This window comes from Croceitalea sp. W27, assembly GCF_055693185.1.
In genome coordinates this window covers 1,535,001-1,592,671 of the sequence record NZ_CM146327.1, presented here as the reverse complement: position 1 = coordinate 1,592,671, position 57,671 = coordinate 1,535,001, and the positions used below count along the sequence as shown (strand labels likewise).

The 57,671-nt window shown below is 37.0% G+C and carries 49 protein-coding genes and 1 rRNA gene (2 of these 50 cut by a window edge); 14 read left to right on the top strand and 36 right to left on the bottom strand.

The window, feature by feature from the left end:
- From ACZ1GR_RS07230 to ACZ1GR_RS07195, 8 genes are all read right to left on the bottom strand, one after another.
- Positions 1 to 1,000, bottom strand: the 5' portion of a protein-coding gene (locus tag ACZ1GR_RS07230) for a hypothetical protein (RefSeq protein ID WP_472611483.1). Its footprint begins 608 nt before the window's first position; only the first 1,000 of its 1,608 coding nucleotides appear in the window; its start codon is at positions 998 to 1,000; the stop codon falls past the left edge of the window.
- A gap of 243 nt (positions 1,001 to 1,243) precedes the next feature.
- Positions 1,244 to 1,726, bottom strand: a complete 483-nt coding sequence (locus ACZ1GR_RS07225; protein WP_472611482.1) for a hypothetical protein — start codon at positions 1,724 to 1,726, stop codon at positions 1,244 to 1,246.
- 9 nt (positions 1,727 to 1,735) lie between these two features.
- Positions 1,736 to 1,957 (bottom strand): PLDc N-terminal domain-containing protein, encoded by a 222-nt coding sequence (locus tag ACZ1GR_RS07220; RefSeq protein WP_472611481.1) that lies wholly within the window; start codon positions 1,955 to 1,957, stop codon positions 1,736 to 1,738.
- 437 nt (positions 1,958 to 2,394) lie between these two features.
- Positions 2,395 to 2,847 (bottom strand): histidine triad nucleotide-binding protein, encoded by a 453-nt coding sequence (locus ACZ1GR_RS07215; RefSeq protein WP_472611480.1) that lies wholly within the window; start codon positions 2,845 to 2,847, stop codon positions 2,395 to 2,397.
- A gap of 22 nt (positions 2,848 to 2,869) precedes the next feature.
- Positions 2,870 to 3,388, bottom strand: coding sequence for an STM3941 family protein (locus ACZ1GR_RS07210; protein ID WP_472611479.1), 519 nt, complete (start codon positions 3,386 to 3,388; stop codon positions 2,870 to 2,872).
- Positions 3,389 to 3,434: 46 nt separating this feature from the next.
- Positions 3,435 to 3,941 (bottom strand): GNAT family N-acetyltransferase, encoded by a 507-nt coding sequence (locus tag ACZ1GR_RS07205; protein ID WP_472611478.1) that lies wholly within the window; start codon positions 3,939 to 3,941, stop codon positions 3,435 to 3,437.
- A 117-nt stretch (positions 3,942 to 4,058) separates the two neighbouring features.
- Positions 4,059 to 5,111, bottom strand: a complete 1,053-nt coding sequence (locus ACZ1GR_RS07200) for a hypothetical protein (protein ID WP_472611477.1) — start codon at positions 5,109 to 5,111, stop codon at positions 4,059 to 4,061.
- A 1,049-nt stretch (positions 5,112 to 6,160) separates the two neighbouring features.
- The gene (locus tag ACZ1GR_RS07195; protein WP_472611476.1) at positions 6,161 to 7,549 is read right to left on the bottom strand and encodes an ankyrin repeat domain-containing protein; all 1,389 of its coding nucleotides are present in this window, start codon (positions 7,547 to 7,549) and stop codon (positions 6,161 to 6,163) included.
- A 113-nt stretch (positions 7,550 to 7,662) separates the two neighbouring features.
- Between ACZ1GR_RS07195 and ACZ1GR_RS07190 the strand changes: the two genes are divergently transcribed.
- The 4 genes from ACZ1GR_RS07190 (at position 7,663) to ACZ1GR_RS07175 (ending at position 10,397) form a co-directional block, all read left to right on the top strand.
- A complete protein-coding gene (locus ACZ1GR_RS07190; RefSeq protein WP_472611475.1) occupies positions 7,663 to 8,523 on the top strand; it encodes a helix-turn-helix domain-containing protein in 861 nt (286 codons plus the stop codon).
- 96 nt (positions 8,524 to 8,619) lie between these two features.
- The gene (locus ACZ1GR_RS07185; protein ID WP_472611474.1) at positions 8,620 to 9,018 is read left to right on the top strand and encodes a DUF5367 family protein; all 399 of its coding nucleotides are present in this window, start codon (positions 8,620 to 8,622) and stop codon (positions 9,016 to 9,018) included.
- A gap of 18 nt (positions 9,019 to 9,036) precedes the next feature.
- Complete coding sequence (locus ACZ1GR_RS07180) at positions 9,037 to 9,531, top strand: anthrone oxygenase family protein (RefSeq protein ID WP_472611473.1); 495 nt, start codon at positions 9,037 to 9,039, stop codon at positions 9,529 to 9,531.
- A 29-nt stretch (positions 9,532 to 9,560) separates the two neighbouring features.
- Positions 9,561 to 10,397: an NmrA family NAD(P)-binding protein gene (locus ACZ1GR_RS07175; RefSeq protein WP_472611472.1), complete on the top strand. Its 837-nt coding sequence runs from the start codon at positions 9,561 to 9,563 to the stop codon at positions 10,395 to 10,397.
- A gap of 67 nt (positions 10,398 to 10,464) precedes the next feature.
- Here the strand turns inward: ACZ1GR_RS07175 and ACZ1GR_RS07170 are convergent, their stop codons facing one another.
- From ACZ1GR_RS07170 to ACZ1GR_RS07135, 8 genes are all read right to left on the bottom strand, one after another.
- Positions 10,465 to 11,268 (bottom strand): SH3 domain-containing protein, encoded by an 804-nt coding sequence (locus ACZ1GR_RS07170; RefSeq protein WP_472611471.1) that lies wholly within the window; start codon positions 11,266 to 11,268, stop codon positions 10,465 to 10,467.
- Between the two features lie 382 nt (positions 11,269 to 11,650).
- Complete coding sequence (locus ACZ1GR_RS07165) at positions 11,651 to 12,703, bottom strand: adenylate/guanylate cyclase domain-containing protein (RefSeq protein WP_472611470.1); 1,053 nt, start codon at positions 12,701 to 12,703, stop codon at positions 11,651 to 11,653.
- Positions 12,681 to 13,097, bottom strand: coding sequence for a VOC family protein (locus ACZ1GR_RS07160; RefSeq protein ID WP_472611469.1), 417 nt, complete (start codon positions 13,095 to 13,097; stop codon positions 12,681 to 12,683). Before ACZ1GR_RS07160 ends, ACZ1GR_RS07165 begins: the two co-directional genes overlap by 23 nt.
- Before the next feature lie 5 nt (positions 13,098 to 13,102).
- Entirely contained in the window at positions 13,103 to 13,828 is a 726-nt protein-coding gene (locus tag ACZ1GR_RS07155; RefSeq protein ID WP_472611468.1) for a DUF3307 domain-containing protein, read from the bottom strand.
- Positions 13,825 to 14,433, bottom strand: a complete 609-nt coding sequence (locus ACZ1GR_RS07150; RefSeq protein ID WP_472611467.1) for a transcriptional regulator — start codon at positions 14,431 to 14,433, stop codon at positions 13,825 to 13,827. Before ACZ1GR_RS07150 ends, ACZ1GR_RS07155 begins: the two co-directional genes overlap by 4 nt.
- Before the next feature lie 152 nt (positions 14,434 to 14,585).
- Positions 14,586 to 15,023 (bottom strand): hypothetical protein, encoded by a 438-nt coding sequence (locus tag ACZ1GR_RS07145; protein ID WP_472611466.1) that lies wholly within the window; start codon positions 15,021 to 15,023, stop codon positions 14,586 to 14,588.
- A gap of 95 nt (positions 15,024 to 15,118) precedes the next feature.
- On the bottom strand, positions 15,119 to 15,304 hold the full coding sequence (locus ACZ1GR_RS07140) for a hypothetical protein (protein ID WP_377767926.1): 186 nt from the start codon (positions 15,302 to 15,304) through the stop codon (positions 15,119 to 15,121).
- Between the two features lie 141 nt (positions 15,305 to 15,445).
- Positions 15,446 to 17,947: a zinc-dependent metalloprotease gene (locus tag ACZ1GR_RS07135; protein ID WP_472611465.1), complete on the bottom strand. Its 2,502-nt coding sequence runs from the start codon at positions 17,945 to 17,947 to the stop codon at positions 15,446 to 15,448.
- Positions 17,948 to 18,214: 267 nt separating this feature from the next.
- Here ACZ1GR_RS07135 and ACZ1GR_RS07130 point away from each other — a divergent pair, with 267 nt between their 5' ends.
- From ACZ1GR_RS07130 to ACZ1GR_RS07120, 3 genes are all read left to right on the top strand, one after another.
- The gene (locus ACZ1GR_RS07130) at positions 18,215 to 18,952 is read left to right on the top strand and encodes a hypothetical protein (protein WP_472611464.1); all 738 of its coding nucleotides are present in this window, start codon (positions 18,215 to 18,217) and stop codon (positions 18,950 to 18,952) included.
- A 337-nt stretch (positions 18,953 to 19,289) separates the two neighbouring features.
- A complete protein-coding gene (locus tag ACZ1GR_RS07125; RefSeq protein WP_472611463.1) occupies positions 19,290 to 19,589 on the top strand; it encodes a hypothetical protein in 300 nt (99 codons plus the stop codon).
- Positions 19,590 to 19,772: 183 nt separating this feature from the next.
- Positions 19,773 to 20,519 carry a leucine-rich repeat domain-containing protein gene (locus tag ACZ1GR_RS07120; RefSeq protein ID WP_472611462.1) on the top strand — a complete coding sequence of 249 codons (747 nt, stop codon included), beginning with the start codon at positions 19,773 to 19,775 and terminating at the stop codon, positions 20,517 to 20,519.
- A 50-nt stretch (positions 20,520 to 20,569) separates the two neighbouring features.
- Here the strand turns inward: ACZ1GR_RS07120 and ACZ1GR_RS07115 are convergent, their stop codons facing one another.
- The 6 genes from ACZ1GR_RS07115 to ACZ1GR_RS07090 form a co-directional block, all read right to left on the bottom strand.
- Positions 20,570 to 22,000 (bottom strand): SLC13 family permease, encoded by a 1,431-nt coding sequence (locus ACZ1GR_RS07115; protein WP_472611461.1) that lies wholly within the window; start codon positions 21,998 to 22,000, stop codon positions 20,570 to 20,572.
- A 58-nt stretch (positions 22,001 to 22,058) separates the two neighbouring features.
- A complete protein-coding gene (locus ACZ1GR_RS07110; protein ID WP_472611460.1) occupies positions 22,059 to 22,739 on the bottom strand; it encodes a HupE/UreJ family protein in 681 nt (226 codons plus the stop codon).
- Positions 22,726 to 23,889 (bottom strand): DUF4198 domain-containing protein, encoded by a 1,164-nt coding sequence (locus ACZ1GR_RS07105; protein ID WP_472611459.1) that lies wholly within the window; start codon positions 23,887 to 23,889, stop codon positions 22,726 to 22,728. Before ACZ1GR_RS07105 ends, ACZ1GR_RS07110 begins: the two co-directional genes overlap by 14 nt.
- Positions 23,890 to 23,957: 68 nt before the next feature.
- The gene (gene lysS, locus ACZ1GR_RS07100; protein ID WP_472611458.1) at positions 23,958 to 25,646 is read right to left on the bottom strand and encodes a lysine--tRNA ligase; all 1,689 of its coding nucleotides are present in this window, start codon (positions 25,644 to 25,646) and stop codon (positions 23,958 to 23,960) included.
- Positions 25,647 to 25,708: 62 nt separating this feature from the next.
- Positions 25,709 to 26,254 (bottom strand): thioredoxin family protein, encoded by a 546-nt coding sequence (locus ACZ1GR_RS07095; RefSeq protein WP_472611457.1) that lies wholly within the window; start codon positions 26,252 to 26,254, stop codon positions 25,709 to 25,711.
- Positions 26,255 to 26,351: 97 nt separating this feature from the next.
- A complete protein-coding gene (locus tag ACZ1GR_RS07090) occupies positions 26,352 to 27,398 on the bottom strand; it encodes a response regulator transcription factor (protein WP_472611456.1) in 1,047 nt (348 codons plus the stop codon).
- A 79-nt stretch (positions 27,399 to 27,477) separates the two neighbouring features.
- Here ACZ1GR_RS07090 and ACZ1GR_RS07085 point away from each other — a divergent pair, with 79 nt between their 5' ends.
- Genes ACZ1GR_RS07085 through lipB form a run of 3 tightly spaced genes read left to right on the top strand, consistent with a single transcriptional unit; the run spans position 27,478 to position 29,125 of the window.
- Positions 27,478 to 27,633, top strand: coding sequence for a YqaE/Pmp3 family membrane protein (locus ACZ1GR_RS07085; protein ID WP_377767940.1), 156 nt, complete (start codon positions 27,478 to 27,480; stop codon positions 27,631 to 27,633).
- 5 nt (positions 27,634 to 27,638) lie between these two features.
- The gene (locus tag ACZ1GR_RS07080) at positions 27,639 to 28,385 is read left to right on the top strand and encodes a hypothetical protein (RefSeq protein WP_472611455.1); all 747 of its coding nucleotides are present in this window, start codon (positions 27,639 to 27,641) and stop codon (positions 28,383 to 28,385) included.
- A 23-nt stretch (positions 28,386 to 28,408) separates the two neighbouring features.
- Positions 28,409 to 29,125 (top strand): lipoyl(octanoyl) transferase LipB, encoded by a 717-nt coding sequence (gene lipB / locus ACZ1GR_RS07075; RefSeq protein ID WP_472611454.1) that lies wholly within the window; start codon positions 28,409 to 28,411, stop codon positions 29,123 to 29,125.
- A 28-nt stretch (positions 29,126 to 29,153) separates the two neighbouring features.
- Here lipB and ACZ1GR_RS07070 read toward each other — a convergent pair whose 3' ends face one another.
- The 11 genes from ACZ1GR_RS07070 to ACZ1GR_RS07020 form a co-directional block, all read right to left on the bottom strand.
- Positions 29,154 to 29,753, bottom strand: a complete 600-nt coding sequence (locus ACZ1GR_RS07070; protein ID WP_472611453.1) for a hypothetical protein — start codon at positions 29,751 to 29,753, stop codon at positions 29,154 to 29,156.
- Between the two features lie 7 nt (positions 29,754 to 29,760).
- Positions 29,761 to 30,417, bottom strand: coding sequence for a hypothetical protein (locus ACZ1GR_RS07065; protein ID WP_472611452.1), 657 nt, complete (start codon positions 30,415 to 30,417; stop codon positions 29,761 to 29,763).
- A gap of 32 nt (positions 30,418 to 30,449) precedes the next feature.
- Entirely contained in the window at positions 30,450 to 31,157 is a 708-nt protein-coding gene (locus ACZ1GR_RS07060) for a hypothetical protein (RefSeq protein ID WP_472611451.1), read from the bottom strand.
- A 44-nt stretch (positions 31,158 to 31,201) separates the two neighbouring features.
- Complete coding sequence (locus tag ACZ1GR_RS07055; RefSeq protein ID WP_472611450.1) at positions 31,202 to 33,028, bottom strand: OmpA family protein; 1,827 nt, start codon at positions 33,026 to 33,028, stop codon at positions 31,202 to 31,204.
- A 19-nt stretch (positions 33,029 to 33,047) separates the two neighbouring features.
- Positions 33,048 to 34,316: a hypothetical protein gene (locus ACZ1GR_RS07050; RefSeq protein ID WP_472611449.1), complete on the bottom strand. Its 1,269-nt coding sequence runs from the start codon at positions 34,314 to 34,316 to the stop codon at positions 33,048 to 33,050.
- A gap of 45 nt (positions 34,317 to 34,361) precedes the next feature.
- Complete coding sequence (locus ACZ1GR_RS07045) at positions 34,362 to 35,003, bottom strand: hypothetical protein (RefSeq protein WP_472611448.1); 642 nt, start codon at positions 35,001 to 35,003, stop codon at positions 34,362 to 34,364.
- Positions 34,987 to 35,802, bottom strand: a complete 816-nt coding sequence (locus tag ACZ1GR_RS07040; RefSeq protein WP_472611447.1) for a DUF4412 domain-containing protein — start codon at positions 35,800 to 35,802, stop codon at positions 34,987 to 34,989. The genes ACZ1GR_RS07045 and ACZ1GR_RS07040 overlap by 17 nt, the downstream gene beginning before the upstream one ends.
- A 314-nt stretch (positions 35,803 to 36,116) precedes the next feature.
- Positions 36,117 to 39,008, bottom strand: a complete 2,892-nt coding sequence (locus ACZ1GR_RS07035) for an ATP-binding protein (protein WP_472611446.1) — start codon at positions 39,006 to 39,008, stop codon at positions 36,117 to 36,119.
- A gap of 100 nt (positions 39,009 to 39,108) precedes the next feature.
- Positions 39,109 to 39,801 (bottom strand): TapB family protein, encoded by a 693-nt coding sequence (locus tag ACZ1GR_RS07030; protein ID WP_472611445.1) that lies wholly within the window; start codon positions 39,799 to 39,801, stop codon positions 39,109 to 39,111.
- A 91-nt stretch (positions 39,802 to 39,892) separates the two neighbouring features.
- Positions 39,893 to 42,355, bottom strand: a complete 2,463-nt coding sequence (locus tag ACZ1GR_RS07025) for a ribonuclease HII (protein ID WP_472611444.1) — start codon at positions 42,353 to 42,355, stop codon at positions 39,893 to 39,895.
- A 35-nt stretch (positions 42,356 to 42,390) separates the two neighbouring features.
- Positions 42,391 to 42,987, bottom strand: a complete 597-nt coding sequence (locus ACZ1GR_RS07020) for a ribonuclease HII (protein WP_472611443.1) — start codon at positions 42,985 to 42,987, stop codon at positions 42,391 to 42,393.
- Between the two features lie 218 nt (positions 42,988 to 43,205).
- Between ACZ1GR_RS07020 and ACZ1GR_RS07015 the strand changes: the two genes are divergently transcribed.
- Both ACZ1GR_RS07015 and ACZ1GR_RS07010 read left to right on the top strand, forming a co-directional pair.
- Positions 43,206 to 46,277: a SusC/RagA family TonB-linked outer membrane protein gene (locus ACZ1GR_RS07015; RefSeq protein WP_472611442.1), complete on the top strand. Its 3,072-nt coding sequence runs from the start codon at positions 43,206 to 43,208 to the stop codon at positions 46,275 to 46,277.
- Positions 46,278 to 46,289: 12 nt separating this feature from the next.
- The gene (locus tag ACZ1GR_RS07010) at positions 46,290 to 47,633 is read left to right on the top strand and encodes a RagB/SusD family nutrient uptake outer membrane protein (protein WP_472611441.1); all 1,344 of its coding nucleotides are present in this window, start codon (positions 46,290 to 46,292) and stop codon (positions 47,631 to 47,633) included.
- 582 nt (positions 47,634 to 48,215) lie between these two features.
- Here the strand turns inward: ACZ1GR_RS07010 and ACZ1GR_RS07005 are convergent.
- Genes ACZ1GR_RS07005 through ACZ1GR_RS06995 form a run of 3 tightly spaced genes read right to left on the bottom strand, consistent with a single transcriptional unit; the run spans position 48,216 to position 53,927 of the window.
- A complete protein-coding gene (locus ACZ1GR_RS07005) occupies positions 48,216 to 48,908 on the bottom strand; it encodes a hypothetical protein (protein ID WP_472611440.1) in 693 nt (230 codons plus the stop codon).
- Positions 48,909 to 48,924: 16 nt separating this feature from the next.
- The gene (locus ACZ1GR_RS07000; protein WP_472611439.1) at positions 48,925 to 49,644 is read right to left on the bottom strand and encodes a hypothetical protein; all 720 of its coding nucleotides are present in this window, start codon (positions 49,642 to 49,644) and stop codon (positions 48,925 to 48,927) included.
- A complete protein-coding gene (locus ACZ1GR_RS06995; RefSeq protein WP_472611438.1) occupies positions 49,641 to 53,927 on the bottom strand; it encodes a thrombospondin type 3 repeat-containing protein in 4,287 nt (1,428 codons plus the stop codon). The genes ACZ1GR_RS07000 and ACZ1GR_RS06995 overlap by 4 nt, the downstream gene beginning before the upstream one ends.
- Positions 53,928 to 54,098: 171 nt before the next feature.
- Between ACZ1GR_RS06995 and ACZ1GR_RS06990 the strand changes: the two genes are divergently transcribed.
- Together ACZ1GR_RS06990 and ACZ1GR_RS06985 are read left to right on the top strand one after the other, a co-directional pair.
- The gene (locus tag ACZ1GR_RS06990; protein WP_472611437.1) at positions 54,099 to 56,114 is read left to right on the top strand and encodes a putative porin; all 2,016 of its coding nucleotides are present in this window, start codon (positions 54,099 to 54,101) and stop codon (positions 56,112 to 56,114) included.
- Between the two features lie 324 nt (positions 56,115 to 56,438).
- A 16S ribosomal RNA gene (locus ACZ1GR_RS06985) occupies positions 56,439 to 57,671 on the top strand (it continues 291 nt past the right edge of the window).

Below are 57,671 nucleotides of genomic sequence, written 5' to 3'. Positions count from 1 at the left end.
GTAGGCTTTTATCGATATCACAACTTTTAAAGGGAGAAGTGAAATTAAACTCGCCTGAAAAATGACTGGCCGTTCTTGCATTTTTTGTGCTGGTTAAAGCTTCATCTGCAATAACATCGTTAAAAGTATACGCCGAGGTAGAGGCACTCTTATCATATAACTGAGCATAGATTGAAGCTGCAGTTAAGTAAGCACCATTTGGGGAAGGATGTACATTGTCTTCATCTTTAAGACTGCCTTCCAGATTACCCCAAGCTAGACCAGCAGGTACAACTTCTAGGTCTACTTTGGCTCCCGAAGCGGTGCGATAGGTAAATTCTTCAAAACTTGAAATGGTTGTGGTCTTCGCTTCGTCTTTTGGCCATGGCAATACTAAAAGGGCTTTTGCACCACCCTCAATAACTGTTGCTGCAATCTGGTTTACCCCTAGGGAATAAAATCCGGGAGTTTTCGAAATAATATAAGGGTCCGACGCCATAATTACATAATCCCAGTCTTTTTCACCGTCGCCTTTTAGGTTCGAAATGCGTTCCGCTTGCCCTTCTGGCCAATGATAATATTGGAATAGGGAATGGGTATAATAGGTATAATCAAATTCATTACCACCTGAACCAAGAGCCGTACTCAGGGCTTTTGTGTTATAAATATCCTCGTAGCTAACGTTTACAGCGGCAGTAATAGTGGCGTCTTGAGATAAAATGCTATTTAGTTCTTCTGCAGCGGTATTTAAAGAAAAGGCCGCCACATCAGATTGTATCGACCTGCTCGATCCAATTAAAAGAATATTAAGTTCGCCGTCATTATTGATATCCGCATTAAAATTTTCATCAACAGGGTTATCGTTCCCCTGCTCATCGGTTACTTCTTCATCAGTAGCTTCTTCATCATTCGCTAACGAAGCTGGTTCGGTACTACAGGCGGCTAAAAGAATTGTGAAGGCTAGAAGTATTAGCCAGTAACTTAATTTTTGAACATCAAAAGCCTTGGTAATTTTCATCATGAGATTTGGGTTTAAAATTGCCAACAGCAAGACGAGTTACTAAACGGTACAGCAATTGATTACCCAACGGAATCCAGCTCCTTAATATTGCTGCGATTATGCAGCTTTAGATGAAATGCACCCTGAATGCTTCGCAATAAAAAATATGGACTATAAAATGCATTATAATTTCTTCGGAATAAGAGGCTTCGACTGGCGTAACATCACAAGTTTAGTGAAGTGATGAGCCGATAGTATTAAATATTAAAACCGTAGGGCAAGACCAAGGCCCTGCTTGTTCGATACCACTTGCAGCTCTGGTTGAAACTGGTACTGTGCCGTTTTGTTTACGGCGAGATTATACATGTCTACCCCCTTATTGACCTTGTTAAAAGTACTAATCGAAAATCCTAAACTGACGGCCGAAATTGCACCACCCACATAGCCCAATGTATAATCCGGGTCATCTTTGGTTCCGTTTTTGCCAATGCTCCAACCGACTAAACCTCCACCAATAACACTCATAATAATGCTGGTAGTGCGTTGGTTTCTTGCTTTTTTAATCAATAGATTGGCATTTTCTACGGCAGTGGTCGCTTCTTCGAGTTCCTTCCAATTAAGGCGGTCACCGTCTTTCATAAAGCGGTAGCCCCAAAAATTGACTTTCATCTCAATTTCTTGCTCTTGCGCTTTGTTGGTAGTCGTAATAAAAAGGGCTATTAGGCTGAGGAGAACTATTTTTTTCATGTAATGGGTTTAATAAAGCATCAATCTTTGTTTTCTGCCTTTGAAGATATATAAAATACTGCCCACTAGCGGAATAAAAAGTACTACTAAAAACCAAATCAGTTTATCGTTTCTTCGAAAGGCATTGCGCAGTACATCTATTACGGCGTAAATCGTTAAACCAATGGTGAAAAGTAGTATGATCTGCCAAATCAAAAGTTCGAAAGACATATCGTTTATCGTAGTTTCCATAATTAAATTTCGTTACGGTCGGTTACTGTTGTTTATAAACAAAGCCCTGCCACACAGGTGCTAATTTTTATAGGTTGGTTTTTTTTATTTTAATGGGGAAGAAAATCATGTTTCAATATAAAATGAAAACCAATTTTATGCAATAGGGAAAAACCATAAATTTTTAGGGTTTTACCGCAATAAGAAAAGCCATTTTTTAGATTTTACATTCCTCTTACAACTCCGATATGAGCAACAGTTTTAAGTGACGCGGCGTTCTTTTTTAGGTAGTTTATCGGATAATAAAACCGTTAGTTCGAGTGATTTGCCAAAAGCAAATCGTATCGAGAACTTTTTGGAACACAAATGCTTCTCGATACATTTTTTCTGATTGGAAATCAGAAAAACCACTCGAATTGACTAATTTTTCCTCAAATAACACCTGCTAGAGGTAAAGCCTACTCTTTCTCTTTTCTAGGAAGCATAGGCGCCAGTTTTTCGCCCCCTAAAAGATGCATATGTAGGTGAAATACGGATTGCCCCGCATCTTCGTTGATATTCATTGCCAAGCGGTAGCCCGTTTCGGAAATTCCGTTTTCTTTGGCCAGTTTTTTAGCGACCAAAAAGAGTTTTCCCAAGACCAAGGCATCTTCTTCCTCCACATCGTTTATGGTATGGATTTCTTTTTTAGGAACAATAAGAAAATGCACCGGCGCCTGTTTTCTCAGGGGCAAAAAAGCGATAACCTCTTCATCTTCATAAGCAATAGTAGCCGGCAGTTCCCTATTGATTATTTTAGTGAACACCGACCCGTCGGCTATTTTTTCGGCCTTCTGTTTTTGATAGGCTTTGCTTTGTGCATGGCTTATAAAACCACAAAGAAGGAGAATTGTAAAAAGTAGTTTTTTCATGATTTTAAAGTAATCAATAGTTTTAAGATAGCTCTGATGCTTTGATCAGGTTTGTTCTATCCGTTTTGGTGGCTTTGGCCATGTTCAAGATAAAAAGGGTCAGTTTGACCTCGTCTATTTTTTGAACCTGCCCTAGATTGATGTTCAGTTCTTGTGCGCCTATGGCTTCATTTAATTTGCTCACACTTTTATAAAATCGATTCTTCTTTTTTGAAGGTTTAAAATCTTCATCGATAAGCAAACAGATAAATTTTTGACCACTGATATTGATGGGGTAGGCGTCTTTTATCAGCTCCCAATTGATGAATTCGTTGTGGGCGCTACGGTCAAAAAGGCCAATTTCATTGAAGATCAACATAGGTCTTTTATCCAATAGATTATAAATGCCCACAGGGTAGGCGAGACCAAAAAAAGCGATACTGAACCAGCCAACCAAAGGACTTTTACCGAGGATAAAAATACCAAGCACCACAAAAGGGGTGCATAGGGCCATGACCTTGATGGCTTTTTTGTTCGATTTATAGAGTTTGATCTCGGTCATTTACCGGGTACTGATGATTGTAGCTTAAAGGTAAGCCATTCTAGCTTTAGGGCCTGTTTGTATACACCAATAGCTCCTTTTCTTTTTCATCTAAAATTTTATCTTTTGCTACAAAGCCCAATTTAGTTAATAGGCTTTTAGATTTTGTATTTGCGACTGTGGTTAACGCCAAAATGGTCTCAAAATTTAATTGATGCGTACCATACTGCATTGTTGCTTTGGCAGCCTCAAAGGTATAGCCTTGCCCTTCGTATTTGGGTAAGGTGGCAAAACCAATATCTGGGTGGTCTAAATAGGTTCGTTTTAAAAAACCGCAGAGGCCAATAGGGGTGTCATTAGATTTTAGAACTACTTTGTACAGCCCAAAACCATTTTGCTGGTAAGAATTGATTAGGCTTTCTTGGATATACGTTTCAGCATCTGCCAAAGTCTTAGTACCTCTATCCCCAATAAATGCCAGCCAATTGGGACTATTTACCAATGCTAAAATAAATGGGGCGTCCTTTAAAGTAGTTTCTTGCAGTAAGAGTCTTTCTGTGCTTAAAATGTTCAATAGTGAATTTGATTAAATAACTAAATTAACAAATACATGATAAGAAGAAAGTTTACAAGGGTTTTTAGAAATAGGCGAGAACAAGCAATTACTTATGGTCATTGTTAGGCACAGTTACTATTCTATCGGATTAACTTTTTCGATTAGTTTTTCTGTGATTGATTTACTTATATTTTCAGGGTCTTTTTTATTATATCCGGTTGGTTGATGTGAGAAAATTGCACTAGCGGCTTGTGTCATTATATTATCATTTCCTTCGTCCGTTTTTGCCCTTTCCAATAATACTAATGCAGCATTTAGTGAATTTGCCTTTTGAGAATTTACTGTTTGATTATGCTTGCTTGCATTATAATTTTTAACACAAAAATTTACTAGATACAGAACAAATGAAATTAGAAAAAGACGATAGGCGATAGCCTTAAAAATTTCCACATACAATATGGTTCTATTTCCAGAAGAATCTATCTGGTTGTAATTAATTTCGGAGATATTTGTATAACAAGTCAAATCAAAACAGAAATTTTTAAAAACAACCCAAAGGATAATTAGTAGCACTAAAGATGAACCTATTACTCCAATAAGCCACCAGAAAGCAGTTTTGTCATAATCGGAAGCTTGTATAGAAAATATTTCTCTCTGATTAACTAACTCTGCTCTTTTAAATTGGTCTTTATACCTTTTTTCAAAATCTTTCAATTCAGATGATAGTCTAGTTTTGAGTTCTTCAATTTCCTTTGCATCAGCTTCTGATTTTTCAGATAATTTGTTCAATTCATCAAGTAATTCTGAAGCGTCCTGATTTTCGGATGTGTCGTTTATAATCGCTACAACTTGTGGCCAATGGTTAAGAAGTTGTTCGTGTTGCGCATTAATTTGGGTTTCAATTGTAGCTTTATTAGAAACAAACTGCCCATTATCATAGTTAATTACTTGGTTTAGTTTAGTAATTATTTGTTTGTAAACATTATAAACTTGAGATAAAAGACCATCTCCAATTTTCTCTTTTACTTGGTCAGTGCGATTAATTTTTGAGTTTAAATCATTTATTAGAGTTTTTATATTCACAAATGATTCAGTTCCTAATTCTTCTCTATATATTTTATCATAATCGAGTTCCTTCCAAGCTTTGAAATATATGTCGAATTGGTCTAAATGTCCTTGTGTTGCCATTTTTATTGGTTTGTTCTAATTGTGCCTAACAATTGTATGTACACTGATACGTATATTTCTTAAAATCGTATGTAAAGCGTACCGTTTTATTAAAATCTTGGGGAGAGAAAATCGAGTGTCAAGATAAAGGTAAAAGCACTATTTTGCAATAGACAAAAACCCTAAATATTTGGGGTTTTGCTGTAGTTTGTAGTTATTCTCGATAGTTCTGCTGAGCCCTTCAATAAGCTCATGACAGGCCTGTCGAAGTGCAGTTTTGTAAAACAAAAAACTCGACTGGTGTTAGATTTCACTTGTAACATAGAATGGGATGTCAGTTCGAGTGATTTGCCAAAAGCAAATCGTATCGAGAACTTTTTTAGAACTCAAATGCTTCTCGATACATTTTCACCTGAACTGTCGTTCATCTGAAAACACTCGAAGTGACACTGGTTGGAATTTTCAGATTTCTCATACTCGTTCCGCTCGATTCGAAATGACATCGTGTTTCGGGTTTTAGTCATTTCGATATGAGTAGCTGTGCTACGATTGAGAAATCTCAAGTATTACGCTTCGACGAGTTAAACATGACAATTTATAGGTTTTAGATTTCTCATGCTCACTTCAACCGCTCTTCGACTTCGCTCAGGGTGACAGTTCGAAATGACATTATGTTTTGAGTTTTAGTCATTTCGATATGATGAGTTTACGACGATTGAGAAATCCCACTTTAGAATTATGCTTCAACGAGTTAAGCGTGACAATTTATAGGTTTTAGATTTCTCACGCTCACTTCAACCCTCCTTCGACTTCGCTCAGGGTGACAGTTCGAAATGACATTGGGTTTCGGGTTTTAGTCATTTCGATATGAGGAGTTTACGACGATCGAGAAATCTCACTTTAGAATTTCGCTTCAACGAGTTAAACATGACAATTTTCAGGCTTTAGATTTCTCATGCTCACTTCAACCGCCCTTCGACTTCGATCAGGGTGGCAGCTTGAAATGACATTGAGTTTTAGATTTCTCACGCTCGCTCCGCTTGGTTCGAAATGACATCGTGTTTTGAGTTTTAGTTAAATACAGCCGTTTTTAGCTCGGTAATAATCTCTGTACTGACCCAATAAATATCTTGCTTACTGGTGTAGAAAAGATACTTGCCATCTTGGGTCACAAAAGGGCAGAGCTCATGACCTTCGGTGTTTATTTTGTCGCCCATATTTATCGAGGTCGACCAAGAACCATCCGCTTTTTTAAAACTGATGTAGAGGTCGCCCCTACCGAGACCTTCTCGCCGTTGTGCGCAAAAAATTAAATAGCTTTCATCCGGAGCTACAAAAACATCGGCTTCATAGGCATCGGTGTTTATGGCATCGCTTAATCGTACTGCTTTTTGAAATTCCCCATTCACGAATTTGGAATAGTAAATATCATGGTTCTTGTTATTTTCGTCGCTGTAGGCATCGGTAGCGAAATACATGGTGCCTTCATTAGTGAACGAGATATAGTATTCCTCATTACTGGTGTTGATATTAGGGCCTGAATTCACAGGTTTTGACCAGCCGCTTTCGGTTCGGTTTACATACCAGATATCGATGTCTTTTTGTTCACCCGCGCCATCCATCGCTTGGTTGGAAATAAAATACAGTCTGCTTTCATCAGGCGATAAAAAAGGGTCGTTGTATCCGTATTTTTCATGGGCTAGTATCACCTTTGGTGTTGTCCATGTACCTTCTTGCAATTCGCAATAGCGTATTTCGGTCTTTCCATTTACATCTACGCCATAGTAAAATGCATTGCCGGCTTTATTAAAAACCGAACCAAATTCATATTCCTCGGTTGAAATAAAATTAGGTGCGAACACTTTGGCCTTATTTCCTGAAAGTTCTTGGCCCATATAAGGTCCTTTTAAAACCATTTTCTGAACCAATTTTTCGTCCGCCCCGTTTTCGATAAGCCACGTAGCAATTTCATTGGCGTATGTTTTTTGCGCAATCGCCAAGGGGGTATTTCCTCTTTTGTTCTTTGCATCGATATCAACGCCATTGGCAACCAGTTGTTGCACAAAAACAAGGTCTTTATTTAAAACCGCCTTTGCCAGTAACTCCCCTCCGTGGCGCTTTGTCCATTCGCTGTTGGGTTGCAAGGCCAACATTCTATTAAAAAGGGGCGTGTTCTGAAAACGTACCGCCATGTACAAAGGGGTGGCGCCGTCATTATCTTCGGTCGTAGTGGCAATACCCTTAGCTACCAAGTGTTCAACAAGCTTTTCTTTATTACAGGCAACTGCCCAATGGAGCAGCGAACGCCCGCGCTCGTCTTGCGTGTTGATTTCCGTTTCTTGCAATAGACTGTCCAAACGGGCGATATTCCCTTGGCAGGCAGTTCTATATATGTTCTGTGCATTGCTGGTAAGGCAGCAAAGTACTAACAATGCTGAAAAGGATATTAGCGATTTCATTTGTGATTTGATTTTCGTTTTTTGATTGTTATAAAGATACTTTTTCCTTTTTAAAGTTTGAAGTATGACAGCTATTGTCGATGTTTTGACAATTCGTTAATTTTAGTAGCACTATGACAAGGGACGTTATCAACATCAATGATTTTATCATTTTGGTCGAAGAGGCCAATTCTGATAAAGTCATTATAGATTCTTGCCAATTTGATGAAGAAGTGATTGCGGTGGCCTTTTATGGTTCTGGTAATGTGCACCTTTCAATGGACTATAAAGAGAAAAAAGTGCCTTATAAGAATACCAAGGGTTTGGCGATTTCTTTTTATGCGGATACCAATGTAGATTGTGTGCACACCGTTTCGCCGGATAAGCCCTTGCAATGTATTTTAATCGCAACATCACCTAAAAACCTCAAGAACCTGCCGAATGGAGAAGGGGAACTATTTACCGATCTTTTAAAGAAATTGGTGAATCCATCGGATTCTTATGTTGAAGGGCCACGTTTTTTTATGACCCCGGAAATGGAGCATATTGTCGATACTATTTTTAGTAACCGATACGAAGGCAAGGCCAAGATGATGTTTTTTCGAAGTCAGATTACGGCGTTACTATCACATTTTTTTTGGCAATTGTCAACCTTATCTACCAGCCCTATAAAAACTAATGAACGTGAAAAACTATATAAGGCCAAAGAAATTCTCTCCAGTAATTTAGATACACCACCTTCTTTAACGGAACTTTCTCGGCAAATTGGTCTTAATACTTTTAAACTTAAAAAAGACTTTAAAGCGCTTTTTGGTGTACCGGTATTCAAATACTTACAAAATGAACGCATGACCACAGCCCACGACCTAATTCGTAGTAAAAGTGCCACAGTACAAGAAGCAGCCTGGCATGTTGGCTATGATAGTTTAAGTTCTTTTTCGAACGCTTTCACCAAAAAGTTTGGCTTTAGACCTAGTGAAATAAAGGTTTCTTAGGCAATACTCCTTTTCGAACAAATCATTCTCCTTTTTAAACAAGTGCCTCGGTTGGGGCTGCTCTAGTTTTGTCTTGTAATTAAAAAACAAGCAGTTATGAAAACTTTTAGGGCCATTATAATCGGGATAATCATATGGATGATAGGAGTGACTATTTATACACTTTCTTACTACCTACCCATTTTGAAAAATGTGGAACGCCAAGCCAATTTAGCGCTCTTCGTGGGGGTAATACCATTGGTTTGGTTTGGAGCAAAACAGTATTACAAGAAGGACAATACAACCCATGGTATGTGGGTCGGAATTACCTTTTTTGGGGTCGCCGCCATTTTAGATGCCCTAATTACCGTGCCTTTTCTCGTAGTACCTCAAGGAGGAAACCACTATGTCTTTTTTAGTGACCCAGGCTTTTGGCTCATAGGTGGGGTTTTTATCACCACCGCCATACTGTATGGCCATTTTAGGGGAGTACAAGGTGTACAAAGAAAAGTTTAAGCAATAAAATTTAGTCTTATGGAAATATCGACAAGTAGTCTTAGCCTTTTTACGGTAACATTATTGGTAGGGCTAACCGCAGGGATTTGTTTTACCTGGGGGAATGCCGTAACCCCAGGAATTGGACAATTAAATGACCTGGGTTATTTACAGGCGTTTCAGAAAATGAATCGCAGCATTGAAAACCCACTCTTTTTTGCAGTATTCTTTGGGTCTTTTTTAGTAGGTATCGCCGCTATTTTTACAAATAAGGGAATATCACCGGAGCATTTTGGGCTGATCTTACTGGCTGTTAGCCTATACTTTTTAGGAGTGGTGATTGTAACCGTTTTTGGAAACGTGCCTTTGAATCAAATCTTGGATAAGGCAGATTTGGTCAACAGCTCCGAGGAAGAACTTCGAGCCCTTAGGGAACGATTTGAAAATCCGTGGAATCGATTTCACATTATCAGGATCATAGCATCAATGACATCGTTCGCTTTATTGATTATCGCGGGCATAAGTAAATCATAAATAAGTATAAACATCAAAAATTGAAAATCATGAAAAACAACATTTTAGTTTTAGGAGGAAAAGGAAAGACGGGAAGACGAATTGTAGAACGTTTAAACAAAATGGGGCACAACGTGCGTATTGGTTCACGAGGTGAAAAACCTGCCTTTGATTGGGACAAACCTGCGGGTTGGCCAGCAGTATTAGAAGGAATGGAAAGCGTTTACATTACATACCAACCAGATTTAGCTGTACCAGGTGCAAAAGAGGCAATCGAAGCATTAACCAGAATAGCGAAACATCAAGGTGTTAAAAAATTGGTGCTCTTATCGGGCAAGGGAGAAGTGGAGGCTGAAGCCTGCGAACAAATAATCATTAATTGCGGTTTAGATTATACTATTGTTCGTGCAAGCTGGTTTAGCCAAAATTTTAGCGAAAGCTTTTTCTTGGAGCCTATATTACATGGTCATGTGGCCTTGCCGCAGGCAGATGTAAAAGTACCCTATGTCGATGCCGAGGACATCGCCGATGTTGCCGTTGAAGCCTTATTGGAAGCTAAGCATAACGGGCAGATTTATGAGCTTACGGGTTCTCGGATGCTAACTTTTAGGGAAGTAACCGCTGAAATTGCAAGTGCGACCGGAAGAACTATTGAATTTACTTCGATTACCCTGCCAGAGTACACTGAAATGCTAGAAACGCATGGAGTTCCTGACGATTATATCTGGTTGATTAATTATTTGTTTGTTGAGGTTTTAGCAAATGAAAAAAATCAAATGGTTAGCCATGATATTGAAAAGGTTTTGGGACGAAAGGCCAAAGATTTTTCAAATTATGTCACGGAAACAACGGCAACTGGGGTCTGGAATCAGGCAATACAGGTATAATCTAAAAGCATTAGCTGTAAAAAAGGCAGGCAGTTACGCTTGCCTTTTAACTTCGCTATATGAATACTTACTGTTGTGCTAATTTAAGGCGCGTATCGGTCCAAACCATTTCTTTGGTCTCTAAACTTTTTTCGAGCCATCGAGAGATTCCGTCAAAGTTTTTGCCGATTTCTTTTTTGTACCGAATTTTATTGTCCAGACCATTGGTATCCTCAGGAAAAATCAATTGTTCCTTAAAATAGTAGGCACTGCCATCGGCCCGTTGCGAAACCCTGGCTACTTGATGTAGTTTATTCTCTTGTTGAAAAAGATAAATTCCACCTCCTTCAACACCGTAGGCGTTGGCAATATAGTCGACAAATAAAATTCCTTGAACACCTTTCAAACCTTTGTTGCCCAATTGGGTCAACTGAAAATTTGTATTGGCCAAACGGGTCTTTTTTTCTTCAAAGGAGCCGTCTTCTCGTAAGCTTCGAATCAATAGGTAATCTTCGTCACCCATTTTTGCCCTTCCAAAGAGATGGACGACGGAATTTATGGTCTTTTTTTCAAGGGCCAACAATCCGCCTAATACATAGCCTTCGGTTCCCTTATAATCCACTTTGTAAAAGTGATGGTCCATACCCTTGTAGCGCCATGAGTGCTCATGTTTTTCTTGCACTACCATATGCATGCCAATGGGTAAGGTTTTCAAGACCTTCGATTCGGTACTTGGTGCTTCTCGCAATTGTACCTGGTCACCAAATAGGTACACGATTTGCCCAGCTTCAAAACCGCAATTAGCATCAAGACAATGCAATTTCTCTTGGGCGTTTGCAAACAAACAGATGGTTAGTAAGGTAAGGATGGATAACATCTGTTTTGCTTTCATAATATTAAATTTAAATGAACGTAGACCAATAGCGGTCTCCTTATTATCTACCTTGAAAGCAATGATTATGGTCTTCGCTACCGATGAAGAGGTTCAAAATTTCGTTGAAATACGGTATTTATAAAATCTTTAACAATACTAGTATTGCCATCTAAAAATGTCAGTTCGAGTGATTTGCCAAAAGCAAATCGTATCGAGAACAGTTTTGGAACACAAAAGCTTCTCGATACATTTTCACCTGAACTGTCGTTCATCTGAAAACACTCGAAGTGACAATGAGTTTTAGGAATAATTTTCTACACTATGTTGGAAAATCAATCGCAGGCGTTAATTTTTTAACGCCTTAAAAACCTAGATGCTTACCCAATAAAGGTCTTGGTTGTTATGATTTTAATACAGAGAAAATAGTAACTTCGTTTTGCTTTCCCTTAAGTGGTACGACACCCTTTTTCAAGTATGAATAGCCTTCTAATACAATTTGATTTTTTAAGGTTTCCGAAATTAATAGCGATGCCTCCAATTTATTGCATTGCCCCTGTATACGGGCAGCTGTGTTAATAGTGTCGCCATGGTAGGCGATTTCTTTTTTGTACTTTCCGACTTCGGTAACCGTGACCAGCCCAGCATGTATACCTGCTTTAAAGAAAGGTTGACAATTGTACTTTTCTTGATAGTAACTAGTGCGTTGTTTTAAGAGTTCAACGAAATTAAAATAAGCTTCAAGGCAGTTTTGGTTTTTAAGTCCTTTTTCTAGGGGCCACGTGAGTACTGCTTCATCACCAACATATTGGTATATCTCTGCTTCAAAATCATTCACAATGGCCAAATCGTTAAAGCAGTCTTGGATTAGGGTGCTGTATTTTATATGTCCTAATTTTTCTGCAAGCATTGTGGAGGCTTGTAAATCTAAAAACATAAAAATGCGTTCTTCTTCTCTTGGAGTGTAGAACTTACCTCGTAAAAGTTTATTAAGGTTGCCTTCACCCAATAATAGATTAACCTGACGTAGTACTGATAATAAAAAGTCTACAGATAGTACATACACATATACGGCAATACTGCCTGATTGTGAAGTGAAGTCCGTAATGCTCATATCAACATTGAACAATGTTGTAAATAAGAAGAATGCTAAAAATGTTAGGGTTATTATGAAAAGTAAAGAATAACAGAAGCGAATAAACAATAGGTTACGAAGCGAATAATTTTTGTAAAGTCTTTCTTCAGTTAACACCTGTGCTATTCCAGATATCAAACCCATAATAACTCCCATACAAAGAGCCATCAAAATTCGTGATTCGGGAGAAATCTCTAATAGACCCACTTCTATAGTACCCATTGTTCTCACAGAGACGAACATAAGAAATGCAAGAGTCCAGCTAATAATATAAAAACGGAGAATGCGCCAGTTGCGTTTACTCATGGTAGCCTTTTTCATGTAGCCTTTTAGATATCCACCAATAATTACCGGCTGGGTCTACAACTCCGCTTTGGCGGTCGCCATAATCCATATCGGCAGGGGTAAAAAGTTCTTCCGCACCATATGTCAAGGCATTTTTATGAATCGCATCTACATCGCTTACATAGAGGTATAGTGCGGTTCGCATACCCATAAACTGCCCGCGTGCCTGGCTTATCATAATACAGGTGTCACCTATTTTTAAAATGCAATTACCTATATCTCCATTCTGCGGATTTATAGAACGATTTATTTCTTGGGCATCAAAGGCTTTTTCTAAAAAAGAAATAAGCGCTTGCGGTTTTTCTGTGAATAGATAGGTGTTTACGGTTGCAAAACCTTCTGGCTGATAGGTGTCGTAACAATCATTCATAAGGTCTAGATTAAAGTAATCAGATAATTATACGCCAATCCGGCTAAAATGGCCAGACCAAAGCTCAATAAGGTTCCGATAAGCACATATTCCGTTAGTTTTCGGTTTTTTCCTTTGTTGAGGTCACCAAATCGAAACACAGATTTTGCGGTAATCAATAGCCCAATGGCCGACCATTGCCCTAAAAGAATAAATACAAAAACGAAAATACGCTCTAACATGCCAATATAACGACCTGCATTTTTAAGAGATGTGCCTTCGCCTTCTTCTTCATCTTTGGAAAGTTCGGTTATATACGGAGCCAATAGCATTTTGATTATAATAGCGGACACATAGCTCACAAAGGCTATCATAGCGAAAAAGAGCAGCATCTCAGGTGACAATAAAAAACTAAAATCTACTGTAAAGGATTCTATGGTATAAACAACCCCAACGAGTACCAGTAAGTGTGCTAGTTGATCTGCGGCGAAGAGCCAGCGAAAATTTTTCTCGTTGGTAAGAGTAAGCTTTGCCAAATCGATGAGGTAATGGCTTACGATAATGATGACAATACTGCCTATATGCTTAAACTGTAGTAAAAATAAGAGCGCGACTGAATGCACTCCGATATGAAAGTATAAGTATTTTGACCTTACCTTTTTTTCAAGTTTGTCTTCTACCCAACGGGCGGGTTGAAAGACAAAGTCTCCAAGAAAGTGTGCGAGTACGAGTTTTAGGGCCAATAACATCATAATTCGTTTATTTTGATTTGGTAATGCTGTAGTAGTTGTTTTATTTCATCAAACCCTGCTCGTATAAGTGCTTCACTAATATTGCTTTGTGATTTACCCAAGATGGATGCCAGCTCATTTTGATTTGTATTAGGGTTGTCCATCGCTGTTTTTACAATCCTTGATGTTGCAGGCAACCAGTTGTCCATGGTCAACGCTGCTAATTTCAACATTAGATTTAGGGTTTTGTCAAATGTGGCTATCCCCGATTTTAATGCTAGGGTTTGTTTTTTTAAATTTTGAAAACATTCCCCTGAATGCACAAAAGCGGAACCATTTGATTCTGTTAATTTTTCGGCATTGTAGTCTTTATCGCCAATACCAATAGCTATGCGAACATCTATATTTTTCTTTTGCTTCATTTGGGCTTTAATATATATGGCAGCTTCTAAAGCTTTTACTGTGGTTACCTCTAATTGAAAACTGTCTCCGCGATAGATTTCCCAATTTTTGGGTTCTTTTCCATACTTGTTTAAAGCCTTCTTTAAGTTAGAAAGCCATACCTCCGGTTTCTCCTTACGGGAATTGATAACATCCCCTGTTAGAACTGCAGTTGTAATAGTCATACGACAAATATCGGTAAAATAGCCGATAATTAAAAATATCGGTAAAATAGCCGATAATAGCACATATCGGTTAATTAGCAGATATGGTGCTTTTGGGAAGCAAAAAAGCCCCTGATGTACATCAGAGGCCCTTTAAAATCAACAAAAAATATTTATCCTCTTCTACCAGCTTTCTGCATTTTCTTTTTGCTGTGGATACCTTTTCGATTGCGCGCTTTTTTCCAAAGCTCGAACTGCTCATCGGTAAGTATTTCTTTCAATTTCTCTTGCTGTGCAATTTTTCGATCTAAAATTGCATTCTGCATTTCAAATTTTTCATTGGTGCTCAATTTTTCATGCTCACCTTTTTCTTTTCGTTCCGCCATTTTTGCTTTACGAAATTCGGCCTCCTCTAGATTGATCTTTAAAACTTCTTCTTGTTGTTTTGATGTCAATTCTAAAGCCAAAGCCATTTTTTTTGTTTTAAGCGTAGCCAATTGCTCGGCAGTCATATCATGCGCTGCTCTTTGACGTTCATGGTCACGTTTACCTGGTTGGGCAATCGCTGTTAGGCTCAACAGCAAAGCCATTGTTAAAATTAAATTCTTCATGTTATAGATTTAAATGATTTGCCTATTTGACTAGTATAGCCGTAATAGGTTTAAAACCATTTAGAAGTTTATGAAGCTTTTAACAGGTATGGTAATTATTGTACGGGGGTTTCAAGCTCATCAGCATCTGAGTCTTCAAGTTGCTCAGTGTCGATATCGACAACTTCACTAGAAGTGATCTTATCTTGAAATTTTTGCTCTTGCTCAATATTATTATAGAAGAATGCCGCTACAGCAAATAATAGGAAATAAATAAAGCTTTTGATTTTGTAGGTCTTCATGATGTTTATGATTTGGGATTCTAAATGTAGGAATTTATATGAGGAGATATTCAGATATGTTGTGAAACAATGATTTATGTAGGTGAAAATAAAAAGGGACAACCAAATTGCCCCTTTCATCGATAAAACTTTTTTTAAATTTTACCCATTAGGGTTTAAAATAGCATCAATACGTTCTAAGGCATCTTGTAAATGATATCTGCTCATACTGTTAGAAGTTCTTGAAAGTCCGTTTCTAATATCACGCTTTAAATTGTTTAACTCAGCGCGTGCTACCGAACGGATGTCTGACTGACTTGTATTTACAGCAGTAGATTTTTGATACCCCCCAAAGTTGGGTTGCTTGCGCTGGTTCTCAGCTGTCATTAAATACCCTAATCTATCTATATGCGCTTTTTGTAAGTTTCTACGGTAGGTATCTATAGATTTACCGCTTCTGGTTTCTGACCAGATACCCTTTCTAAGGTCGCCCATAATATCAGTGAGTTTGTAGGCATCGTTTCCGTTTATAGTTTCGTTTTCGATAGCTCTGGCCAATTTGCCTAAACTCAACATGGTATTTAAAGTTCTTGTCTGTACGGCTCGAACACGCTCTACCGAACCAGAATATTGAATCTTATTAAAAATTTCCTGATCTAACATCCATTCTGGAGTTTGAAACAATTGCTCTTGAATAAAGTTCATACATTTTTTTTGATGGGCTTTATCGACATGTGTGTAAACCGCACCTTCTTGGTCAAATGTTTTATTGTACTCGTAGACACCACCAATGTTATTGGCTACATGGCCCATATACCTATTAAACTGCCCAACGACCTGGCCATACAGGGTAGCCAAATCATCATAATTTTTTCCATCTTCAGCTATCCACTCTTTTAGGTTAGGTACAATACGCTTAAGGTTGGCAATACCATAAAGACTTGCTTTAACGGCATCATCGCCTAAATCTTCGGTCTGTGAGCTAGGATCGTGAATGTCACCTATTTGTTGATGACCAAAACGATACATAGGGTCATCTGCGTGTTTTAGAATCCAACTGTCTAAAACAGGCTTTTCTTCCTTAGCTGACTTATCTAAAATTGGGCGGTATCCCCAGTTTATGGCATGCTTGTCATATATACCTATGTTGGGCATTAAAGCGACACCTTCATCGCCTGGTTGCGCTACGTAGTTAAAACGCGCGTAATCCATAATAGACGGTGCGGTACCATATTTTTTGGTAAATGTGGCGGAGCGTAAAGAGTCTACCGGATATGCGACACTGCTACCCATATTATGCGGTAGCCCCAAGGTATGGCCCACTTCATGTGCCGATACAAAACGGATCAGACGACCCATAATCTCATCTTTAAATGCTACTCCTCTAGCTTCTGGATTTATTGCAGCTGTTTGCACAAAGAACCAGTTACGTAACAAGGTCATCACATTATGGTACCAGTTGATATCCGACTCTAAAATTTCCCCACTTCTTGGATCGCTTACGTGTGGTCCGTTGGCATTGGGTATTGGTGATGCTAAATAACGGACTACGGAGTAGCGCACATCTTCAGGAGACCATTCTGGATCTTCCTCAACTGTTGGTGGGTCTTTGGCTATAATGGCATTTTTAAATCCTGCCGCTTCAAAGGCAACTTGCCAATCTTCTATGCCTTGTTTGATAAATGGCACCCATACTTTTGGTGTAGCTCTATCTATATAGTATATGATCTGTTTTTTTGGTTCTACCAATTCTCCGGCCTTAAACTTGGCCATGTCTTCATCTTTGACCTCTAAACGCCATCTATCTAAATACGTAACCCGCTTACTTTCTTGAGCATCTAAACCATAATCTACTTGGCCACGTGCAAACCAACCTACACGCTTATCAAAATAACGTCTTTTCATTGGTTCGGCAGGTAGCAGAATCATAGAGTTATTGATTTCTATAGAAATGGACCCTAAGCTTTGATTACTAGGGGCCGATTTGGCATTATACGTTTTTACGTGTCTTGCCTCTACGTTTAAAGGGTAACTTTTAATACTTTCAATATAGCTTCGTTCACCATCTAAACGGCTTACTTTATAGCGTGTTCTGTAAAAATCGGGCATACCCAAGGCATTTACATCCTTTGTAAATAAAGGGTCAACCTCTATAACGGTAGCAGGATTGAGCGAATCTTTCTTGTTAAATGCTTTAATGTCAAATGCATAGAGTACAGGCTCAAAATTCGAATTTACTACGGCTTCGTGAATTGGAAGCGAGTCGGCAGCAAAGTTACCGTACGATACTACGCGCAGTAGTACCTTTTTCGGCTTCTTCTCCCAACGCAGTACCTGGGTATTGATTTTTCCACCCCCAAAACCTATACCGGTCGCAGTTTTAGAAATTCTACTCACCATTAACATTTCCCGGTTAAAAAGGGAATCAGGAATTTCATAAAAGTGTTTGTCTTCTACTTTATGCACGTGAAAAAGACCCTCGTCGGTTTCGGCATTTTTGGTAATGACCTTATCATAAGGTTTAATGTCTCCCTTTTTTGGTTTTTCGGGTGTTTGCTGTTCTGTTTTTTTATTTTTCTTTTTGAAGAGTTGTGCTTCTGTAGTTTGAAAACTTGCTAGGGTAAAAACTACCAATAGTACTTTAAGAAGTATTTTTTTCATCATTTAGTGTTAGTTTGATTTGTTGTAACCTGCCAAAGAACCAAAAAAATGATAAAATCTTCTGTTAAATAAATACTAACTCTCAACTTTTTTATGTGAAAGGTCAACCTTTGGGAATATTGCGTTTTACTGATGGTTTCCGCTGAAACGCCCAGTATAACTACGATGCAGAGCGATGTAAAATTTGTTAAAAAAGGTAAAAAGGTGTAACAATTAACTTTCTCTCCAGTCTTATAAGTATACAACATCAATCATCAAATCAATCAAAAAATGAACAAATTATTATTAATTTATGGTTGCGCACTCTTTAGTGGTTCGCCCATAGTAGAACAAGAAGAAAGTACGGTAGCTGTTAGCGAAAAAATCAACAAAACAGAAACTACGCGCACATTAGAGAACAACTTAACTGCACTTCGTGTTAATGCAGAAAAAAGCAACGAAACTTTAGTTTACACTTCTAGTTTAGTTGACGTTGCAACAACTTTTGATATTAAGGATATTCACTTCATAGAAGTTGAGGAAGAACTGGAACTTGGTTTCGATACCTCAAAATACTTACCTGAGGGCTTTAACCCTTATGAGGCGAATTTTGATCTGACATCAATTGAATTTGAAGGAGTAAGCGAAGCAATAGCATTAGGTTTTGATACTGCCGAGTATTTGCCCGAAAGTTTTGATCCTTACACAGATATCGTTGACATGAAGTCTATCAACTTTATGGAAGAAGAAGAAATCGACTTGGGTTTTAACACGGCAGATTATCTTCCAGAAGGTTTTAATCCGCACGAAGTATATTTTGATATTAAAAGTGTGCAGTTCGGAGACGAAGATTTTGAATATGATTTAGGTTTCGATACCTCAAAATACCTTCCGTTAGGTTTTAATGCTTATCAGAGCGAGATAGCCATGAGCAGTGTAAACTTTATGGAAGAAGAAGAAATCGACTTGGGTTTTGATACTTCAAAGTATCTCCCTGAAAATTTTGACCCTTATGCAAGGTCAAACTAGGTAGGAAGTTTTTTATCAAATTTTTTGAATTAGTTAGTTGAAAGTCCCGGTTCCACACCGGGATTTTTCAGTTTTGTGTACCACGTAAATCAGATTAAAGGTTCTTAACAAAAAGATAACAAAAAAATCGACCAAGTGTTTTTGTTAAAAATAAGGGGTAAAAGCTAACATTTCCGCAATTATGTTGAAATAGAATTACCGGATTGATGGTATTTCAATCAAAATATTATAAATACTTTTCTTACAATAAAAAAGTGGATTGTTAACGAAAGTCAAAACATACTAATATCTATTTTTTGCAGTTTTACCTTTGTCTCAAATCATTAAAACAACGGACATGAAATATAAAAAATACATATCTACCGCTTTTTTAGCAATGCTACTAGTGCCACTTTTTAGTGCAAAAACTACGGCTGCTACCATAGAGGATTTTGATATAGATGCGATTAAATTTATTGAAGAAGAGTCGCAAATAGACTTAGGTTTTGATACGAATGAATACTTGCCCGAAGATTTTAACCCATACCAAGAAGAGGTTCCTGTTGATGGCATCAACTTTATGGAAGAAGAAAGTATTGATTTAGGTTTTGAAACTAAAAACTATCTGCCACAAAACTTTGACCCTTACAAAAAATAGTTCCATAATTTTTTGAATTAGCAATAAGAGCCCCACTCTTTTTAATGGTAAAAGACTGGGGCTTTGCTTTGCAGTTCATCGAATAATTATGGAATTCATGGATGACAAACACATTTTTTATTAAATTGCTGGTTGCCTATATATTTATATGCATATCGTTTAACCAAACCAAATCTTTAAACTATGCGTTTTTCTAAACTCACATTTTCGCTACTAGGATTATTTTTGCTTTGTCTTAACGTTATTACTGCTCAGCTGGAAATAAGTGAAAGAGAAGCAATAGCACTTCTTGAATTAAGAGCTAAGACAAAAGGAAATCTGTGGACCAACCAATGGGATACCGAAGCACCAATATCTGAATGGTATGGGGTAACCATAAAAGATGGTAAAGTTGTCGGTTTAGACCTTTCTAACAACAATTTACAGGGTAGAATACCTATTACCATAGGTAATTTAAAAAACCTAGAAAGGTTAGACTTATCACAAAACAATATTACCGGAAGAATACCTGGATTATTTCGAAAATTCAAGAACTTAAAAGAAGTAAATTTTGAAGATAACCAGTTGGTAGGCACTATACCCAATACCATTAACAAACTTCAAAACTTAGAAGAGTTGAATTTGAGTAATAACAAGTTAAATGGAGCATTACCTGAAACAATTAATGAATTGGGTAAGCTTAATACTTTGGCAGTTGCAAATAATGAGTTGCATGGAGAAATGCCTGCCGGCATGGAAAATTTAAAGAAACTCAAAAGATTATATCTCGCCAACAATGCATTTTCAAATATGAACGGGCTAAGAACACTTTCTAAACAACAGTTGGTTCTTACTGATTTTAAATTGAAAGATGGAAGCATGTTGCCCATAGACTTTTCGAAATCTCAAGAGGGGTTATCGAAATTGGAATTTCAAGACTACGAAGATTAGTTTAAGGCATATTTAAAAAGAAAGGGCACCACTATTGGTGCCCTTTCTTTTTAGAATAATATCGGAACCACAAACTGAAACACAACTATTAAAAGTGCTACCGCAATTAGATTTAGAATAATACCTACACGGGCCATCTGTGGTACTTTTACATAGCCACTGGCAAAGACGATAGCATTTGGTGGTGTGGCCATGGGTAGCATAAAAGCGCAGCTACTGGCCATAGTAACGGGAATCAATAGATATAGCAGCGGAATTTCCAAACCTATGGCAATACCGGCAACAACCGGTGCCAAAACAGCCACGAGAGCTACATTGCTCATAAGTTCTGTCATAAATAGCATTAATAGTATTAGTAGTGAAGCGGTAAAGAGAATGCTTATTTCACTGCTCCCAATGGCATTAGAAACCAAATCTACAATACCGCTAACGGACATTCCTTTAGCCAAAGCAAGCCCACCCCCAAACAAGATTAAAATACCCCATGCCAGCTTAGAAGTATCTTTCCAGTTGATAATAAAATCTCCTTTTTTGATATTGTATGGAACTGAGAACAATGTAATGGCCGCAAAAATACTTATCATGGTATCGGATAGCCCCAAGTTGGGGAAAATGTTGTTGATGAGCGTTCTGAAAATCCATAAAAAAACGGTCACGGCAAAAATGAATAGCACCATTTTTTCTTTACCAGAGGTAGGTCCAAGTTTTTTTAATTCTGCCTGAATAACATCTTTAGAAGCGTTAAACTTTAAATTCTTGTTAGGGAACATCCATTTTACCAATACAAAATAAGTGATGGCTATCATAACTATTGAAAAGGGTAGTCCTATGGTCATCCATTTTAAAAATGAAATTTGAATGCTATATTCATTTTCCAAAAGACCAATTAGCACAGAATTGGGTGGGGTGCCGATTACCGTTGCGATACCTCCAGCATTGGCTGAAAAAGCAATCCCCAACATGACGCTAAGTGCAAAGTTTTGGTCGTTTTTGGTAAAGCCATCCTCATCATCTATCAATAATTTGATCACGGATAAAGCAATGGGGAGCATCACCACAGTACTTGCCGTATTGCTTATCCACATACTTAATGAAGCTGTGGCAATCATAAAACCTAGTACTACTTTATTTGGGGTTGTACCTGTAAACTTGATAATGTTGAGCGCTATGCGTTTATGAAGGTTCACTTTTTCTAAGGCTAAAGCCATTACAAAGCCCCCAAAGAATAAAAATATTATGGGGCTGCCGTAATTTGCACCTACTTCTGCAATCGGCATTATTTTTAGAAGTGGAAAAAGTAAAAGCGGTAGCAAGGCGGTAACCGAAATAGAGACCGCTTCTGTAATCCACCAAATGAGCATCCAAGCTGCAACTGCAATGACGGCATCACCTTTTTCAGAAACTAATAGGAAAGGTAGGTTAACAAGAATCAAAAATACGGTGGGACCTAATAAAAGGCCTAGTTTTTTACTTAGCTCCATTGGGATTCTAAGCTAGGGTTTTTTAAAGTAAAATAAAAGTGAATGCAATAGCTCTTTCTTAATGCCCGTAGAAATAACCATAAACTTGATAAAAGAAAAGCCCTATACCTGCAATCACCAGATAAAAATTGGTTGCCTTGTAAAAAGCTGAATAGCTTTTTTTTGATTTCCAAAGAGTAATTAGAAAAACAATGGGGATAAGCGCCATTACCTGACCAAGTTCAACCCCTATATTAAAGCATACTATTTTCGAAAAAAACTGTGTTGTACCCACATCAAAAGACTGTAGCCGGGTTGAAAGCCCAAAACCATGAATAAGTCCAAAAATGAACACCATCAACAATAGATTTGGCGACTTGGTTTTTACATATTTTTCAAATCCCCCTAAATTTTCGAATCCCTTATAAAGCACACTGAGGGCGATAACAGCATCTATCAAGTGCTCATTGGCCTTGACACCTAAATATGTTGCACCTATAAGTGTGATGCTATGCCCAATCGTGAAAATGGTTATGAATCTAACCACATCCTTAAGCCCATTTAAATAAAAGACGACACCGGCCAAAAATAGTAAATGGTCGTAGCCGGTAATCATATGTTTTGCACCAACGTAGATGTAAGATAAAAGTCCTCCCTTATCCAATATTTCTTGGTCGCTAGCGCTTACTCCATGAGCCAAAAGTAGCAGTGGGAATAGAAGAAATAGTCCGCTTAGCACATATTTTTTAGTGTTCAGCATCTTTATTTTTCTTGTTGAACCATAAAAATAAAATGCCAATAAGAACGAGGCTGCCTATTAGAAAAATGTATGTGGTATAGTTGCTTTCGTGCTGATGTTCATGGGTATGGGTATCTGCACCATGGGCATGGGTCACCTCAAAAGTTAGGGTAGACCAGTTAGACTCGTGGGTCAATCCTTCTTCCTCAGTATTCACTAGATGAATGGTCTGAAAATACCAAATACCATCGGCAGATAGATGTGCTTTTACAATACCTTCCGCATTTGTTCTAAGTTTTTGACCAGATGTATGGGTATGTGATTCTTTGTTTTCTTCCGGTTTATGGGTATGAGGCTCAACATCGTCTTTATGGGTATGCTTTAAACTAGCATTATTTTCCTCTGTATCATGACTATGAGGTTTGGAATTACCGTGGGTATGTTCTTTTTTATCCCCATCATGATTGTGTTTGGGCTCAATTATTTCTGACCCGTGAGAATGACCATGATTTTTTTCAATTTCAATAGTATTATGGGCATGGCTATTTTCATAGGCTTTATAGTCGGCATAGACCAACTGGTTTGCCAATGGTATACCATTCAAAAGTAGTTTTACCGCTAAACTATCACCTGTATGGAGTTCATAAGGATTCTCGAGAGGGATAAACTCAATGGGGTAGTCCAAGGCCGTTTGCCAGTCATCAGTTGTGGTATCGCCAACCTGAAAAATAGTTTTAACGTGCTTTGAATATTTTTCAACCGCTTTGGTCTCTAAAGCATTATTCTTTTTGCGCCATTGCAACATATCATAAATACCTTCATGTTCTAGGTAGTCATTGAAGGATTCAGCGCTCATTTCAAGAGACCTGGCTTTGGTGGATACTCCAGCTACATATGTGCCTGCCCCCCCTGTTTTAAAATTCAGTAATGTGACACTGTCTTTTTCGGTCCATTGTGCATCGGTAACTTTTATTCGGAGACCATTGCTTAAAATACTTGCATCAAGCATTCTGTCTCGTGTGATGATATTTTCACTTTTTTCAAAAGTACCGTTGAAAAGTTGCAATGTAATAGCGGTATTCGGTTCTAAAAAGTAGGTGTCTAATTTAAGAAACATGGTGTGGCTACTAAACAAGCCAATAACGAGGATTGCAAAGAATGTTTTTTTCATAATATCTTGGATTTTGTTTCCCAAAAAATTAGGAAATCCTGATTTCCTTCTTACCTACGTAAAAAACACTAACCGAGTTTTACAAAAAGCCCTTCATCCGTTTTATTAACTTCGGCTAATTTGTTTTTCGTCAATTCTTTTATGGATTTATCCCACTTTTTGTTGGATAAGCCTGACTGTTCTTTTAAGTCGGTCAACAAAATTTTTTCTTCCTTTTTGAGTGTTTCCAATATCATTTTAGCCTCATCAGTCAGTTCGACCGCTTTTTTCTCAGGGCGCATTTGTGGGAAGAACAATACCTCTTGAATAGAAGAATTATTGGTCATTAACATTACCAATCTATCAATGCCAATACCAATACCCGAAGTAGGGGGCATACCATATTCTAAGGCTCGCAAGAAGTCTTGATCGATAAACATAGCTTCATCGTCACCCTTTTCAGATAGTTTTAACTGCTCTTCAAAACGTTCGCGTTGGTCAATGGGGTCATTGAGCTCCGAATAGCAATTGGCCAATTCTTTTCCGTTTACCATTAATTCAAAACGCTCTGTCAATGCAGGGTTGTCACGGTGTTCTTTGGTCAACGGACTCATTTCTTTTGGATAATCCATGATGAAGGTCGGCTGTATGTAATGGTGTTCACATTTTTCTCCAAAAATTTCATCAATCAATTTACCAACGCCCATTGTTTCATCAACTTCGATACCCAAACTTTTGGCAACTTCCCGTAATTCATTTTCATCCATTCCGGCAACATCATGCCCTGTATGGGTTTTTATAGCTTCCAAAATGGGTACTCTGGCATATGGTGCCTTAAATTCAATTTCATTGTCTCCTACAGTAACTTTAGAAGTGCCGTTAGCGTCTACAGCAATTTTCTCCAACAGCTGTTCGGTAGTCTCCATCATCCAATGGTAATCTTTGTAAGCAACGTAAAGTTCCATTACCGTAAACTCTGGGTTATGGGTGCGGTCCATCCCTTCGTTTCTAAAATCTTTAGAAAACTCATAAACGCCATCAAAGCCACCCACGATTAGCCTTTTTAGGTACAGCTCGTTTGCAATTCTTAGGTACAACGGAATATTCAATGCATTATGATGGGTCAAGAATGGTCTTGCCGCAGCGCCTCCCGGAATAGGCTGTAGTATAGGCGTTTCGACTTCTAAATAACCACGCTCATTATAAAATTCACGAATGCTGTTTGTGATTTTAGTACGCTTGATAAAGGTTTCTTTTACTTTCGGGTTTACTACCAAATCAACATAGCGTTGACGGTAGCGCATCTCTGGGTCATTGAATTCATCGTAAGTGTTACCTTCTGCATCGACCTTAGGTAATGGTAGTGGGCGTAAGGCTTTACTGAGCAATGAAAAGTTTTTCACCATCACTGTTTTCTCACCTACTTGGGTAGTAAAGAGCTCACCTTCGACCCCAATGATATCGCCAATATCCAATAATTTTTTGTAAACATCATTGTATAGTGTCTTGTCTTCACCAGTACATATTTCGTCTCTGTTGAAATAGACCTGAATACGACCTTCACTATCTTGTAATTCTGCAAAGGAGGCTTTTCCCTGAATTCTTCTTGACATCAATCGACCAGAAATTACGACCTGTTTGCCTTCAGAAAAGGAATCTTTTATGCTTTTTGAGGTAGCATCTACAGGATATAACGCCGCTGGGTAAGGGTCAATACCCATTTCCCTAAGCTTGGTTAGTTTTTCTCTACGTACGATCTCTTGTTCCGATAACTGCATTGACTAAAAATTAAAGCGCAAAATTACACTTTTGCGCTTTAATTATAGGCATGTGGGTCCGCTCACTTTGATGAATAGTTGGGTACGTAAGTTTCTCCACTCAAAATAGCCAGTATATCTTCTTCTAACGAAGCTATAGGGCTTTCAACAATACGATTCACTTCTTTGCCATTTTTAAGGAAAATCAAAGTGGGGACTTTAATAATATTCAGGCCTTTTTCTTCCCCGCCAGGGCTCTTTTTGTAAAAGCCTTTTCTTCTATCCAGAGCTATGATTTCTAGATTTTTTAGTGGAAATTTTGCTTCTTTTAAAATTTTGATGATTCTTGGTGTTTCTCTTTTGCTGTCGCCGCACCAAGTTCCTAGAAACAGCTTGATATTGTAGTCTCCGATTGATTTTTTCATCATTCTGGTTAATGATTTATCTACCGCATAGTTGTTGTATGATGGTGTAAACCACGCTTTGTAGGGTTCGCTTTGAAGCCCTTCTAAATTGATAGGGCCTACCAAAAATCGAAGTCCTTTTTCAGTTTTAATTTCTTGATTGATTTTTTGGGAGTTGCTAACGGTTAAACTCAACAGCAAAACAAAAAGAAAATATGTTTTCATGATTTCTAGATTTAAATCCAAAAATCAGGCTTAAGTGGTGTTAAAAGAAGCTTTGTCGGGTTGAAATAGGTACTAGACCCCCGGTTGATTTTATGTTTTACAATAGAGTTTTAATTTCTTCGCGTGACGAAACATGTAGTTTTTTATAAAGACTGTTTATATGTGTTTTGACAGTACTTAGGCTAATAAAAAGTTCGTTGGCAATTTCTTTGTTTGATTTTCCTTCTGCTATTTTAACCATGATAGTTCTTTCTTGTGATGTAAGTATATCAAAAGGGTTCTTCTTTTTGTTTCGTTCACGCCTTTTAAAATTGAAATACGCCACTTGAATTATCAAAAAGAAGAGCCCTCCCCATAACAAATAGGGCCAAAAAGAGCTTCTTGCATTTTTATTAGTATGATTAACAAGCATTTTATCTGCTTTAAGTTCATTTTGAAACTGAGATGTGAAAGAAGCATTTGCGTATCTGCTATTAAGCCTTAAAGCCAATTCTTCGTAGTAAGGACTGATTTTAACATCGCTCAAATAAAACGAATGTGTTTCGTTGCCCCGGTCAGAAAGAAAGTCATAAATATAGAGTTCGGCGAGCGGCTCATCGTTTGCTTCTCCAAATTCTTTAAAAGTTCTAAACCATTTTCGAAGATTGAGTGACTCATTGGCTTCACTATTATAAGTCATAAAATCAAGAATCATTTCTTCTTTCAGACCTTCAATTTCGAGCAAAAGATCAGAACTTTTATTGGTGGAGGCTATTTCGCATAAAGCTTGGTCGTTACTAAGTAAAGGAAAATTAATACTATCTCCCTTTTTGGCTATAAATAAAACACGTTGTGTATTATAGCAATCCTTCAGAAAATGACTCCCTCCTGAGTTCGTTTCATTGCATCCATCAATATGTATGCTATAGATTCTGTTTTGAGGTGAGAGGTTATCCCCTTCAAAAGTAAAATATCCAAGACTGTCCGTTTTTGTTTCTTTTAGTACCTGATCTGCATATACGCGAGAAGATTTTCTGTAGTTCTCTATCAAAGAAAGGTATACGGATTGATTTTCATACCCATCGGTCACTTCACCGGTAAACTGATATTGTGCCTTAACGAGCATAATATTAGCACAAAACACAAATAAAAGTATTTGCTTCATTGGTTAAAAATAATGGAATTTAATGTAACAATTTCAAGATTAAAGAGACTGATGTTATACATCAATCAAAAATCAAAGAATGAGTTTCTGGAGAGTACTTTTAGCTATTTTATTTCCGCCCTTATCTGTTATCGGAAAAGGTTGTGGTTCTTTTTTAATTGTTTTACTTTTAACCTTTTGCGGATGGGTTCCCGGGGTTATCGCGGCCTTGGTAATTTTAAACAATACCAATTAATACTTATGAAAAAATTTAAACAGCTAGTCCTATTTTTACTTGTAGGGTTGGTGGTCGCATGTAATTTCACCGAAGAAATTTATGTAAATGAAGATGGTTCTGGTAAGCTTTCAATAAATTTTGACGGCAATGAATTCATGGCCATGATGAGTTCTTTAGATACTTTAAAGCAGGAAGAGGCAATGGATTCTACTATTGTTTTTAAAGACTTATTGAAAGCAAAAAGTGATAGTATTTCTAAGTTGCCCGTGACGGAGCAAGAAAAGCTTAAAAACTTAGAACCTTTTAGCATGCATATGGTTATGAAGCCGGAAGAACAGGTAATGAAGTTTGAACTTTATAGAGAATTTAAAGATATATCTAAAATCAACGATGCTTTCAATACATTTCAAAGCGCGAGTTCTTTGAGTCCGACTCCTGGCGCGAGCAGTGCCCAAGCTCCTTCAATGGGTTCATCTAATCCAGCAACGAAGGTCGAGTATAATTTTGCAGGCAATAAATTTTCTAGAACTACCAAAATAATAGATCAAGAGCTGTTCAAAAAAAGTATTGATAGTATAGCAAGTGCCGAGATGTTTTTATCAGGTTCTACATATACGTTCAGGTATCATTTCCCGAGACCTGTGAAAAATGTAAATGTTGAAGGAGCAACATTCTCTATGGACGGCAAAACGATGATTTACGAGGTGAACTTTTTAGATTTGATGAAAACTCCTGAAAAGCTTGATCTGCAAGTTGAACTTGAAGACTAGATTCGTCTGCGTATCTTTGCAGTATGAATAAGAAAGTCCTTCTACAAGACTTAGGAAATAAAGATTATAAAGAGACTTGGGACTACCAAGAAGTACTTTTCAAACAAATTCTAGACCTAAAAATCAAGAATAGGAGAGAGGGTTTAGAACTCGAAACACCAAATCATTTTCTTTTTGTAGAACACCCCCACGTGTATACTTTGGGTAAAAGCGGCGACATGAATAATCTGCTAGTTGACGAGACGAAGCTCAAAGAAAAGGAAGCTACTTTCTACAAGATAAATAGGGGAGGAGACATTACCTATCATGGCCCGGGGCAAATAGTCGGATATCCTATTCTAGACTTAGATAATTTCTTTACAGATATTCACAAATACCTCCGTTTCTTGGAAGAAATGGTGATTTTAACCTTAGCAGATTATGGCATGAAGGCAGAACGCTCTAAAGGTGAAACTGGTGTTTGGTTAGATGTGGGCACTCCGTTTGCGCGTAAAATCTGTGCGATGGGCGTTAGAGCTTCGCGATGGGTGACCATGCACGGTTTTGCATTAAATGTAAATACAGATTTAGGGTATTTTGATTTAATGATTCCTTGCGGAATTAAAGACAAGGCCGTAACCTCTTTAAATGTGGAATTAGGTAAAAAGGCGGTAGATATAAAAGAAGTGAAGGAAAAATTACTTAAACATTTTAAGGAACTCTTTGAAGCAGAATTTATAAAACAAAAAACCTCGGTTTAAACCGAGGTTATTTTTTGTGCAAAGTATTCTATTCAAACCAGATTTTGTTAATGGCCATATTACAGCCCGTTTTGCTTCGGGAATCGAATTGAAAAATAAAATGATCAATATCTTTAAAGGTGAATTTTTCACCAATTTTTCGCATTTTATTAAAAGGTATTTCAAATACAAGTTTTCCTTCTCTTTCAGGCACATGGCTAGAGTATGCAGCTCTATCATTTCTTGTAAACATGGTTAAATATATACCTGTTTTGGCGCTTTTAGCAGCAAACTCAATTTTAATTTTTGAATAATTACTTAAATCTTGGTTTAATTGTTTAGGGCCATTTTCATCATAACCATAGGATAAGTATATAGTTGAATTAACGTCATACCCGGAAGAATAGGCCAATACATCATTCTCATTTATTGTTAATTGTGGTTTTTGATTATAAATATTTTCTCCGACTTTTACATGTAGTCTGCGCAATTTTCCTAGTATTGTTGTTCCTTTTTGGAATGATTTCGTACTCTCACCATTATCAAAACTAATTGTAGAAATTTCTCCTGTAGAAAAATCATCGACTAATAATTGACTATGAGCAGTAAGTGATAGTGTTAGTATTAAAATTGTTATTATAATTTTCATAGCGCTTTTATTTTGAAATTTTTTCTATTAATACATATTCTACTTTGGTAGCAGGAAATGGTCGACGTTGGTCTTGATTGCCATTAGACTTAGTTAGTTGGCCTATATCAATACCTGCATTTGAATTTGTTCTACTAGCCGTCCAAACGGTATTTACAGTTCCATCATTAGGGTTTACAGGATATCGCCCACTAAAGCCATCTATTTGTAAATAAATTTCTCGGCCCCTGTAGTTGTTGCCTTTTAACTTAATTTTCAGTCGATATTCTACGTTTAGTGACTGTCTAAATTTTAAAAACAAAAACCCACCAATCCATCTGGTCACCTCACTACCTTCAATCATTGGCATGGAATGTATTTCCCAATAGTTGCGAGTTGAATACCCAAAGAAATTCTGTAATTCTAAATAGGTGTCTTTAAGCTTATTGGGTGTTAATTTCCATGATGTTAACGCTTTGGCATTTTTCTGATCATCTGTTATTGAAATTGTAGGTAGTTTTAACCTACTTAAATCTGCCGTTGAAAGGTTCTTGATGTTTGGAATTTTAATTCCTTGTAGCTCTGCTGTATTTACGTTGGTGTTACCCAATTTGGGTTTATTTATTTGAGCTGTTGCAGTTATTCCGGTTAGAAAAAGTGCAGTAATGATTATTATTTTTTTCATTCTATAAATTTTGACAATAACTATTTTGATATTTAACGGCACGTTCGCAGGCTTTTAGACCCAAGACTTACGGAGCGTACGGAACTTATGCGCTTACTTCTTAGTAATGGGTTTAGAGCATTGTTGAAAAGCCTTTGTGTTTGTCCATTTTCAAAAACTTTTTTTAATTCGGTTTTGAGTTCATTAAGTGATTTTGAAATTAGGGAACCCATGATACTACCAAGACCATTTGCTTGAAAATCACCTATAAATTTTATGTCTGTAATAAAGAAAGAAATGGAATTATCGTAGACTTTGGGTTTCAAGTACATTCGAAGTATCTGGACAGAAGTCCAATTGATATCTGGAGCCCTGGAATCTCTAAAAGCTTTTACACATCCAGGACAAAGACCCTTGATTTCAGAATCATCACTTTCAAATTTTACATCAAGTGCGAATAGATTCAATTTAGAGTCGTAAAAAAAGTTGCTATCAACACGGCGAACATTATTGAACGAATACTTCCAAGTTCTGCTAAACCTACTCATTTTATAACTTACATCTTTGAGATGTAAATCTTGCCTCTGACGCTTTATGGCTAAAAATCCATCGTCCCTATCCAACTTTAAATCTAAAGTTGGTTTTATCTCCTTGTTCAGATAGGATACTACCTGTTTTGTATCTATGTCTACGCATTTTTGTGAAAAACATAGGTAACATGCCATGCATGCCAATAAAAAAAGTGTTGTTTTACGTTTCATAATTTTAATTTTGAATAGTATTAATAGTGGGAAACATTGCTTTTCTAATTAGGTAAAACCAAAACCTCAACCCGTCTGTTTTTGGCTCGGTTTTGTTCAGTATTGTTTTCAATTAAGGGCTTTGATTCTCCCATTCCTTTCTCTTGCCATCTATAATTTTGAGAAGGAATCAATTTTTTCAGCTCGGCAGATACACTTTTGGCGCGTGCAAGCGATAGTTTTTGGTTGGTGGCTTCGCTACCAACATCGTCGGTATGACCTTCTACAATAACATTACCTCTTTTAAGTACAGCTATACTTTGGGCCAAAACTTTTAATGCCTCAATACCTTCCGGTTTTAATTCGGACTTACCCGTTTCAAAGAGGACCTTACTATCGAGATTCAAACGCATTGCAGAACCAATGGCGCCTATTGCATCAATATCTGCACCAGGTAGTGAAGTGACTTTCTTTAAATCTTTTAATCGAACGTAGTAAAATAGTTCTCCCGGTTGTACAAATTCAGCAATGTCTACTTCGGCAACCCCACCATCAATTTTGCCTACTCTAATCCATTTTTTGCCGTCTTTAGAGATTTCAAGATCTGTTGGTTCAATCGCCCCAAATTCGAACACGTAAAGGTCCGGTCCGTTTACATCGGTTAAAGCATTGTCAATAAATTGAACAGTCATATCTCCATCGTAGCCAAGACTATACATGCCTGTAACATCTTCAACTTCGAAACCATAGAGCACGTCGGGTTCTCCTATGACTTCATTACGATTATTGGTTAACTGTTTAGGGTGGTTTACTTCAATTACTTTATCTACAAAGGCCAATCTGCCTAGAGGAAGATAAACGGGCGTTTTATCAGCACCGCTGCCGACATAGGTAGTGCCAGCTTCCTCGCCGAAATACAAGTCAGGATTTAGTTTGCGAAACTTTTTACGAGCTCTTTGAGATTTTCGATTAAAATCATTGCTAAATATCTTTGCTACTTTTCTACGGTTGGTAATATAACGGGTAAATTCAGGAGTAGCTTTGATTTTGCCTGAAGCAATATCAGCCTCGGTCTGTTCTAATTCAGCTACAACTCGAACGGCTTCTTTATCGCTATGTAATTGTCCTGTTTTTCTTCTTAAAGCTTCTTTTTTAATTTTTTCATTGGCAGTGATACTAGGCTCGTTTTTTCGTTCGACAGCCTTAAAAACTTGTTGTGCCGTTTCTAGATCAAGCATTTCCATGGTATTAGTGCCAGCTAAAGAATCTACTTCTTTTAATTTTTCTAAGGTGGCCTCTATTCCTGATTCAGCTTGAACTAACCTAATAGCTTCTTCTAATGAAACTCCGGTTGGGGTGCTTTTAGACTTTAGTTGGCCCTCAGAAAGTTGACCTTGAGTTAAATCTCCCATAGCAATTTCCGTCTTTAGTTCTCTATTTTCTATGGCTTGTTTTGCTAGAGTTTTGAGACTGTCTGGGTTGCTTAACAGTTTCTCCATTTGTTCTCGTGATACCCCACTTTCTTCTAACATTTTTAAAATAGCTTTGGACGCAATTAGTTCTGATGACGAGAAATCTTTAGTAAGTAAATCATGAAATGCTAAAGGATTACCTTGATCTACTATGCCACTCATTTGCAAGAGTTTTTCTAGGGCTTCTACCTCAGGCAATTTGTCCTTTTTACTATCATCTCCGTCTTTACTGCCCAGATTTAGTAGGCCGCCTAACTGCTCAAAGGCAGCTTCTACATCTTCTGACGAATCTTTTGATTGCTTTTCATCTGAATTGCTTATGACTTCAGTATGCTCTTCTATAGTATGCTCTTTTTTTGGCGTTTCTGCGCAAGAAAACAGCACTGACACCAAGACGATTAATAGGATATAATTTTTCATTATTAGTTTCCTTACAGGTTTATCTGTGATATCTCATTTCGGCAAAATTGTAGAACATTACTCCGAATCTGTCATACCAATCTTCCATGCCATGAGCTCTTTCACACTCATCTAATGACATTAAATTTTCATGAAAAGCGTTCATCATTTCCGTACGTTTTTTATCATAGGCTTTATCTAAATCTCTCATGCTTTTTTCAATCTCTCTTTTTTTAGATTGCCAGATGATACCAGAAACGCCATGATAGCCTGAGACATTATCACCAAAAGCGATTGCAGCATTTAAATAGCTAGTAGAACAGTCATAAATAATCTGTAATTTTTCTAAATTATATCGAGATGAATTAAATCTTGCGCGGGCAGCATGAAAGCAATCTGCACAAGAAGATTCTTCTGGGCAAAAAGATGGTATGCGTGGTCTTCCAGGAGGTGGACCTGAACTTATACAAGAACCAAGATTTCTGTATTGTCTGATAAGGTCTTCAGCAGCATCAGCAGACCCCATAAGTTGATTTACATTATCAATTGCGTCACCAACTTGTCCTCTTCTTGTGTTATTTATTTCCTCATTTTGTGCATCTCTAAAATCTCCAACACCTTGACCGTAGCTTTTTGTTTGAACTAGAACGAATGAGAAAAACAGAATAGATATCATAGTCTTATTGCGGTTGGTTAGTTTTACTGCCATGAGGCCTACTAATAATAATAGAATACCAATAACTAGGTATATCAGCCAATTGGTTTGTTTAGAGATGTTTGATGGCGTTGCTGTTTGTTTGTCTTTGGTATCTGTACTAAGATTTTCTTCAGAGGCTTTAACAAATGGTGATCCCAAATAATTCTTTACTGGCTCACTTGCATTGACTATAATCGTATAGTCTATGTTTTTATTAAGTGTTGATTTAATCTTAAAACCTATATCTTGCCAACTTCTTACTTTGAAATTTATAATTCCATTTTCCGATTTTGAGGTATGCTTGGTTTCTTCAATACTATTCCATGTATTGAAAACTAGATCAGCTTGTAAATTTGCAATTTCATTGTTTGCGAAAATGAAGATGTCAACATATTGAAAAACATCATGTCCTTTTACAAAATGATAACTTGTTTTGCCTGAATTTAATGTGAATTCTCCTTCTGCGTATTTTGCTTCTTTATACTTAGCGTGTTCCGTTAATTGAAGCTTTAAAGGTTTTATTTTTTGATTAAGAGTATAGGGTTGTGCTGATAAGCTTAAACTGTATAAGCTTAAAGCGATAAAAAACCCAAAAGTTATCTTTAGTTTCATAATAATTATGGTTTCTGAATAATTTAATTTTCTGTCTGGATAGGTTTATTTAAAAGTATTTGCAAGCTTATCAACATCAGAATAACCAACACCTGAAAACCTTAAATCGCTTAGGTTTATAGTTGCGTTTGCTTGATTTTCTAATTTTTCACTTTCATATTTGATATTAAGGTTGGTGATTTCTGCTGTCCCGGAGGCCAAACCAGAATCTGACAAATCAATAGCACCTAACATTGTAGCATCTGGGCTTTTCTTTTTAGTATCAGGAAAAAGTTCATAATAACATGTAAAGAGCTTACCTTCTTTACTTTTAAACCGTAACTGAATTGAAGCAATAAGTAGTTCAAAAGAATCAGCGTCGTAGCGCAACTGAATGCTCTCGCTTCCCTTTTTAAGCTTTTTTGTAAATGTCATCAATGCCATGCGCTTATTGGTTTTTCTATCTTTAGAGATAATACCCGAAGCTTTCGTATAAGACCAGTCTTTTCCATTAATTGTACATAATAAAGTTTCCTTAGGTGTTTCTTTCACTTGCTTTTCATCTGTGCTAGTTTTAACAGTAATTGGTGAATCTTCATCAGTTTTGCTAGCTTCTTTTTTTGAAACCGTATTACAGCTTAGAATTAAGCTGAATACGAATAACACCATTAAATGCTTCATGCTATACGATTTAAAATTGGTCTTCATAGTCTGCTGTATTAATATTGAATTCCGTTTCTTCAAGTGATGTGCAAATCATGTGTAAAGGCTCAGGATTTCGTTGTGAATAGTCAATCATTTTCATTTCTAACACTAGACCATCAAACATACTCGCCCATGATTGGTTCATGCCTTTTAATCCTTTTATTTTTTTTGACTGCAATCTTGAAAATGCTTTTTGAATGGTAATACCAGCATCTTGTGTTACCCAAACCTTTCCTGATAATTGTGGTCCAGTAACCTGATATTCTTTGCATTGGTAGCCTATAATTTCTTTTGTTTGACCTGTTGTTGCAATGGTAAATTCATTCAGATTCATTTCTGCTTCGTCAACCACTTCTAAATCAATTTTAAAGGATGACATACTTTTTTTATCAGCCATATTCATAAAGGTGTGAACAGCAGAATTGGGTAGGTCCATTACAGTAATAAATTCTTGGGTATTCTTCATTTTAAATGAACTAGCCATATATTCATGGTCATTGGTTAGGTAATAGGTTATTTCTGTAGTGTCATTTTCACTAATTAATTCCATTACGTACCTATGCGTAAATGAGTAGCTGTCCAGTTTTGATGCTTTTTTCTTTTTAAAAAGTTTACCCTTATTATTGAATACGGTATCAAAAGTTTTTTCTGTTTCTCTAGCAGCTTTCTCTTCAACTTTTCTTTCTACAGCTTCTTCTGCTGCTCGTTCTGCTCTTTTGGTTATTTTTTTCCAAAACTGCGCATGGCTTGTTGTAAAAAAACAAATTGCTACTAGTGGTAAGATTTTTTTTATAGTTCTCATTTTTTTTGACTTTTATTAAATCGTGTTTCTTTAATTATTATGTTTTTGTGTGTAATCTTTAGAACATAAGTGCCATCCTGCAAATGATTAATGTTTAGATAAATCTCTTTTTCTTGTAATCGATCAAGTGTTCCTTTAAGGCTATCATCTTTTTGCTTCATGGTCAACTTGACTTTGAGGCAAAAAAAATCAAGACCTCATTCAAGAGCGAATGTAGATGCAGTTTTTAAAAAGTATTATGAAGTATGTAACAGGAGCTATAAGCTATGTAACATAGCTCTTTTGTCCTGTATTTAAAGGGTATTAGAGAGGTGCTATTTTGCCTCTAGAAATTCTGAGGGGGTGCAATTATATGCTTCTTTAAAGCATTTACTGAAATAAGCATGGTCATTAAACCCTACACTGTATCCAACTTCAGATATATTAATGTCTGAACTTTTAAGAATTTGCACTGCCAATTTTAGACGTTGCGATTTTATAAATTCTGAAGCGGAGAGTCCAGTTAACGCTTTTAGTTTTCTATGAAGCTGCATACGACTCATATGTATTGCTTTACTAAACTGTTCTGTAGAGAAAGTAGATTCTACTAATTTCTCATCAAGAATTTTTTGCACTCGTTCTAGAAATTTTTCATCTACAGATGTTATTGCGATATCCTTTGGTTTTAAAATTACCTCTTGGCTGTATCTAGTCTGCAGTTTTTTCCGTAACGCTAATAGTGAAGCAGTTTTGGACTTTAAAATTTTTTGGTTAAAAGGTTTGGTGATATAATCATCTGCTCCTATTTCAATACCTATTAGCTCATTTTCATCACCTGCTTTTGCTGTTAAAAGAATAATTGGAATATGACTAGTGCGTTCGTCATTTTTAAGGATATTAGTAAGTTCAATACCATCTTTTATTGGCATCATTACATCTGATATGATGATGTCTGGAATTATTTCAAGACTCTTAGAAATTCCTTCTTCTCCGTTTACTGCTTGCACGATTTTATAATCTTTCTTAAAGGCATCTGTCAATAAAGTTCTTACGTCTCTATTATCTTCAACGATAAGGAGTAATGGAAGCTCATCGCTATGAACGGTGATTTCTTCTTGAACCCTATTTATTCCTTGACTGGCAGTTATCCCACTTGGCAATGTATCTATAGTTTCCTTAATTTCTGCATTTTTAATTTTTGCTTTATCAATGCACAATACAACTTCAAATAATGTCCATTCCTTTAATTCACTTGTAACACTAATTTTTCCGCCATGTAATTCTGTTAACTCTTTAACAAGTGATAATCCAATACCAGTTCCTTCGTTTTCACCATCAGTCTGGAAAAATCTATTAAAAATGGTTTTAATCTGGTCTTTTCTTATTCCATCTCCTGAATTTCTAACCGTGATAAATAGATTTTCATTTTGAATGTTAACATAAAGGTCTATTCTACCTTTTTCGGGAGTATATTTTATAGCATTTCCAAGTAAATTTATAGTAATATTTTCAAGAGCTTCTCGGTCAAACCAGGCTTTCTTTTTTTTGTCTACAATAGCTACATTAAAATCGATTTCTTTTTGTTGGGCTAAGTATAAAAAAGACTCGCACCAAGCTGCTATCATTTGAGTAGGGTAGTTTTCTTGAATTAAAAGTTTTCTATTTCCACTATCGATTTTTGAAAGCTCTAATAGTTGGTCAATCAAAGTTTCTAATTTTTCTGAGTTCTTTTTAGCTAACTCAAAATGCTTTTTCTTTTGAGGGGAAAGTTCACTATTTTCTAATGCCTCGGTAATTGTGGCTTTTATCACTGTTAAGGGAGTTCTAAATTCATGGGAAATATTGGTAAAGAAATTGGTTTTAAGGGCGTCAATATCTCGTAGTTTTTTGTTGGTATGTTGCCTATTGCGATACAAAATGAACAAAAATAATCCAGCTATGGAGGTAAGCCCAATTCCTCCAAGCAATAAGTTACGCTGGCTTTTTTGTTTTTGGGTGTCTAATTCACTTTTAGATTTTAATAAGGCAAGTTCTTGTTCGTTTTTCTTTTTAAGTTTTAATTGTTCCTCTAGCACAAAACGGTCACTATTTTGTTGTTGGCTTCTTGCTGCAATTTGGTCATCGAATTGGATTTTGGTTTTGTAGGCCTTTTCAAAATCTTGAACCATATCATAAAACTTTGTTTCAACATTGAGCAATTCTATTGCGTAACCTTCCCGGTCGGTAAGGTCTGGATTTAGTCTGGCTTTGTTAAGATGAAAAAGTGCTTTTTCTTTGTCTTCTTCAGCAATATATAGCTCGGAAAGTAGCAAATGGCTTTGCCCCAATAAGGGTGCTCCTTTTGGTAACTCTAGCAAATAACTTCCTAAGTTGAGTTGGGCTCTTGCTTTTTCAAGATTACCTTGTGTATAGTAAACTTTTGCCAACCCTAAGGTCGAGACATCTTTTGCAGTTGGGTCATTATACTTAACTCCTTGGGCATAAATTTCTTTGTATATGGCAACGGCCTGATCATAGTCTTGCTCTTTCATGGCCAGTTTAACCAAAAGACGATTTGCCTCATAAATCCCTGGAGGATAATCTACTCTTTTAGAGATATCCATGCTTTTATGGATATAGTCTCTTAATTCATCTCGGTTCCAATTTACTTGAGAATATAAATTTGCTGTCGAGATGAAAACCCTAGCCAATAAGGAACTCTCCTTTTGATTGACCCGATACAAAGAATCTATCTTTAGGTATAAATTCATTTTGTCTGTTAAGTCGTTCTCTTGACCAGCGTACATAGCATAAGTAGTGGTTATACCCTCTAGGTAATTTGCTTTTTTGGATTCTTGAAGAATTTCTTCATAGATACTCTTCATAGCACCCATGTTACCTTTGAAATATTGGTGATTGGCCAACCATATTTTACTGTCAATTGCAAGCCTGTCCCATTTGGCAATTGAACTAATGTTATACGCTTTTTTATAGTGGTGTTCTGAAGAGTCCATTAATCCTCTGACAAAATGAAACTGTCCTTGATCTTGGTTGTAATAATAGGCAGATAAAGATTTTTTGGATTGCCCTTTTACTATTTTCAGAAGTTGAATATAGTATTGTGCTGAATCGGAATTTTTAAAGATATGTTGTTTAAATTTTTGGTGCAATTGTAGTACTCTTGCCGAATCTTGTCCATAAAGTTGCACCGATATAAAAATGACAATCAAAAGATTAAGAAATCTCATAATATTAAAACTACAAAATTGGATTTATTCTTAATCGACTGATAGTCATTTGGTTGTTAGAAATAAAACTTCAGTTCTAACCAAGGTTTTTTCTAATTAATTACTTGCTAAAAGCTGTAAGTTGGGTGCTGCCCATAAGTTTGCCGCTCTTGTTATAGCTTTCTTGTTTTATCATTCCTACTCCTTCGGCAAACCATACCCTTGACGGAAAAGATTGGTTTATCATCATAGCTTTTATATTGTTATCGGTGTATATGACATAACAATCAAAAGTGCCAGCGGAAGTGGTTATACTTTCTTTTTTCTCTACTTTTCGGTTGACCAAATCTATTGTTGTATTGATGTTAACGCCACTCATGCTGATCTTTAAGGTAACGTTCGCATCGGATAATTGTTGGCCGACGCTAAGGTTGTTAGGTAGTTCTAAGTCCGTGCCTGAGATATCCATTTCCATATCTTTATATTGTTCGAGCATAGTTGTTGGTACCAAAGACTGGTAATCTACCGTCACCATATTGCCTGTACAGGTGAACTCATAGTCAGTTTTATAAATCTCTTTGCCTTTTTTGTCGTTCAGTTCCATAGCCATAGTAGCGGATGTGTTTTCTCCAGCAGTTGAAACATTGGTTACCTTGTATGAAGCTGTGCCGTCAGATTTTCCCTTTCTATCGTAGTTGGTATATTCAAAAGAAGCCCCCTCGATCATCGGGTAGTATTTGCTGCAATTCGCTTGACCTAGTCCGAATTGAATGAAAAACAGCGATAGTAGTGATGCAATAGTTAGTCTTTTCATTTTCATGTATTTGATTGGATAATATACAAAGACTTACTTACAGTTTTCAGCTAAATATGTATATGCTGCAGTAAAAAATGTATAGAAAGGGCTAATTCATCTTGTAAACAATAATGCTGTTTTCTTGGTCTTTAGCAACAAGTTCTAGTTTTTTATCACCATCCATATCAACCATGTCTACCATAGAACTTCCATATACTGGAAAGTTCGAAATGGGTTTGGCCTGGCTATCGTACAAGTATATTTTTTGATTTTGAATATCGGTAACAGCTACATATATTCTATCGTAGATATAGAAAATTTTAGGCGCAGTATACACGCCCAGTTCGAGTTCAACTTTTTTCCCTTTAATGCTTAAAATGTTATCATTCATTAAAACCAAGGTTTTGCTGGTTGCATACATGCCATGGTCTTGATTTAGATTGAAATTTGTGACTATTACTTTTCCTTTTGTGTCTATTTGATGCAAAACACCTTTTTTATCGGTTAAAGAAAATTTATTCTTGTAGAGAAAGATTCCATTGTCTGAAAAGTCAATTTTGTTAGCGACCTTAACCCTATCCTGGCCCGCTCGATGTCTTATTTTGAGACTGTTGTTTTCTAGCTTAAAGAGCAAGTAATCCTTCTTGTTTATTTGAAAATGTTCTGGGGCAGCAATAATAGAACTTTCGGCTTCTTTATAGGTGAAACCATCAACGATATCTCCTTTACTATTGTACATAAAGACTTTTCTGCCTTGGGTAACCAAAAAGCGATAGTTCTTGTTTTTGTCATAATCAAAAACCGCAAGAGGATTAAGATTTCCACCTTCATAGGTTTTATGAAAGGGTTTTACTTCTTCCCCATTTCTATCTAATATCAAAAATTGATTATTGGTACAGAATGCAAGTTGCAATCTTCCATTTTTATAAATATCAACTTGATGAATTTTGCCTCGTATTTTGCCATCTAATTGTTTTTTCCAAAGCACTTTGCCGTCAGAAGAAATGAGGTATAGAAAATTGTCCTTATCCTGAACAACAACTTCTTGTTTATTCGTGCGATGGTTTTTCACAAACTGAGGGTCAGTAGCCAAGTCTGTATCAAGCGCAACCGTAAAAAGTGGACTTACAGAATTCGTTGTAACCTCTTTTTTGGTTTTGGAAGCTACCATATTTAAGTGGTAAAAATTCGCGTCCGCAACTAGCTGAGCTGCAAAGGTATATTCAGAGAAATCTATATTTTTTACATCTTTATAGAGTTGTGAGGAAAAATCTAATTCTAAGAAATTCTGCAATCCTTTTTCATTAGCGATAAATAATAATGAAGATTCATTGGCAAGAGATGACTTTGCAGAAAAATAAGCCTCTGTCATATTAAAAGTAGTTCCACTTTTAGTATTCGCTATGATGCTCTGCAAAACTTCTTTTTTTGAAGCAAACACAAAAGAGTTGTCCAGTACACTGTAAAAATTAGACTCAAAATCTTTCACCAAAGGTTCGAACCCCGAAGAAATAAAGTTTTTATTGGTTAAGGCAATGATTTCTACTCCCTGATAACTAGACGAACCAATATTAAATTGATTTATAGATGCTGTCAAGTTATCTACACCAAAAGAGTTAAGAACAATAGCTTTTTCTTTATTAAGGTAAATTATACCTACTTCTTCTATGGTGTTGAATAAGGTGTCTCTTTGTTGTGCTCCTCTGTCTAAATATTGTTTTTGGTTTGTTGTAAAGGTCTCGTGGTTGTTAAAACTAAAGGATAAAATGGCATCAGTATTTTTAGGGGCGATAGTTGAAACTCTTTCAGTTACTGGGAGTGTGCCTTTAAAAAGATTCACAAAATTTTGTGTGGAGTCCTTGGCAATTGCGATGCCACTTAAAGAAGCTTTATTTAGATCGGTACTAAAATCAACGGAAATCCAATTTGAGAAAGTACTTACTGCCTTATCATGATTCTTATTCTTTAAATTACTAGAAAGTAAACTGGCTCCTTTTTTTAGATTTACAATAATGGATGCGGATTTCGTATTGTCGGATGTGTCAAAAAGTTTTCTTAGCTCATCGGAAACTTTTTTGTTTTTGCCAATTCGAATAAAATTTTCCAAAAGCATTTGAGAAGAACTTGCCACTATTTTACCGTCTATCTCAAAAACAAATAGGAGGGCTGTATCTAAAGTATATTTTTTAACTGTTTTGGTTTCATAAATAAAGCTTTCAATTGATTTGTTTGTGGTTTTTTCGAGGTCAAAAAAATCAGGATTGTTATCAGAAACGAATAAAAACTCAAAATTATCTTTTCCCAGTTCATAAAAACCAATAACACACTCTGCTGAAGGATTTAAAAAATTGACGCCATCTACTCTTTTCGAAATCGTATTGAACAGTTTTGTTTTACTGGTTTTTGAGAAGAACTCACTGTTTTTAAGTTCACTTTTAAAATTAGATAGATTATTGATTTTAAGTATTGCGGCGGCATCTTGAGGTAGGTAATCTAAAATTGAATCTGATAGTATGGTCTTTTGGGTACAGGAAATTATGAGTAGGAGAAGAAATAAAATGCGAAACTTCATTTTTCAAGACTTTAAGCCCAAATTTACAGCCTTTCTTAGATTTCTAAAGTTAATTGCTCGGGTAATTGTTTAAAGCTCCTTCTATGGTATTTTGTGAGTCCGTATTTGCGTATTGCCTCACGATGCTCTTTTGTTGGGTAGCCTTTGTTTTTTGCCCAGTTATATTCAGGGTGTTCCTCATGTAACTTCAACATATATTCATCTCTATAGGTTTTTGCTAAAACAGAAGCGGCCGCGATACTCATATACTTGCTATCTCCTTTGATAATGCATTTGTAAGGTATGTCTTTGTATGGTTTAAATCGATTTCCATCTACCAAAATCAATGAAGGTTTTTTTGTAAGCTGATTTAGCGATTTATGCATGGCAAGAATAGATGCATTTAAAATATTGATTTTGTCTATTTCGTTCTCAAAAACATGGGATACCCCAAAAGAAACTACTTCATGTTCTATTATCGGGCGAAGTAATTGTCTTTTGGTTTCAGATATTTGTTTGGAGTCATTTAGTATTGGGCTTGAAAAATCATTATTTAAGATTACCGCAGCAGCGGTTACCGGGCCGGCCAAGCAACCTCTACCAGCTTCATCTGTACCCGCTTCGTTCGTACTTAAATGAAAAGCTTTTAACATTTAATTGCTAAAATTACAGATAAAACAATTTTAAGGCCTTAAATAGAATTGAAAAAATGTTAAAAAATTAAAGATGCGGCAAATCAAATGCCGCAACCCATAAAAATCAATAATTATGGAGGTTATTTTAACATTGATCTAACAGCATTGAAAGTATTTTTTGGATTATTAACTATTTATTATGATTTTTGGCGTTGACTAATTCAAAATTCAAATAAATGAGATCAAAGCTAACTTTGGTGCTTACGCCTCTATTGGTGTTATGCATAACTTTCTCTTTTGCACAAGAGAAAACGATTTCGGGTAATGTTACAGACCAAAACGGTTTACCTTTACCTGGTGTATCCATTGTGGTGGTGGGTACGAGTAATGGAACACAAACAGATTTTGATGGAAATTATTCCATAAGAGCTAGTGTCGGAGAGGTTCTTCGTTACAGTTACTTAGGACAAACGACCATTAACAGAACTGTCGGAGCGGCAAACTCCATAAGTGTTCAAATGCAAGAAGATGCTCAGGCATTAGAGGAAGTGGTTGTGGTTGGTTTTGGTGAGCAAACCAGAAAGTCACTAACAACCTCAGTTGCAAAAGTAGATGCAGATGTAGTGAGAAATATTGCTACGCCAACAATTTCTGGAGCACTTCAAGGAGCTGCTAACGGATTGCAGGTGAATCAGAATTCAGGTGTGCCTGGGGCTGCATTTTCTGTGAGAGTTCGTGGTGCTAGTTCGATTAACGGTTCAAATGAACCATTATATGTTGTCGATGGAGTTCCAATTTTATCTGGTAGTATTGGTGGAAACGCTTTTGGAGGTCAAGACAACGATGTTTTGGCGAACCTAAACTTCAGCGATGTTGAATCTGTACAAGTACTAAAAGATGCATCTTCAGCAGCAATTTATGGAGCTAGGGGTGCAAATGGTGTTGTTCTTATTACTACTAAAAGAGGTAAGGCCGGTAAGGTTTCTGTTGAAATAAACTCTCAAGTTGGTTTCCAAAAAGAAATCAACCGTTATGAGGTTTTCACAGCAGGTGAGTATTATGAGTTCGGTGATATCGCCTTTGAGGATGCTTTTGGAGTACCTGGTTTGCTTTCTCAAGGTGCAATTCTTGGTACTAATATTTTAGCTCAAGAAGGTTTTTCAAGTTTAGAAGAGCTTTATGCCGCTGATTTTGGAGACAATTATGTTGATGCAATCTACAGAGATAGCCCTGCGGTAGTTAAGTCTTTCGATGCTACGATATCAGGAGGTTCTGAAAAAGCAAGATTTTATGCTAACTTTTCTAACTTCGATCAAGAAGGGGTTATTAGGGGTCAAGGTTTTGATAGAAGGTCCATGACTTTCAATGCAAACTTTAAGGCTACTGATAAATTAGATATAGAAGCTGCGACTACCATAACCCAATCTAATAATTCAAGAATAAATGGGGATAATAATATTTTTGGTGCCCTAACAACTGCTGTTTTAGAACTGCCTGGTAATCCTCTATTTAACGAAGATGGTACTTTTAATACAAGTCCGTTTATATTTTCCAATCCATTACAAAATGCGATAGTTGACAAATCAGAATCAAGAACGCTAAGGGTGATATCAAATTTAGGTTTAAGATATAAATTGTCACCTAGTTTAACTCTTGGTTCTAAAGCTTCCTTAGAAAGATTAGATTTTAAAGAACTTGTATTTTCCCCGGCTACCACCAGACGTGGTGCTGCTTCAGGTGGTGATTCTACGAAAGAAATAAATCTTTTAAATAGATGGAATGTTACGAACACTTTGAATTACAATAAAACTTTTGGTGATTTTGGTGTAACAGGATTACTAGGTTTTACTTTTGAAGGTACTAATGTAGATGATATCGTTACACAAACACAGAATTTACCTGCAGGATTTGAATTGCCTGGAGCTGGGGCGGTGCCTATTACTGCCACAAATGAGATTAGAGAAAACAAAATTTTCTCTTATTTCTCTAGAGTAGGTCTATCATGGAAAGATAAATTGTTTATTGAAGGAACGGTAAGGGCAGATGCCTCTTCAGTTTTCGGAGCAGGAAATGCCATTGGGTACTTCCCTGCAGGTTCTCTAGCCTATATAATTTCTGATGAAAGCTGGTTTAAGAACAAGGCATTAACTTCAATGAAGCTAAGAGCCTCATGGGGTGAGACAGGTAACCAATCCGGTATTGGTAACTTCGGGTCAAGATTCCTAGCTGGTGTTACCAACTATTCTCCACGACCTGGTACGGCAATCACGCAACTTGGAGCTCCAGATTTATCATGGGAGACTACTACTCAATATGACTTAGGGGTTGATTTAACATTATTTGATCGTATAGACATTACTTACGACTACTATAATAAAGAAACAACCGATGTACTTTTATCTAGACCGTTAAGAAACTCTTCAGGATTCTTGACAGTAGCAGCGAATGTTGGGGATATTGTAAATAAGGGTCATGAATTTGCAATTAACGCAAGAATTTTCCAAGGCAACTTTAACTGGACAACTCAATTTCAAGCAGCTTATTTAGAGAATGAGGTGTTGTCACTTCAAAGAGACGCTGCTGGCGAATTTATTCCAATTGATGCTGGATTTGCAACAAGAATTGCCGTGGGGCAGCCTTTAGGAGCATTTTTCGGACTTGAGGCAGATGGTCTATGGCAAGAAGGTGATGTTATCCCAGATGCATTGATTGCAAGAGGCGTTAGTCCTGGTGATGTAAGATATATTGATCAGGATGGTAATGGCAATATAGACGCTAATGATAGGGTTTTCATCGGCAACCCTTTACCAAAATGGACAGGAAACTTTAGAAATACATTCAGTTTCAAAGGTTTTGATTTGTCTGCTAACCTTCAGTTTGAAGAGGATAAAGATATTTTCAATAATTCAAATGCTTTTGGGGGGGCAACAGGATCATTCTTATTCAATAAGTTTGCAAGCCAAAGAAACTATTGGAGAGTTGATAACACTGATACAAACATCCCTAGACCAAGATTCGGTGGTGTTCAGGCCTATAACAACCAAGATTCTTCTAGGTTGATCGAAGACGCTTCCTACGTAAGATTGAAAGAAGTGGTGTTCGGTTATACTTTTAGTGAAGACCTTTTAGGAAACGGCATGTCTCTTAGAATTTATGTTGGTGGCGATAACCTAGTTACTTGGACAGATTACTCTGGATTGGATCCTGAAGTTAATACCTTTGGTAATACTAATGCTTCTAGAGGTACTGATTTCTTTACTCAAGGTTTAAATAGAACCTATAAGTTTGGTGCTAATTTTAAGTTTTAAAAAATTGTTGATATGAAGATTTATAAATTTTATTTTTTAATTTTAGTTATGGCACTTACAAGTTGTGCTGATGACTTTGTGGATACTACTCCAACGCTTCAGTTACCTGGTGAAACTGCGATAACTGACGTTGCCTCGGCGGAGAGCGCCTTGATTGGTATGTATAGTGCTATGCAGTTCATAGGGGTGTATGGAGGTGATGATACTTTTATTACTGGATTATATGCTGATGAGCTAATTCACACTGGTTCTTTTCCAAGTTTTGCGGAAATGGGTGCAAATGACCCAGCTTTGAACAATGTTGAGATTACGGGATATTGGAATAATCACTATTCGGCAATCTATCGCGCGAATTTAATTATCAATACTATTCCTGATTCCGAATTGGGGATATCTACAGAGTCGCAAAATAGAATTGGTGGTCAGGCGAGAGCTGCAAGAGCGCTTATGTACTATAAGTTAGTAAAGGCTTATGGAGGTGTGCCATTGGTGCTTGATGCTTTTACTTCTGCAACGGATATTGATTTAAACCCTACTCCAAGGTCTAGCGTAGCTGAGATTTATTCGCAAATACTTGGTGACATTACTTTTGCAGTAAATAACCTGCCAGACGGGTTAGGTCTTTATTTTTTCAATAGAGATGCGGCGAGAGTTTTAAAGGCTAAAGTAGAAATGGAACTTGAGAACTATGGTGCTGCCGAAGCTACTTTAGCACCGCTAATTGGAGCATACAGTTTAGAGGCGGATTATGCTTCGCTGTATGGAGAACCAGGAGCTGGCCTAGTCGCTAGTGGAGCTGAGACAATTTTTGCTATAGATTTCAATGAGACAGATGGTAGTAATCATGCTTTTTTCCATTTATCGGCGGGTAGAGGTGAAGTTGGTCCGAGTGGTCAGTTGATTGCTGAGTTTGAAGCAGGAGATGAAAGACTAAATATGATTTCAGGGTCAGGAGAGATAACTAAATATACGGATGCAGGTTCAGGCGATGACGATGCATATGTTTTTAGATATGCTGATGTCTTATTGCTACAAGCCGAGCTTTTAGCTAGAAGAAATGACGCCGGTGCTTCTGCATTTATAAATCAGGTAAGAACAAGAGCAGGACTGCCCGATATTACCTTGAATTCAGGGAACGTTGTTGATGCTATTGCACATGAAAGATTTGTAGAGTTTTTTGCAGAGTCTTCCGATAGATATTTCACGATAACAAGATTGGGTATCGATGACAATGTAATTTCCGGAAAGGCTAATAATGTTTTTGTTGCTGAAAGAAATAGTCTTTGGCCAATACCTCAGCAAGAAATAGAACGTAACAGTGGAATAAGTACTTCAGATCAGAATGCAGGTTATTAAAAAACCAGGTTCTTCTGTATAAGAAATACCTATTAAATCAATTAAAGGTCTCTAATGTATCAAGCATTAGAGGCCTTTTTTTATGATTATATTTTCTTTGAGATTGTTTTTGCTAAGTTTTAGCAGTAGATGAATCAAAGCCCTCATTTTTGCTTATTGCTAAGGCTCGTGCATAATTTTACTCTCACGCAATGGTTTTCCTTATCTATTGGTTTATTATTTTAGATGAGTAGTTATTTGTTTGGCCATCTATCCGTAATTAATAAAGCTTCTGCAATAGATAATGTTACTTTTTGCCAGTAGAAATAATTGGTAGAGTTCAAATAAACTGATTTTATTGGTAATATGAAATCTCGAACCATCAAATGTAAAATGCGTTTCTTTTCATATGTAATCGTACTTATGTTTTCAATTTTAAACCTGAATTTGGGTAGTACTTTTAGCTGTCCATTTGAGCCGGGAGGGATTTGGTTTTAAGTATGATTTTTGATATTTTCTTCTGAAATAAAAACCGGGTAATACATACAGTTGTTACCCGGTTTTTTAATAACAGCTTTAAAAATTAAAAGCGAATGAATTACATTATTTAGCGTTTAAATAATTTATTAAAGCAATTACTTCTGTTTCTGTTTTCAGCTTTGTTTTATTATTAGAAATGTAAGTTTTAATCTCTTTTTCTTTTTCAGGAAGATTTTCGATAATACTCTTTTTGTTAAGTTTTATCCTTTTGGAGGTGCTATTACCATTAGAGATAAAATAATCGAAATTATCTACATACTGTGGAGGAATATAATCACCTATTCCCGCTTTGGGCTCTTTTCCTTTAGTTAGTCTTTTATTTGATCGAAAATATAGCGCGATGTTGCCTTCCTCCGCTAAAGGTGTCAGATACCCTTTTTTAACAGTTCCATCATCTTCAAAGGAAATTATTTTATAGAGTTTTCCGTCTAATTTCGCTTCAATATAGTCCCTTTTCAACAAGGTATACGATAATCCACTATTATCTAATACTTCTATATCATCTCTAAAAGCATTATATCTTATTTGAGCTTTTTTCTCAAGCTTTCCGTTGATGTAGAGTTCACCGAGAGAATAGTCTTCAGATAAGTACTGTGATCCTTCTGCAGGGATATCAGAATAGTCTTTTTTAATTGACATTATTTGATTAGGTCTGCTATTTCCAGTTTGATTAGATTGATTATTATTTGTTAAGTTATTTTGCCCATAAGTAAGTAGGGCAAAAATGCTAAAGGTGAAAGAAAATAATTTTTTCATGACAATTATATTAATGTTATTGAATTCTGAATTGAAAAACTTCTGATTCGGATGAATTACCTTGGCTATCGTTAACTATTACTCTCCAGAAGTATATGGTGTTAGAAGACACAGGTGTGTTAAAATTTGTTTCAGTGATAGTACCGAGGTTTGTAAGATTTGTTTCTTCTGTGCCAAGTAAAATAGTGTAGTTCTCAATGTCATTGTCTACATCCGATGCTGTCCACTGCAAGTTAACCGAGGTAGTACTTGCAATTGTTTGACCACTATTGGGGTTTATATTTTCAGCCGGAAAGGGGGCATAATTAAGTATGCCCGGCCCCTCATTGTAAAACCTAAAGGTTGAACTGTTAGCGGTTTGATCAGAACTATTGGATTTAGAAATTACAAACCATTCGTAAGGAGTACCTCTTTGAATCAAAATAGTCGCTTCGTTAGTAGATACCGTTGACTTTGACGATTGATTGGTGTTTAAGTTGGTCAAATTAACTTCATAAGTATCGGTATTCTCTGAAACGTTCCATTCAAAGGTTACATTACTCTGAGTATCATCAACAATTGCGCCCGTATTACATTCTGTATTATTTTCTGGAAATATCAAAGTAGAAGCTGAAGGTGCTGCAGCTGGTGTTGGTGGTGGAGTGTCATCTCCATCACCAGAGCTACTACTGCATGCCGTTGCTAAACAAAGACATAATATAATTAGAGGGTACTTATTAAAATAGCCTATTTTCATTTTTTTATTATTTTATAAGTCAATAATGATTTTTCAGTTTTTATATTCAAAAGATAAACTCCATTAGAAAAATTATCCATGCTAAAAGCTAATTTGCCAGAACTGCTTAAGGCTATTGTTTTTCTATAAACTTCTCTGCCCGACAAACTAAACAAAGAAACTTCGCAGGTGCTTGCTGTTTGTTTACCTAAATAAACATTTAAATTTCCTGATGAAATTGGATTTGGATAGATAAGTAGATTATCGTTTAAAATAATCGTCTCTTCATAACTTCCTTGGCAATCTAAATCTGTTTTAACGGAAAGAACATTTTCAACTTGACTTAGGGGAAGAGTAATTTGATTTTGAGAGGTTTCATAAGTTTTTCCATTTAGGGTAATAGTGTATAATCTACCACCCGAAAAATCTAAAGTTAACTTGTTGTCAATAGAACTTACCTTTGAAGATACTGATAACGCTTCTGGTTGGTCTATAACAGCGTTAAAGCAACTCTCATACTCATCTTGTCCCGCAACGGTAATACATACCTCATAGGAGCCAGAGGATAGGTTTGCGAAAGAAGTGGTTGTATTAAAGGCGTTGCTTATGTTAAGACCATTGCCCGTTAAAGTTGCGGTGTAATCAAGATTTGCCTCCGCTTCTATGTTAATAGCGCCATTATCAGATGATATACAAGACTCTCCAACGGTCATCACTCTGAAATTTGTTGAAGGCAATGAAAAAATCTCGCATCCATCAACATCTACTACCGCACCTTCAGCTGTGCCAGGACAAAGGTCTAAACTATCTGGTACGCCATCATTATCATTGTCATCATCGCATACGTCTCCTTTACCATCATTATCTGTATCTGCCTGATCATTATTGGCTGTTAAAGGGCAATTATCATTAACATCTAAAATGCCATCATTGTCATCATCATCGTCGCAAACGTCTCCAATTAAATCTCCATCATTATCGGCCTGGTCCGCGTTACTAATCAATGGGCAGTTATCATCAACATCTAAAACGCCATCATTATCATCATCATCATCGTCTTGAAAACCTTCTACGGTAAAGTCGTCTATAACGACACCTTCATCATTTACGCTTGGATCAGACTGAAATACTATCCTAAATATAACGTTGTCTTCGTTGGTTAAATCTATTTCGCCCGCTGAGGCATTTAAAACAAAGTCATAAGCATATTCTGTCATTGTGGTGTTGGATCCAGTCCATTGTGCGCCAGGGCAATTTTGGCAGTCATTGGCCGCTCCAGAGCTTTCATTTGTTCTATCACTGCTGTACCAGTTGGGTTGACTGTTTATATTTCCTAAAATATTCCAAGAAGCTCCATCATTTGTTGAATATTCAACATAAACGATATCAAAATTATCTTCTAATTGATAGGCCATATTGAATTTAAGGACAGGGGCTACAATAGAAGAAAGTTCATAGCAACCGCTTACCAAATATCCGGTAGTGGCATCAGGATGATTACCATCTAAATTGGTGGCATAAGCTTGAGTGCCAGAAGTTACATTGTTTAAGGAGCTGCCAGTTGGTTCTCCTCTTTCCCATACACTCGAATTCAGATTAGTTGAATTGAAGGTTACAAATTCTTCCGAATCACTTTCAAAGTCAAATACATCGCCACCAATAGCAAAATTATTGGCAAAGAACTTTGTGGAAGCACTGTTGTTGTCCGAGTATGCGTCATTATTTATGCTTGCACTTACTTCTAAACTGTTCAGGCCTTCAACTGTAGTTAACGATGGTATTAAAATAGTAGTGGTTTCCTCACTGTTTAACGTTCCGGTCCAATTGGTGGTTTGCGCTGTTCCATCATTTAATACGTAAGAAATTTCTATTGTGCTGATGGGGTTTGACCCATTATTCTCTAATATTACTTCTGGGATGATCTCACCGCAAATTATTAGATTAGATGCTGGCGATAAAGAAACTACTCGAACGTCATTTTCCGGTACCTGAATTGGTATCGGTGATTGCCATACCCCCCTGCCATATGTTGAGGCGCTTATAGTTTCATCATCCAAACTAATTTCCAAATCACTAATAGCTACATTGGGCAGACCCGTAAAGTATTCTTCCCATTCTGTTAAAGAATCATCAATTCTATAAACTCCTAGGTTCGTTCCTACGTAAACAGGATTATTTGTGTTTCTGCCTTGGTGGGTTATAGAAAAAAATGCTTGATCAGTAGGCAAATTCGCAGTGATGTCCTCAACAGAGCTTTTGTTATCCGTAGCATTGAACGTAGTCTTAAAGACTCCTCTCAAACTAGGTTGAGAAGCTTGTCTTATTCCGACTCTATTCGATGTGGTTAGATAAACTATATTATTATCATTTTCGTTTATGGCCAAGCTAGAGATTACGCTATTTAGTTCGGCCACCTCAGTAAAAGTTATGCCACTGTTCTCACTTCTAAATAAGAACTGGTTTACGGCTAGATAAATTATTTCTGAATTATCATTTGCGATTTCAAAATCATCTACATTCCCCTCGGGAAAAGGAGGTGAGATTCTGAGCCACCTTGACCCACTGAGCCTATATAGAGCGTTATAGCCTGCGTATACTTCGCCTTCCATATTTACGTCTAAAGGTGTAATCCAGTTGCCTGAAATCGGGGCATTAGACCCGTCAAGAGGTGCAGGTATTGCGCTTACATTTTCCCCGGCATTTGTAGAAATAAAGAGAAACCCTCCATTTTGAGTGAAGCCATAAACTAAATTTTCATTATTTGGATCAACCTCATAATCCATTCCATCTCCACCGGTATATACGTTCCATTCATTTCCATTGGCAACGAATCCTGCATTATCTTGAGTGCCGCCAACTATTCTATTATCGTTACCTCGCGCTACAGAAATTCGGTAGAACTGGGTAATGGCCATATTATTGGTTTTGTCGACAAAGCTACTTCCGTTGTCGTTCGAAACGAATAAACCTCCGTCAGTTCCGGCGAACAAAGTGCCACCAAAAAACTTTAGTGTATGAATATCCGCATGACTATAAGCTGCATTGTTTACATTCCATTGATTGACTTGCGAAAAAGAGTCTCCTCCGTTAGAGCTTCTCCATATATTTAAACAGCCCATAAAAATTTCGTCAGCGTTGGTAGGGTTCGCCACCAAAGCTAAATCGAACCAAGCCTGGTTTGACTCCATGATATTAACTGTGTTTGGGCTTTCCGTAAAACTCGCTCCGCTATTTGTAGATTTATATAAGCCCTGATACTCATAATTGTCAGACTGGGTTTTTGCGCTTAGAATATATAAAACTTCCGGGTTGGCCGGACTCACATCTAAAACCCTTCTGCCAGAGGAAGTTGGTAAAATATCGGTTATTTGGGTAAAGTTCTCTCCATCAGTACTTCTATAATATTCTGATGCGGAGATTACATAAACAGTATTTGAATCTCCAGGTTTAAGTCTAAAATCTGTTGCGTTAATATCTAGTTTTGATTCCCAGCTCACACCTGCGTCAATAGATTTAAATAAACCAAAGCTTGTGGCAACCCAAACGATGTTCGAGTTTGCTGGGTCAACCATAATTTCGCTCATTAGTCTATTGTTGGTCCAATTTGGTTGTCCTGAGGGACTAAGACTTGTTTCAGTCCATGTTATACCGGCATCTACAGATTTATATACACCGATACTAAAAGAATCCGCAGCATCATCATCACCTGTTGCAATATAAATAGTGTTTGAATCATTAGGATCGATTGCTATTCCTGAAACTCCTATCTGAAGGAGGTTGTCAAAAAGATTGGTCCAAGTATTTCCGGCATCTGTAGATTTCCAAATACCTCCTGCGGGAGCACCGGCATACCAAATATTGGCATCGTTGGGGTCTACTATCATACTATTTACACGACCGGTCCCCGGGAGACTTCCGGATAGTTCCCCTGGTGAGAAAGGGCCTATCGAGGTCCAGTTACTAATTGGGTTAGGCACAGCAGCACTGTTAATTTTATTTTCCCAGCTTTTTATTAGATTTTGGGTAGATGGCAAGGTTCCATCCACTTCAACAAGGTGTTGCCAATAATTTTCCCAACGTTTAAAGGGCTTGTAACCACTACCTTTTTTGGTATGATCTTTATCTTTCCAGTATTCATTAAAGGCCTCGGTTATTTCATATATGGTATAATCTTTGCTTTCACCCCTAGAAGTTGTTTTTGGGGCTTTCTTTTTCAACTCCTTCATCCAAGGGGCGTTATCGACATATTGGGCATAGGAAAATGAAACTGCAAAGAAGAGCAGTACAAGTAATTTTCTTTTCATTTGAATTTTTTTGCTATCGGCTCTCAAAATATGTAAAATATGGCCAATAATGAAAACTTTAATCTTAAATTCTTTGAAAGGTGTCTTTTTAAGTATTATTCACTGTTCATACTAAAATTTTCACATTTCTTTACCAACAAAAAAATTACCTTTGCCAAGCAAGTGAGCCTAATGAAATACTTTCCTTTAGTAATTATCTTTTTAGCATTCTTTTCAATAAATGCCCAAGAAAAGCCAAAAATCGAACCTTTAAAAAAAGATTCGTTAGAGAGTGACTCAACGGGGTTTAAGAAAAGATTTGTAAAACCCAAATCTCAGAAGCAGGCCAAGCCATTAACCGTAGAAGACTATAAGATTATTTCTTTTGATAGAGACACTTCTTTTTTGGATACCACTTTATCCATTAGAAAGGATTATAAGTATAATTACTTACGTAGAGATGACTTTGAGTTGATGCCATTTTCAAATGTCGGTCAGCCCTATAATTTTTTGGGTAAGAATTTTGATAATCTATCTGTATATCCTAAAATAGGGGCTTCGGCTAAAAATCAAAGATATTTAGAGGTTGAAGACGTACGCTACTTTAATGTTCCTACACCTTTAACCGAACTTATGTTTAAGACGACCTTTGAGCAAGGTCAGTTTTTAGATGCGATGCTTACTTTGAATACCTCAAGACGGTTAAATGTATCAATTGCATTTACAGGTTCAAGATCCTTAGGCAAGTATCAGTTTAACCAAAGCGAAGCCGGTATTTTTAGAACTACCTTTAACTACAGAACGGCGAATAATAGGTATTGGGTGAGAGGGCATTATGCCTCACAAGATATTGAGACGGAAGAAAATGGAGGCATTGCAGAAAAAGCCCTACAGTTTGAATCTGGTGAAGAGGAGTTTTTAGATAGGTCTCGAATAGATGTTTTATTTAATAGCGCTAACGGTCAGTTAGCTGATAACCGAATTTTAGGTAAACGTTATTTTTTAGACCATCAGCTTAATTTGGTCAGGCCTAGAAAAGATTCTACTAAGGCCAAATCTACGCTTTTGGCCATAGGGCATCGATTCAATTACGAGTCAAAGTTTTACCAATTTAATCAGAATTCTCAAAGCGATAGTTTTGGAGCCACGTTTATAAGCCCCATTGCTGACAGGTCTACTTTAAAAACCATGTTTAATGAGGTTTCAGCGATTTTCTCGAATAAAACGCTTGGTTCGCTTTCTGGAAGTGTAATTCTTTACAACTACAGTTATTTTTTTAATAGTCTTTTGGTGTTAAGTGATACCCAAACTATTCTTAATAAATTAGAGGGGGAGGAGATTTCGGTTGGAGGAGATTATAAAAACGAAATAGGGCCATTAAGTTTGTCAGGAAGAATTCGATACAATTTATCGGGAGAATTGGCCGGTAATTTATTCGATGCCTCGGCAAAATATAGTATATCGCCCAATAACAGTTTGAATGCCAGTATACACGGATCTTCAAGAGCTCCTAACTTCAACTTTTTACTTTACCAAAGTGACTACCAAAATTTTAATTGGCAGAATGATGGTGTTTTTGAAAAGCAACAAATACAATCTATAAGTTTTGGTTTTGACTCTAAGTTTTTAGGAAATTTCTCTGCCAAGTATTCAGCTATCGACAATTATACATACTTCGCTTCAGGGGCTACTGAAGAACAGATAACTGCAGGGCAACAGAATGCTTTTGTAAGGCCGTTGCAAGAATCGGAAACCATAAACTACCTTAAGGTTAAATATCAAAAAGAGTTGAAGTGGAGAAAATGGGCTTTGAACAATACCTTAATGTACCAAGAAGTTTCGCAAACGAATCAGGTTCTAAATGTTCCCCAATTTGTAACTCGTAATTCTTTATATTTCTCTAGTGACGTTTTTAAAAAAGCGATGTTTTTACAAACTGGGGTCAGCTTTAAATATTTCACTTCTTATAATATGGATGGTTATCATCCATTATTGGGCGAGTTTTATACCCAGAATAATGAAGAATTAGGTGGTTTTCCGTTGATAGACTTTTTTATTAATGCTAAGGTTAGGCAGACGCGTATATTTTTAAAAGCAGAACATTTGAATACGATTTGGAGCAAACAGTACAATTACTATTCCGCGCCAAATTATCCTTATCGTGATTTTGTAATACGTTTTGGTCTGGTTTGGAATTTCTTTTCATAAAAAACACGCTTATTTTTTATGCTAGCTACTGGAAACCAGCAAGATGATTTTTATGTTGTAAAAACATCAAAAAAATAACTTGAGAAGTTTTGCTGAGTTAAAAAAAGGTTTTTATATTTGCACCCGCTTTGCTAGATAAGCAGGGTAATTTTTGAGGTAGAGAGGGCCTATTATGGGTTCTTTTTTTTCGAAAAGGAATAAGGAGTAAAGAAGTTCATATACATATTGGAATAGACAGCGTAAAAGAGAATTATTGAAGAACCATTTTGACGTCAAGAGGACTTTAAGAGGGTCGATTGGATATCTTGAGATATTTAACGATCAACAATGAAGAGTTTGATCCTGGCTCAGGATGAACGCTAGCGGCAGGCCTAACACATGCAAGTCGAGGGGTAACAGGGAGTGCTTGCACTTTGCTGACGACCGGCGCACGGGTGCGGAACGCGTATGGAACCTGCCCCTGTCAGGGGAATAGCCCAGAGAAATTTGGATTAATGCCCCATAGTATCATTTTGACACATGTTATTGTGATTAAAGATTTATCGGACAGGGATGGCCATGCGTACCATTAGTTAGTTGGTGAGGTAACGGCTCACCAAGACCGCGATGGTTAGGGGCCCTGAGAGGGGGATCCCCCACACTGGTACTGAGACACGGACCAGACTCCTACGGGAGGCAGCAGTGAGGAATATTGGACAATGGGCGGGAGCCTGATCCAGCCATGCCGCGTGCAGGATGACGGCCCTATGGGTTGTAAACTGCTTTTATACGGGAAGAAACCTATCTACGTGTAGATAGCTGACGGTACCGTAAGAATAAGGACCGGCTAACTCCGTGCCAGCAGCCGCGGTAATACGGAGGGTCCGAGCGTTATCCGGAATCATTGGGTTTAAAGGGTCCGTAGGCGGGCGTATAAGTCAGGGGTGAAAGTTTGCAGCTCAACTGTAAAATTGCCTTTGATACTGTATGTCTTGAGTTATAGTGAAGTTGCCGGAACATGTGGTGTAGCGGTGAAATGCATAGATATCACATAGAACACCGATTGCGAAGGCAGGTGACTAACTATATACTGACGCTGATGGACGAAAGCGTGGGGAGCGAACGGGATTAGATACCCCGGTAGTCCACGCCGTAAACGATGGATACTAGCTGTGGGGTCTTCGGACTCCGTGGCCAAGCGAAAGTGATAAGTATCCCACCTGGGGAGTACGTTCGCAAGAATGAAACTCAAAGGAATTGACGGGGGCCCGCACAAGCGGTGGAGCATGTGGTTTAATTCGATGATACGCGAGGAACCTTACCAGGGCTTAAATGTAGATTGCATTAGGCAGAGATGCTTATTTCTTCGGACTATCTACAAGGTGCTGCATGGTTGTCGTCAGCTCGTGCCGTGAGGTGTCAGGTTAAGTCCTATAACGAGCGCAACCCCTACCGTTAGTTGCTAGCAGGTCATGCTGAGGACTCTAACGGGACTGCCGGTGCAAACCGTGAGGAAGGTGGGGACGACGTCAAATCATCACGGCCCTTACGTCCTGGGCCACACACGTGCTACAATGG

Coding starts and splice junctions, on each gene's coding strand:
- ACZ1GR_RS07225 (WP_472611482.1), bottom strand. CDS start 1,726: ATGAAAAAAATAGTTCTCCTCAGCCTAATAGCCCTTTTTATTACGACT.
- ACZ1GR_RS07220 (WP_472611481.1), bottom strand. CDS start 1,957: ATGGAAACTACGATAAACGATATGTCTTTCGAACTTTTGATTTGGCAG.
- ACZ1GR_RS07215 (WP_472611480.1), bottom strand. CDS start 2,847: ATGAAAAAACTACTTTTTACAATTCTCCTTCTTTGTGGTTTTATAAGC.
- ACZ1GR_RS07210 (WP_472611479.1), bottom strand. CDS start 3,388: ATGACCGAGATCAAACTCTATAAATCGAACAAAAAAGCCATCAAGGTC.
- ACZ1GR_RS07200 (WP_472611477.1), bottom strand. CDS start 5,111: ATGGCAACACAAGGACATTTAGACCAATTCGACATATATTTCAAAGCT.
- ACZ1GR_RS07195 (WP_472611476.1), bottom strand. CDS start 7,549: ATGAAATCGCTAATATCCTTTTCAGCATTGTTAGTACTTTGCTGCCTT.
- ACZ1GR_RS07190 (WP_472611475.1), top strand. CDS start 7,663: ATGACAAGGGACGTTATCAACATCAATGATTTTATCATTTTGGTCGAA.
- ACZ1GR_RS07185 (WP_472611474.1), top strand. CDS start 8,620: ATGAAAACTTTTAGGGCCATTATAATCGGGATAATCATATGGATGATA.
- ACZ1GR_RS07180 (WP_472611473.1), top strand. CDS start 9,037: ATGGAAATATCGACAAGTAGTCTTAGCCTTTTTACGGTAACATTATTG.
- ACZ1GR_RS07175 (WP_472611472.1), top strand. CDS start 9,561: ATGAAAAACAACATTTTAGTTTTAGGAGGAAAAGGAAAGACGGGAAGA.
- ACZ1GR_RS07170 (WP_472611471.1), bottom strand. CDS start 11,268: ATGAAAGCAAAACAGATGTTATCCATCCTTACCTTACTAACCATCTGT.
- ACZ1GR_RS07165 (WP_472611470.1), bottom strand. CDS start 12,703: ATGAAAAAGGCTACCATGAGTAAACGCAACTGGCGCATTCTCCGTTTT.
- ACZ1GR_RS07160 (WP_472611469.1), bottom strand. CDS start 13,097: ATGAATGATTGTTACGACACCTATCAGCCAGAAGGTTTTGCAACCGTA.
- ACZ1GR_RS07155 (WP_472611468.1), bottom strand. CDS start 13,828: ATGATGTTATTGGCCCTAAAACTCGTACTCGCACACTTTCTTGGAGAC.
- ACZ1GR_RS07150 (WP_472611467.1), bottom strand. CDS start 14,433: ATGACTATTACAACTGCAGTTCTAACAGGGGATGTTATCAATTCCCGT.
- ACZ1GR_RS07145 (WP_472611466.1), bottom strand. CDS start 15,023: ATGAAGAATTTAATTTTAACAATGGCTTTGCTGTTGAGCCTAACAGCG.
- ACZ1GR_RS07140 (WP_377767926.1), bottom strand. CDS start 15,304: ATGAAGACCTACAAAATCAAAAGCTTTATTTATTTCCTATTATTTGCT.
- ACZ1GR_RS07135 (WP_472611465.1), bottom strand. CDS start 17,947: ATGATGAAAAAAATACTTCTTAAAGTACTATTGGTAGTTTTTACCCTA.
- ACZ1GR_RS07130 (WP_472611464.1), top strand. CDS start 18,215: ATGAACAAATTATTATTAATTTATGGTTGCGCACTCTTTAGTGGTTCG.
- ACZ1GR_RS07125 (WP_472611463.1), top strand. CDS start 19,290: ATGAAATATAAAAAATACATATCTACCGCTTTTTTAGCAATGCTACTA.
- ACZ1GR_RS07120 (WP_472611462.1), top strand. CDS start 19,773: ATGCGTTTTTCTAAACTCACATTTTCGCTACTAGGATTATTTTTGCTT.
- ACZ1GR_RS07115 (WP_472611461.1), bottom strand. CDS start 22,000: ATGGAGCTAAGTAAAAAACTAGGCCTTTTATTAGGTCCCACCGTATTT.
- ACZ1GR_RS07110 (WP_472611460.1), bottom strand. CDS start 22,739: ATGCTGAACACTAAAAAATATGTGCTAAGCGGACTATTTCTTCTATTC.
- ACZ1GR_RS07105 (WP_472611459.1), bottom strand. CDS start 23,889: ATGAAAAAAACATTCTTTGCAATCCTCGTTATTGGCTTGTTTAGTAGC.
- lysS (WP_472611458.1), bottom strand. CDS start 25,646: ATGCAGTTATCGGAACAAGAGATCGTACGTAGAGAAAAACTAACCAAG.
- ACZ1GR_RS07095 (WP_472611457.1), bottom strand. CDS start 26,254: ATGAAAACATATTTTCTTTTTGTTTTGCTGTTGAGTTTAACCGTTAGC.
- ACZ1GR_RS07090 (WP_472611456.1), bottom strand. CDS start 27,398: ATGAAGCAAATACTTTTATTTGTGTTTTGTGCTAATATTATGCTCGTT.
- ACZ1GR_RS07085 (WP_377767940.1), top strand. CDS start 27,478: ATGAGTTTCTGGAGAGTACTTTTAGCTATTTTATTTCCGCCCTTATCT.
- ACZ1GR_RS07080 (WP_472611455.1), top strand. CDS start 27,639: ATGAAAAAATTTAAACAGCTAGTCCTATTTTTACTTGTAGGGTTGGTG.
- lipB (WP_472611454.1), top strand. CDS start 28,409: ATGAATAAGAAAGTCCTTCTACAAGACTTAGGAAATAAAGATTATAAA.
- ACZ1GR_RS07070 (WP_472611453.1), bottom strand. CDS start 29,753: ATGAAAATTATAATAACAATTTTAATACTAACACTATCACTTACTGCT.
- ACZ1GR_RS07065 (WP_472611452.1), bottom strand. CDS start 30,417: ATGAAAAAAATAATAATCATTACTGCACTTTTTCTAACCGGAATAACT.
- ACZ1GR_RS07060 (WP_472611451.1), bottom strand. CDS start 31,157: ATGAAACGTAAAACAACACTTTTTTTATTGGCATGCATGGCATGTTAC.
- ACZ1GR_RS07055 (WP_472611450.1), bottom strand. CDS start 33,028: ATGAAAAATTATATCCTATTAATCGTCTTGGTGTCAGTGCTGTTTTCT.
- ACZ1GR_RS07050 (WP_472611449.1), bottom strand. CDS start 34,316: ATGAAACTAAAGATAACTTTTGGGTTTTTTATCGCTTTAAGCTTATAC.
- ACZ1GR_RS07045 (WP_472611448.1), bottom strand. CDS start 35,003: ATGAAGACCAATTTTAAATCGTATAGCATGAAGCATTTAATGGTGTTA.
- ACZ1GR_RS07040 (WP_472611447.1), bottom strand. CDS start 35,802: ATGAGAACTATAAAAAAAATCTTACCACTAGTAGCAATTTGTTTTTTT.
- ACZ1GR_RS07035 (WP_472611446.1), bottom strand. CDS start 39,008: ATGAGATTTCTTAATCTTTTGATTGTCATTTTTATATCGGTGCAACTT.
- ACZ1GR_RS07030 (WP_472611445.1), bottom strand. CDS start 39,801: ATGAAAAGACTAACTATTGCATCACTACTATCGCTGTTTTTCATTCAA.
- ACZ1GR_RS07025 (WP_472611444.1), bottom strand. CDS start 42,355: ATGAAGTTTCGCATTTTATTTCTTCTCCTACTCATAATTTCCTGTACC.
- ACZ1GR_RS07020 (WP_472611443.1), bottom strand. CDS start 42,987: ATGTTAAAAGCTTTTCATTTAAGTACGAACGAAGCGGGTACAGATGAA.
- ACZ1GR_RS07015 (WP_472611442.1), top strand. CDS start 43,206: ATGAGATCAAAGCTAACTTTGGTGCTTACGCCTCTATTGGTGTTATGC.
- ACZ1GR_RS07010 (WP_472611441.1), top strand. CDS start 46,290: ATGAAGATTTATAAATTTTATTTTTTAATTTTAGTTATGGCACTTACA.
- ACZ1GR_RS07005 (WP_472611440.1), bottom strand. CDS start 48,908: ATGAAAAAATTATTTTCTTTCACCTTTAGCATTTTTGCCCTACTTACT.
- ACZ1GR_RS07000 (WP_472611439.1), bottom strand. CDS start 49,644: ATGAAAATAGGCTATTTTAATAAGTACCCTCTAATTATATTATGTCTT.
- ACZ1GR_RS06995 (WP_472611438.1), bottom strand. CDS start 53,927: ATGAAAAGAAAATTACTTGTACTGCTCTTCTTTGCAGTTTCATTTTCC.
- ACZ1GR_RS06990 (WP_472611437.1), top strand. CDS start 54,099: ATGAAATACTTTCCTTTAGTAATTATCTTTTTAGCATTCTTTTCAATA.